This is a genomic window from Xanthomonas sp. NCPPB 1067 (genome assembly GCF_020783795.1).
Lineage (GTDB): Bacteria > Pseudomonadota > Gammaproteobacteria > Xanthomonadales > Xanthomonadaceae > Xanthomonas > Xanthomonas melonis.
The window spans coordinates 1-57,671 of record NZ_JAJGQG010000029.1; the positions used below are offsets into that span (position 1 = coordinate 1).

At 67.5% G+C, this 57,671-nt stretch carries 34 protein-coding genes, 1 other RNA gene and 1 pseudogene (1 of these 36 running past the window's edge); 18 read left to right on the forward strand and 18 right to left on the reverse strand.

The window, feature by feature from the left end; translation table 11 throughout:
• Positions 1-25 precede the first annotated feature (25 nt).
• Positions 26-101: non-coding RNA, sX9 sRNA (locus tag LL962_RS17475), on the forward strand.
• A gap of 2 nt (positions 102-103) precedes the next feature.
• Here LL962_RS17475 and LL962_RS17480 read toward each other — a convergent pair.
• Positions 104-1,090 (reverse strand): annotated as a pseudogene (locus LL962_RS17480) (glucokinase family protein); the annotation flags it as partial.
• 715 nt (positions 1,091-1,805) lie between these two features.
• Here LL962_RS17480 and LL962_RS17485 point away from each other — a divergent pair.
• From LL962_RS17485 to LL962_RS17530, 10 genes are all read left to right on the forward strand, one after another.
• A complete protein-coding gene (locus LL962_RS17485) occupies positions 1,806-4,466 on the forward strand; it encodes a TonB-dependent receptor (protein ID WP_104586538.1) in 2,661 nt (886 codons plus the stop codon).
• Positions 4,467-4,674: 208 nt separating this feature from the next.
• A complete protein-coding gene (locus LL962_RS17490) occupies positions 4,675-6,360 on the forward strand; it encodes an alpha-L-fucosidase (RefSeq protein WP_228317817.1) in 1,686 nt (561 codons plus the stop codon).
• Between the two features lie 3 nt (positions 6,361-6,363).
• Positions 6,364-7,431, forward strand: coding sequence for a glycosyl hydrolase family 18 protein (locus LL962_RS17495; protein ID WP_228317818.1), 1,068 nt, complete (start codon positions 6,364-6,366; stop codon positions 7,429-7,431).
• Positions 7,432-7,843: 412 nt separating this feature from the next.
• Positions 7,844-10,297, forward strand: coding sequence for a family 20 glycosylhydrolase (locus tag LL962_RS17500; RefSeq protein ID WP_228317819.1), 2,454 nt, complete (start codon positions 7,844-7,846; stop codon positions 10,295-10,297).
• Positions 10,298-10,318: 21 nt separating this feature from the next.
• Positions 10,319-13,021: a beta-mannosidase gene (locus tag LL962_RS17505; protein WP_228317820.1), complete on the forward strand. Its 2,703-nt coding sequence runs from the start codon at positions 10,319-10,321 to the stop codon at positions 13,019-13,021.
• 436 nt (positions 13,022-13,457) lie between these two features.
• The gene (locus LL962_RS17510; RefSeq protein WP_228317821.1) at positions 13,458-16,112 is read left to right on the forward strand and encodes a glycoside hydrolase family 3 C-terminal domain-containing protein; all 2,655 of its coding nucleotides are present in this window, start codon (positions 13,458-13,460) and stop codon (positions 16,110-16,112) included.
• 444 nt (positions 16,113-16,556) lie between these two features.
• A complete protein-coding gene (locus tag LL962_RS17515; RefSeq protein ID WP_228317822.1) occupies positions 16,557-18,017 on the forward strand; it encodes a glycoside hydrolase family 125 protein in 1,461 nt (486 codons plus the stop codon).
• 110 nt (positions 18,018-18,127) lie between these two features.
• Entirely contained in the window at positions 18,128-20,470 is a 2,343-nt protein-coding gene (locus LL962_RS17520) for a GH92 family glycosyl hydrolase (RefSeq protein WP_228317823.1), read from the forward strand.
• 258 nt (positions 20,471-20,728) lie between these two features.
• Entirely contained in the window at positions 20,729-22,564 is a 1,836-nt protein-coding gene (locus LL962_RS17525; protein ID WP_228317824.1) for a glycoside hydrolase family 35 protein, read from the forward strand.
• 289 nt (positions 22,565-22,853) lie between these two features.
• Positions 22,854-23,054, forward strand: a complete 201-nt coding sequence (locus LL962_RS17530; RefSeq protein ID WP_104586545.1) for a hypothetical protein — start codon at positions 22,854-22,856, stop codon at positions 23,052-23,054.
• 64 nt (positions 23,055-23,118) lie between these two features.
• On the opposite strand, the gene LL962_RS17535 is transcribed toward LL962_RS17530, so the two are convergent.
• Positions 23,119-23,439, reverse strand: coding sequence for a RebB family R body protein (locus tag LL962_RS17535; RefSeq protein ID WP_228317825.1), 321 nt, complete (start codon positions 23,437-23,439; stop codon positions 23,119-23,121).
• A gap of 335 nt (positions 23,440-23,774) precedes the next feature.
• On the opposite strand from LL962_RS17535, the gene LL962_RS17540 reads away from it, so the two are divergent.
• Positions 23,775-24,851 (forward strand): sialidase family protein, encoded by a 1,077-nt coding sequence (locus LL962_RS17540; RefSeq protein ID WP_228317826.1) that lies wholly within the window; start codon positions 23,775-23,777, stop codon positions 24,849-24,851.
• A 225-nt stretch (positions 24,852-25,076) separates the two neighbouring features.
• On the opposite strand, the gene LL962_RS17545 is transcribed toward LL962_RS17540, so the two are convergent.
• Positions 25,077-25,823 (reverse strand): copper homeostasis protein CutC, encoded by a 747-nt coding sequence (locus LL962_RS17545; protein WP_228317827.1) that lies wholly within the window; start codon positions 25,821-25,823, stop codon positions 25,077-25,079.
• Positions 25,820-26,884 carry a N(4)-(beta-N-acetylglucosaminyl)-L-asparaginase gene (locus LL962_RS17550; RefSeq protein ID WP_228317828.1) on the reverse strand — a complete coding sequence of 355 codons (1,065 nt, stop codon included), beginning with the start codon at positions 26,882-26,884 and terminating at the stop codon, positions 25,820-25,822. The genes LL962_RS17545 and LL962_RS17550 overlap by 4 nt, the downstream gene beginning before the upstream one ends.
• 900 nt (positions 26,885-27,784) lie before the next feature.
• Between LL962_RS17550 and LL962_RS17555 the strand changes: the two genes are divergently transcribed.
• From LL962_RS17555 to LL962_RS17565, 3 genes are read left to right on the forward strand one after another with little or no spacing between them, the layout of a single operon-like run.
• A complete protein-coding gene (locus LL962_RS17555; protein WP_441004883.1) occupies positions 27,785-29,389 on the forward strand; it encodes a vWA domain-containing protein in 1,605 nt (534 codons plus the stop codon).
• A gap of 29 nt (positions 29,390-29,418) precedes the next feature.
• Positions 29,419-29,991 (forward strand): sigma-70 family RNA polymerase sigma factor, encoded by a 573-nt coding sequence (locus LL962_RS17560; RefSeq protein ID WP_228317841.1) that lies wholly within the window; start codon positions 29,419-29,421, stop codon positions 29,989-29,991.
• Positions 29,988-31,769 carry a hypothetical protein gene (locus tag LL962_RS17565; protein WP_228317830.1) on the forward strand — a complete coding sequence of 594 codons (1,782 nt, stop codon included), beginning with the start codon at positions 29,988-29,990 and terminating at the stop codon, positions 31,767-31,769. The genes LL962_RS17560 and LL962_RS17565 overlap by 4 nt, the downstream gene beginning before the upstream one ends.
• A gap of 124 nt (positions 31,770-31,893) precedes the next feature.
• Here LL962_RS17565 and LL962_RS17570 read toward each other — a convergent pair whose 3' ends face one another.
• The 8 genes from LL962_RS17570 to pilG all read right to left on the reverse strand — a co-directional run bounded on the left by LL962_RS17570 (position 31,894) and on the right by pilG (position 44,872).
• The gene (locus tag LL962_RS17570; RefSeq protein ID WP_228317831.1) at positions 31,894-32,484 is read right to left on the reverse strand and encodes a GNAT family N-acetyltransferase; all 591 of its coding nucleotides are present in this window, start codon (positions 32,482-32,484) and stop codon (positions 31,894-31,896) included.
• Between the two features lie 79 nt (positions 32,485-32,563).
• Positions 32,564-33,043 carry a chemotaxis protein CheW gene (locus LL962_RS17575; RefSeq protein ID WP_104586553.1) on the reverse strand — a complete coding sequence of 160 codons (480 nt, stop codon included), beginning with the start codon at positions 33,041-33,043 and terminating at the stop codon, positions 32,564-32,566.
• A 33-nt stretch (positions 33,044-33,076) separates the two neighbouring features.
• Positions 33,077-34,249, reverse strand: a complete 1,173-nt coding sequence (locus LL962_RS17580) for a chemotaxis protein CheB (protein WP_228317842.1) — start codon at positions 34,247-34,249, stop codon at positions 33,077-33,079.
• Between the two features lie 7 nt (positions 34,250-34,256).
• On the reverse strand, positions 34,257-41,372 hold the full coding sequence (locus tag LL962_RS17585; protein ID WP_228317832.1) for an Hpt domain-containing protein: 7,116 nt from the start codon (positions 41,370-41,372) through the stop codon (positions 34,257-34,259).
• Positions 41,373-41,485: 113 nt separating this feature from the next.
• Positions 41,486-43,522 carry a methyl-accepting chemotaxis protein gene (locus tag LL962_RS17590; RefSeq protein WP_228317833.1) on the reverse strand — a complete coding sequence of 679 codons (2,037 nt, stop codon included), beginning with the start codon at positions 43,520-43,522 and terminating at the stop codon, positions 41,486-41,488.
• Between the two features lie 38 nt (positions 43,523-43,560).
• Positions 43,561-44,091, reverse strand: coding sequence for a chemotaxis protein CheW (locus LL962_RS17595; RefSeq protein WP_014508568.1), 531 nt, complete (start codon positions 44,089-44,091; stop codon positions 43,561-43,563).
• Positions 44,091-44,453 carry a response regulator gene (locus LL962_RS17600; RefSeq protein ID WP_104586557.1) on the reverse strand — a complete coding sequence of 121 codons (363 nt, stop codon included), beginning with the start codon at positions 44,451-44,453 and terminating at the stop codon, positions 44,091-44,093. The genes LL962_RS17595 and LL962_RS17600 overlap by 1 nt, the downstream gene beginning before the upstream one ends.
• 17 nt (positions 44,454-44,470) lie before the next feature.
• Positions 44,471-44,872 (reverse strand): twitching motility response regulator PilG, encoded by a 402-nt coding sequence (pilG, locus tag LL962_RS17605; protein WP_104586558.1) that lies wholly within the window; start codon positions 44,870-44,872, stop codon positions 44,471-44,473.
• A gap of 239 nt (positions 44,873-45,111) precedes the next feature.
• Here pilG and gshB point away from each other — a divergent pair, with 239 nt between their 5' ends.
• Both gshB and LL962_RS17615 read left to right on the forward strand, forming a co-directional pair.
• Positions 45,112-46,062, forward strand: coding sequence for a glutathione synthase (gene gshB, locus LL962_RS17610; protein ID WP_104586559.1), 951 nt, complete (start codon positions 45,112-45,114; stop codon positions 46,060-46,062).
• Positions 46,059-46,934 carry an energy transducer TonB gene (locus tag LL962_RS17615; RefSeq protein ID WP_228317834.1) on the forward strand — a complete coding sequence of 292 codons (876 nt, stop codon included), beginning with the start codon at positions 46,059-46,061 and terminating at the stop codon, positions 46,932-46,934. Before gshB ends, LL962_RS17615 begins: the two co-directional genes overlap by 4 nt.
• 25 nt (positions 46,935-46,959) lie before the next feature.
• Here the strand turns inward: LL962_RS17615 and LL962_RS17620 are convergent, their stop codons facing one another.
• The 5 genes from LL962_RS17620 to mrcB form a co-directional block, all read right to left on the reverse strand.
• Positions 46,960-47,877 carry an ADP-ribosylglycohydrolase family protein gene (locus LL962_RS17620; protein ID WP_228317835.1) on the reverse strand — a complete coding sequence of 306 codons (918 nt, stop codon included), beginning with the start codon at positions 47,875-47,877 and terminating at the stop codon, positions 46,960-46,962.
• Positions 47,874-48,593: a tRNA (adenosine(37)-N6)-threonylcarbamoyltransferase complex dimerization subunit type 1 TsaB gene (gene tsaB, locus LL962_RS17625; RefSeq protein WP_228317836.1), complete on the reverse strand. Its 720-nt coding sequence runs from the start codon at positions 48,591-48,593 to the stop codon at positions 47,874-47,876. Before tsaB ends, LL962_RS17620 begins: the two co-directional genes overlap by 4 nt.
• Positions 48,594-48,842: 249 nt before the next feature.
• Entirely contained in the window at positions 48,843-50,834 is a 1,992-nt protein-coding gene (locus tag LL962_RS17630; protein WP_228317837.1) for an ATP-dependent DNA helicase, read from the reverse strand.
• 378 nt (positions 50,835-51,212) lie between these two features.
• Positions 51,213-51,737: a hypothetical protein gene (locus LL962_RS17635; RefSeq protein ID WP_104586564.1), complete on the reverse strand. Its 525-nt coding sequence runs from the start codon at positions 51,735-51,737 to the stop codon at positions 51,213-51,215.
• Positions 51,738-51,750: 13 nt separating this feature from the next.
• The gene (gene mrcB / locus LL962_RS17640) at positions 51,751-54,195 is read right to left on the reverse strand and encodes a penicillin-binding protein 1B (protein ID WP_228317838.1); all 2,445 of its coding nucleotides are present in this window, start codon (positions 54,193-54,195) and stop codon (positions 51,751-51,753) included.
• A 246-nt stretch (positions 54,196-54,441) separates the two neighbouring features.
• Between mrcB and LL962_RS17645 the strand changes: the two genes are divergently transcribed.
• Positions 54,442-56,544, forward strand: a complete 2,103-nt coding sequence (locus LL962_RS17645; protein WP_228317839.1) for a glycosyltransferase — start codon at positions 54,442-54,444, stop codon at positions 56,542-56,544.
• Between the two features lie 29 nt (positions 56,545-56,573).
• On the opposite strand, the gene LL962_RS17650 is transcribed toward LL962_RS17645, so the two are convergent.
• Positions 56,574-57,671 carry part of the coding region annotated (locus tag LL962_RS17650) for a hypothetical protein (protein ID WP_228317840.1) on the reverse strand (this coding region is incomplete at its 5' end). 85 nt of the annotated region lie beyond the right edge of the window, so 1,098 of the 1,183 annotated nt are shown.

Genomic DNA, 57,671 nt, shown 5'->3' on the forward strand with positions numbered 1-57,671 from the left:
GGCGCGGCCGGTGCTCGGAATCCTCATGTACCACTTGTACACTCCGGTTCCTCCGCGCCGTCCACACCCGCCTGGCGACTGCTCGCTACGTTCTGTTAGCCGCTCTTAGAAACCAGCTGGCCGCGCCGATCACACCGAGCTGGCCGTGCTCGACGATGCGCACCGGCACCTGCGCAAGCGCCAGACGTAGCGCGCCCTTGTCCAGCAGGCGGGTGACGAAATCGCTGGCGGCAATGAAGTCTGCGATCTGCGGCAGGAAGCCGCCCGCCAGATAGACACCGCTCCGGATGCCATACAACAGCATCATGTCGCCGACCACGCTGCCCATGAATCCGCAAAAGGCCTGCAGCGCATCGTGCGCCAACGCATCGTTGCCGCCCAGGGCCGCGGCGGTGACATCGGCAGGACTGGCGTGGATGGGCGGCCGATCGCGCAATGTGGCCAGCGCGGTGTAGAGATTCAACAGACCCGGCCCGGACAGCAACGTCTCGGTGCCCACATGCGTGCGCGTGCGGCGCAGCTCCTGCAGCAGCGCCACCTCCAGGTCGCTGGCTGCGGCCAGCGCTGCGTGGCCGGCTTCGGTCGGCAGCACGACCGGGCTGGCACCATTGGGAATCCAGACCGCCGCACCCAGGCCGGTACCCGGCCCCAGCACCAGCGCCGGACCAGACGCGCCCTGTGCGGGGCCCGACAGTTGCAGCACCTGGTTGCCAGCCATGTAGTTGGCCGCATACGCGACCGCTTCGAAATCGTTGACCAGATGCAGTGCGTGCATGCCGAGCTGCCGGCGGATCTGCTCGGGCGCGAGCGCCCAAGGCAGGTTCGCAGTGATCACGCTGCCGTCGTCCAACGCATACCCGGCGCTTGCGATCACCCCGCGCCGCACCGGAGCGCAGCCCATTTCGGCAAAGAACGCCGACATGATCTCGGCAAGGCCCGGATAATCGGCACAGCGATACTTGCGGTAGTCCAACACCGTCACCGGCTTGCGCGCATCGGGACTCTCGCAGACCAACGCCAGGCGCACGTGCGTTCCTCCCACGTCCGCGGCAACGAAGGTGTCGGGGCGCGAAAAGGCCACCGCTTCCATTGGACTGCTTGCGCTCACGCATTCTCCTGATCAGTAGCAACGGGCCGAGATCATCCCCGTGTCCGACGAACGGTAGCGGGTAGACAACGTTGTCAGCAATTGTTTCGTAACGCAACCGTAGCGACCCCGATCAGTGCGCTGCGGCGTTCCTTCTCATCATCCATGAAAAAACTACGCCCAACACGCCGATCTCTGCACAAAACCGGACTGTAGCAATCGAAATTGCCGCAACGCGATCTAAATCGCCAATCGCGGGCGGGAAACTCGGGCACGGCTCGGCGTCGCGAACCGCAATCTGCCGCGATCGCGCCGGAAAAATGCTGCATTGCAACGCAATCGCAGCCGCTTCAGAGATCTGTGACGATGTGTTGACAACGCTGTCAGCGCTACGCGAGACTCGAACCAAATCGGGGTTCTGGCAGGAGGGGCCATGGACTGTTCGGTACTGAAGAACGGCTCTTCCCTCGCCTGCCGGTTCCAGATTCGTGAGGAGTGCGTCATCGGACGTTCGACTCGCTGATGTCGCATTCGCTCCACCGCTTCACCACACGGGGGACACCTCCTCTACCACGCGAATCGACGCGACCTGCCGCACCTGCGGATGCGGCGCTCGATCATCGCGATCGGTCAGGGCGTGTTGTTTTGCCGGCCACGCCGAGCGCGTGACGCCTCCTGCAGGCGACGCGTTCACAGCACTAACCAACGAGGTTTAGCCATGCACAGCCGCACCACGACGTTAGCACTCTGCATCACCGCCGCTCTGTACTGTTCCGGCTCTGCGATGGCTGCCGGACAAGAACAACAAGCCCCGGCCAGCGCGCCGTCGGCCACCACCGAGCTGGACACCATCACCGTCACCGGCTACCGCGCGTCGCTGGAGAAGAGCCAGGCGGTCAAGCGCTCGGCCAACTCCATCGTCGACGCGATCAGCGCCGAGGACATCGGCAAGTTCCCCGACATCAATGCGGCCGAGTCGCTCTCGCACCTGCCTGGCATCAGTGTCGACCGTCAGTTCGGCGAAGGCGAAAAGGTCAGCATCAACGGCACCGATCCGGCCTTGAACCGCGTGCTGCTCAATGGCCAGACCATCGCCTCCGGCGACTGGGGCGGCAACCCGACCGACACCAGCGGCCGCACCTTCAACTACACCCTGCTGTCGCCGGAAATCATCGGCCTGATGGAGGTCTACAAGACCCCGGAAGCGCGCATCGACGAGGGCTCGATCGGCGGCACCGTGATCGTGCACACCCGCAAGCCGCTGGACCTGCCCAAGAACACCATCCGCGGCTCGATCGGCTACAACTACAACGATCGCTCGGAAGAAGGCAATCCGCGCGGCTCGGCGCTGTGGAGCTGGAAGAACGATGACGAAACCTTCGGCGCGTTGATCTCCGCCACGCACGACAAGCAGGATCTGGCGCGCGCGGGTATCGAGTACTTCGGCTACACCACCGGCGCCAACATTCCGCCGACCGCCACCATCACCGGCGACGGCAGCAATGTGGCCACCGCGCGCGTGCCGGCCGGCATCAATAGCGCATTCTTCCAGCAGACCCGCGAACGCAGCGGCGTGCAGGGTGCGTTGCAGTGGAAGCCCGACGAGCAGAACGAGTTCAACCTGACCGGCCTGTACATCAAGGGCAAGTACAACAACTTCAGCCAGTCGCGTTATGTCTGCCCGGCCTGTAACGACGACATGCGCAAGATCACCCAGGCAAACGTGCAGGGCGGCATCGTCACCTCGGCCACGATCAGCGACGGCGCAGCCGGCCAGCCGTACGCGCAGCTGGACGCCAATTACCGCGAGAGCACCGTCACCACCAAGAGTCTGAACCTGCGTCACGACTGGTCGGGCGAGAAGTGGGTGTTCACCACGCAGGTGGGCGACACCAAGGCCACCGGCGGCAAGAACCCCGAATACCTGATGAAGTTCCTGATGCAGGACGGCGGCTACAACTACGCCTTCGACGGCCGCAACACCGCCGTCAATTACGACAACGGCGGTGCCTCCAACTGGACGCTTCCGGGTTCGCCGGCCGGCCAGCCGGCCGGCTCGCAGGATCCCAGCACCATGCAGGCGGGCGGCATCTTCTACCAGAAAAGCACGGACGAAGAGAAGTATTTCCAATGGGATGCGGCGCGTGATCTGGCGTGGGGACCATTCACCAAACTGCTGTTCGGTTACAAGTACATCAACCACAACAACGGCGTGAACGCTCGCGGCAACCGCATCAATACCACCGACCCGGTGTCGCTGACGCAGTTCAACCCGGGCACCACGCCGAGCGGCCTGTACGATGGCCTGGGCGCCAGCGGCGACCTCACCACCTGGCCGACCGCAAACCTGGAGGCCGTGCGTCGTTATCTGCTCGCACAGCCGCAGGGACCGTACCGCACCGATTTCGGCTCTTCGTTCGACGTCAAGGAAATCACCCAGAACGTCTATACGCAGTTGAACTTCGAGTCGGGCCAGTGGCGCGGTAACGTCGGCGTGCGTTTGATCGATACCACCGACAAGTCCGAGTTCTGGCAGAGCCAGGATGGCGGTGCGACCTTCAATCGCGTGGCCGAAACCAACGACTATCGCAAGGCGCTGCCCAGCTTCAACATCGCCTACGACATCACCGACGATGCCGTGCTGCGCTTTTCGGCAGCCAAGGTCATCGCGCGTCCGCGTTACGCCGATCTGGCCGGCTCGTTCACCATCAACAGCGGCAACGGCAACCTGACCGCCAACGGTGGCAACCCCGACCTGAAGCCGTACGAATCCACCAACTACGACCTTGCGGCAGAATGGTATTTCGCGCCGTCCAGCATGCTGTCCGGTGAAGTCTTCTACCGCGACATCAGTTCTTACATCGTCAACACCACGGTCAGCCAGCAGCTGAATCCGGCGCCGCCCGCGGTGGCCGGCATCTACCAGGTGACCACCCCGGTGAATGTCTCCGACGCCAAGGTCAAGGGCGTGGCGGTGAACTACCAGCAATCGCTGGGTCTGGGCTTTGGCGTGCAGGCGAACTACACCTTCGCCGAATCCGATTCCAGCTCCGGTCTGAATCTGCCCTACCTGTCGCGCGACACCTACAACATCATTCCCTACTGGGAACATGGCGACTGGATGGTGCGCGTCAACTACAGCTACCGCTCCAAGTACTTCACCCAGATCGGCCGCCTCGCCTCGCAGGATTTCGCCGACAGCTACAAGCAGCTGGACCTGACTGCCTCGTATCAGATCACCGACTATATGGGCATCACCTTTGGCGCGACCAACCTGCTGGATTCGACCTACCGTCTCTTCAGCAACACCCGGGCAGCGCCCACGGCGTTCTACAAGAACGGCCGCGGCTACCAGGCCCAGCTGAACTTCAAGTTCTGATGTAGCACCGGCGCGCCACCGACCCTCCACGGTGGCGCGCTTTTTTTTGAGCGGTGTGTTGCATGCAGTGCACCGCTCGATGTTGTACCAAGGAGTGGTGCTGGCCACGCCCCTTCGCGTCCGAGGGAGCATGGCCAGGCCCGCTTTTGCCATCCACGCACGGCTGCAGCATCGCCGGCGCGTCTTGCTCGACAGGAGTGCAGTTCCCATGACGACCGATAGCCGCGTATTCGTGGCTCCATCCCGCCGCCACGCCGGAGCTGCACCCAGAACGCGAATGCTCGCGCTCGGTCTGCTGCTGGCGCTGCCGGCCTTCTCTCTGAGCGCGGCGCAATCGCCTACCGCACCCACCGCTACCACGCTCGACCCAGAGGCAATCGACCAGCAATGGCTCGATGCCACCGCCAAGTACACCCCTGAACGCGAACGTCTGGTGCGCCAAGCCGAAGCCGGCGCACGCAAGGGGCCGTTCCGTCCGGACTGGGCCGCATTGAAGGCCTACCAATCGCCCGCGTGGTACGACAACGCCAAGTTCGGCATCTTCATCCATTGGGGCGTGTTCTCGGTCCCTGCATTTGGCAGCGAATGGTATTCGCGCAACATGTATCTGGAAGGTTCCAAGGAATTCGCTCATCACGTGGCTACCTATGGCCCGCAGTCGAGCTTCGGCTACAAGGATCTGATCCCCAGATTCACCGCGCCCAAGTTCGACCCCAAGGGCTGGGCCAAGCTGTTCCGCGAATCCGGGGCGCGCTATGTGGTGCCGGTGGCCGAACACCATGACGGCTTCGCACTGTACGACTCCAAGTTGTCGGACTGGACCGCGATGAAGATGGGGCCCAAGCGCGACCTGCTCGGCGAGTTGTCCACCGCCATTCGCGCGCAAGGGCTGCACTTCGGCCTGTCATCGCACCGCGCCGAACACAACTGGTTCTTCGACGGCGGACGCAAGTTCGATTCCGACGTCAGCGACCCGCGCTATGCGGCGCTCTATGGCCCTGCGCAGGTGCGCCTGCCGGGCAAGGACGATGGCGATGTGGCCAACGACTGGACGCCGGTATCGCAGGCATGGCTGGACGATTGGCTGGCGCGCACCACCGAGTTGATCGACACCTATCAACCGGACCTGATCTATTTCGATTGGTGGATCGCGCACCCGACGTTCCGGCGCAGCCTGCCGACCATGCTGGCCTACTACTACAACCAGGGCGCGGCGCGCAGCGAAGCCGACCGCGGCGTGGTGGTGAACTACAAATTGGGCGCGTTTCCCGAAGGCGCCGGCACGCTGGATATCGAGCGCGGCCAGCTGACCGGCATCCACCCCACCCATTGGCAGACCGATACCTCGGTGAGCAATGCTTCGTGGGGTTACATCGAGAACGATACCTACAAGTCGCCCACCTTCATCATCCATATGCTGGCCGACGTGGTGGCCAAGAACGGCAACCTGATGCTCAACATCGGCCCGCGCGCCGACGGCTCGATCCCGGATACCGAGCGCGGCATCCTGCTGGCGATCGGGCGTTGGCTCAAGACCAACGGCGGCGCGATCTACGACAGCAAACCGTGGCGCGTCTATGGCGAAGGCCCCACCGAGGTGGTGGGCGGCACCTTCCAGGACATCAAGACCAAGCCGTACACGGCCGAGGATTTCCGCTTCACCACCCGCGACGGCGCGCTGTACGCGATCGCGCTCGGCTGGCCGAGCAATGGCGAGGCGGTGATCCGCTCGCTCACCGCCGCCGATGGCGTGCGCGCGGTGAGCCTGCTGGCCAACGGCAAGAAGATCCCGTTCGAGCAACGCGCCGATGGCCTGCATCTGCGGCTCCCGGTCAAGCCGGTCGGCGAGAGCGCCTATGTGTTCCGCATCGACCTTTCTTCCCCCACTCCCTGACGGATGTTGTCTTTCATGAGCAAGCGATTGAGCTGGATGTTACTTGCGCTGGCATTGACCTGCGCCCCGGCCCTGGCCAAGAACCCCACCGCGTTGTTCTATCTGATGAACACGCAGAAATCGACCAACTCGTTCATCGCCAACGTCGACAAGATCGACGTGGTGGTGCCGACCTGGTACGGCGTCGATCAGAATGGCCTGGTCAACGGCACCCCCAACATGTACCTGTACGACCTCGCCAAGCAGAAGAAGCTGCGGGTGATGCCGATCCTGTCGATGACCACCGGCCGCGACGGCTTCCACAAGCTGATGCACGACGAGGCGGCCAAGAAGCGCATGATCGAATCGCTGCTGATCCACGGCAAGCAGCACAAGTACTATGGCTTCCAGTTCGATTTCGAAAACATCGCCTGGACCGACCGCGATGCCTACACCTTGATGGTCAAGCAGACCGCCGACGCACTGCACAAGGCCGGCTTCAAGATGTCGGTGGCGGTGGTGCCGAATGCGCCAGGCCATGCCGAAGGCGGCCAGTTCTCCAAGTGGATGTGGGAATACTGGCGCGGCGCATACGACCTGAAGGCACTGGGCCAGGCCGCGGACCTGATCAGTATCATGACTTACGACCAGCACACCCGCTGGACCACGCCGGGCCCGGTGGATGGCATGGTGTGGATGAAGAAGCACCTGGATTACGCCATCACCCAGGTCCCCAAGGAGAAGCTGTCGCTGGGCATCGCCACCTACGGCTACCGCTGGTACACCGGCAATCCGGTGAAGGAAGACGGCACCGAGGCATCGAATATCTCGGCCACCTACATCGATGCCGACGAATCCTTCCCGCTGGCGATCGAGCAGAACGCGACCGTGCAGTGGGATCCGGTTGAGCAGGAATCGTGGTTCTATTTCTATCGCGACGACATGCGCGAGTGGGTGTTCCGCCCGGACGCCCGCAGCTTCAAGGCGCGTTACGACATGGCCAAGCAATACGGCCTGGAAGGTTTCAGCTGCTGGGTGCTGGGTGCGGAAGACCCGAAGGTGTGGGACGAATTGCCGGTGGCGCAACGCTGATCCACATGCCCGACTGGCGCAGCGCAGTGAAGCGTGCGCCAGTGCCTGCGTAAAGCATCGCGGCTTTGCTACTGTGCGCGGCGATGTGCGCGCGCGGATCGCCGCGCACGTGGCTGCTTCAACGGCGGCGGCGTACGCTCGAAATCCTCGGGCGCCACTCGTACACTGCATCGGGGCGGCGGCGTACCACGGGAGTCCGGGTCGCGTTCTCGCATCGGCCGCACCTGAGGCGTTGCAGCAACACGCGATGCGCCCGCCCTACCCCGCTGCGCATCTGCGATGGCGCGGCAACACGCTCTCCGCCATATCGGGATGTGATTGCATGATGGTCGATACCAGCCGCGCTCCACACACGCCATCGTCGGGATTACCGCGGCTGAACTCGTCATCACCGGACATGCGTTCTTCCAGCATGCCTCTTCCGAGCACGCCAGCGGCGACCCCACGCGTGCGGCCTTCATCGGGAGCGTCGCCGTCGCGTCTGCTTGCCCTGTCGCTTGCCGCATTGATGCTGGCCGGCTGCGGGAAACGCGAAGCCGGCACCGCACCGGCCGTGGCGGATGCAGGAGCCACGGCGGCCGCGCCGTCATCCAGTGCACCGTTACCGCTGATTCCCGCACCGGTTCAGGCGAAACCGGCAGCCGGCAGTTTCACCATCGATGCCGGCACGGTGATTTCGATCGAGCCGGGCGACGCCGATGCGCGGCGCAGTGCCGAATATCTGGCAAGCCTGCTCAAGCGCAGCCGCGGGCTGAGCCTGGAAGTGCGCGCCGAGGCCACAGCCTCGCCGGCCAGCATCCGCCTGCAGCGCGATGCGCGGGCGCCGGTGACGCAGAAGGAGGGCTACAGCCTGGACGTGACCGCCAAGGGCATCCGCATCGGCGCGCGCGACGGCGCCGGGCTGCTGTATGGCGCGGTCAGCACCTGGCAGTTGATGACAGCCGATGCGGGCAAGGGCGCGGTGACGGTGCAAGGCGTCAGCATCCGCGACTGGCCGCGCTTCGGCTGGCGTGGTCAGCATCTGGATGTGGCACGTCATTTCCATGATGTGGAGACGGTCAAGCATGTGCTGGATGCGATGGCCTTGCACAAGCTCAACGTGCTGCACTGGCATCTCACCGACGACCAGGGCTGGCGTATCGAGATCAAGCGTTACCCCAAGCTCACCGAGGTCGGTGCCTGGCGTACTCCGCCCGGCGCGGGGCGGCATGGCACGCCCGAGCGCTACGGCGGTTTCTACACCCAGGAACAGATCAGCGAGATCGTCGCTTACGCGGCGCGCCTGCACATCACCGTGCTGCCCGAGCTGGACATGCCCGGACATGCACAGGCGGCGGTTGCCGCCTATCCGGAAGAGGTGGGCGTGCCCGGCGTACGCACGCAGGTGGGCGTGGACTGGGGCGTCAATCCCTATCTGTTCAACACCAGCGAACGCAGCCTGCGCTTCATCACCCATGTGCTGGATGAAGTACTGACCTTGTTCCCGTCGACGTACATCCATATCGGTGGCGATGAGGCGGTCAAGGATCAATGGGAGGCCTCGCCCGCGGTGCGCGCGCAGATGCGCAAGCTGGGCGTCAAGGATGCCCATGCCATGCAGGGCTGGTTCAACGCACAGCTTGGGACCTACCTGACCGCGCACGGCCGGCGCATGATCGGCTGGGACGAAATTCTCGAAGGCGGCGTGCCGGCGAGCGCGTCGGTGATGTCGTGGCGTGGCGTCGAAGGTGCGGTGACTGCGGCCAGACAAGGCCACGACGTGGTGCTTGCGCCGGGCGACTGGCTGTACCTGGACAACCTGCAGACCACGCGCAGCGACGAACCGAACGGTCGCCTGACGGTGTTGCCGCTGTCCAAGGTCTACGCCTTCGACCCGGTACCGGCCGAGCTCAGCGCCGATCAGGCCAGGCACGTGCTGGGCGCGCAAGGCGCGTTGTGGGCCGAATACATTCCGTCCCGATGGCACGTGGATCACGCGCTGTTCCCGCGCCTGTCGGCGGTGGCGGAAGTAACCTGGTCGCCGCCGGCAGCACGCAACTGGAACGGCTTCCTGGCGCGCATGCCGGCACAGCTGCAGCGCTACAAGGCACTGGGCATCGCCTACAGCGATGGCGCATTCGCTGCCGAGATCGCACTGGAAGGCGGCCCCAATCCGGTGCTCGGCGGTGGCGCCGCCAAGGTGGAGCTGAGCACCCAGACCGGTGCAGGCGCACTGCATTACACCGTCGACGGTAGCGACCCCACGCCGACCTCTCCGCGTTACCAGGCGCCCTTCACGATCCGATTGCCGACCACGGTCAAGGCTACTGCCTTCGATGCCAACGGCTCGCCACTGGCCGCCACGCGCAGCCGTACCTTCGACCGTGCCAGCCTGTTGCGTGTGGACACGCAAGGGCTGCGCCATTGCGTGGAGAGCGGTGCGCTCGGCCTGCGCCTGCCGCTGCTGCCGGGGATGACGAGCGCTACTACGCCGGTCTACAACGTCGACCTGTTCCATGCCTGCCGGCTGTATCCGCAGGCACGCCTGGATGGCATTGGCGCAATCCGCATCGAGGCTGCACGTCTGCCGAACAACTTCGGCCTGGCCCACGAGCAATCCAAAGTGATCCAGTACCCGGCCCGGACGCGCGGCGGTGAGCTGGAAGTGCGTCAGGGCTGCGATGGCGAATTGATCGCCAGCGTGCAGTTGCCGCGCAGCGAGACCGTGGGCGAACAATTCACGCTGGAAACTCCACTGCCTGCACGCACCGGCATCCACGATCTGTGCCTGCGCTTCACCGCACCGATCCGTGGCCCGTTGTATGCCATCGGTACCGTTCAACTGATCGAAACCACCGCGCAGGCGCCCCCCGCCGCCACGCGCTGATCCCTCCAAGGAGAGTCACCCATGCCCCTGTCGCACCGTTCCGCCTCCACACGTTCCAGGCTCACGCCGGCCCGCCTCGGGTTCGCCCTGGCGTGTGCGATCTCGCAGGCCTGGGCGGCGCCGCCCAGCGCCGTGACATTGGACAGCGGCTGGCAGGTGCGCCTGGTCCCCGGGCAGGCGCAGGCCAAGACCTATCCCAAGGCCGCCAGCTGGATGCCGGCGCAGGTGCCGGGCGTGGTGCAGACCGACCTGATCGCCGCCAAGGTGGTGCCCGATCCGTTTCTGCGTGACCACGAAGGCAAGATCCAGTGGGCCGGCCTGAGCGACTGGCAGTACCAGACCCGTTTCAACGTGGATGCAGCCACGCTCGAGCGCGCGCATGTGGAACTGGTGTTCGATGGCCTGGACACGCTGGCCGAAGTCACCCTCAACGGCAAGAAGCTGCTCAGCGCCGACAACATGTTCCGGCAGTGGCGCGTGGATGCCAAACCGCTGCTCAAGCGCGGCGACAACGTACTGGAAATCACCTTCCTCTCGCCGATCAAGAAGATCCAGCCGTGGCTGGCCAAGCAGCCGTATGCGCTGCCCGGCGCCTACGATTCGGCGTTCGGCGATGAGCCCGATGGCCGCCACAGTTCCACCTACGTGCGCAAGGCGCCGTACAGCTATGGCTGGGACTGGGGCCCGCGCATGGTCAACGCCGGCATCTGGAAGCAGGTGCGCTTGGAAGCCTGGGATGCGGTGCGCGTGGATGGGTTGCATATCGCGCAGCAGCGCGTGGATGCCGACAGCGCGCAACTGCAGGCGCAGTTGGAACTGCAGGCCGGCCGCAGCGGCCCTGTGCAGGTGACGCTGGACGTGCTGGGCCCGGATGGGCAGAAGGTGGGGCAGTTCACCCAGGACGCGGTGGTCGACCCCGGGCAGAATCGCATCGACCTGCCGGTGCGCATCGCCAAGCCCAAGCGCTGGTTCCCGGCCGGCTACGGCGCGCAGGATCGCTATACCTTCGTGGCCAGCGTGCGCGATGCCGATGGCGACAGCCAGCAGGTCAGGAGCGTCACCGGCCTGCGTTCGGTGGAGCTGCGCCGCGAAAAGGACAAGTTCGGCAAGAGCATGGAGATCGTGATCAACGGCATCCCGGTTTTTGCCAAGGGCGCCAACCTGATCCCGCTGGATGCCTTCCCTTCGCGCGTCACCGAAGCGACGATGCGGCGCACGCTGCAGGATGCGCGCGATGCCAACATGAACATGCTGCGCATGTGGGGCGGCGGGCACTACCAGGACGATCACTTCTACGAGGTGGCCGACGAACTGGGCATCATGATCTGGCAGGACTTCATGTTCGGCGGCGCGGTGCCGCCCTACGACGTGGAATTCCGCGAGAACACGCGACAGGAGGCGATCGAACAGGTCAAGCGGCTGCGCGATCACCCCAGCGTGGTGTTGTGGTGCGGCAACAACGAAGTGCAGACCGGCTGGGAAAACTGGGGCGACCGGGTCAAGTTCAAGCAATCGCTGGACCCGGAGGAACGCAGCCGCGTCGAGCGCGGCATGACCACGCTGTTCGGCACCGTGTTCGGCGAAGTGGTGGCCACCTACGACAGCGACGTGCCGTACTGGGCCACCTCACCGGGTACCAATTTCGATGGTGCCGCCGACCAGACCGATGATGGCGACATGCATTACTGGAAGGTCTGGGGCGGCCCGGCCCTGCCGGTCACCGAGTATCTCAACGTCACCCCGCGCTTCATGTCCGAGTACGGCCTGCAGTCGTTCCCGGACATGCGCACCGTGCGCGCGTTCGCCGATGCGGCCGACATGGACCCGGAGTCGCCGGTGATGCGCGCGCACCAGAAGTTCGACAAGGGCAACGGCAACAAGCGGCTGATGCTGTACATCCGCCGCGAGTTCGGCGAGCCCAAGGATTTCGAAAGCTTCGTCTACCTGAGCCAGCTGATGCAGGCCGAGGGCATCAACCTGGCCGCCTCGCACCTGCGCGCTTCGCGTCCGCAGTCGATGGGCTCGTTGTACTGGCAGCTCAACGATGTGTGGCCGGGCGCCTCGTGGTCCAGCGTGGATTACTACGGCCGCTGGAAGGCGCTGCAGTATCACGCACGTCGCTTCTACGCACCGGAAATGATCGCCGCGCTGCGCAACGACAAGGGCCAGACCGAGGTCTCGCTGGTCTCCGACCGCACTACGCCCTTGGCGGCACGCTGGCGCATGCGGGTCATGGGCATGGACGGCAAGCTGCTGAGCAAGCGCGAGCAGAAGGCCACGGTCAAGCCGCTGAGCAGCCTGCAGGTGGGCAATTTCAGCGACAAGCAATTGCTGGGCAGCGCCGACCCGAAGCGCACCTATGCGGTGTTCGAGTTGTTCGACGGCAATACGTTGCTGTCGCGCGAGGTGGTGTTCTTCGCGCCGGCCAAGCAGCTGGCCTTGCCGGTGGCGAAGATCGACAGCCAGTGGCGCGCCGATGGCGATGGCTATGCGCTGACCCTGACCAGCAACACGCTGGCGCGCGAGGTATGGCTGTCGTTCGGCGATCTCGAGGCGAGCGTGGCCGATAACGCCTTCGATCTGCTGCCCGGCGAGCCGTTGACGCTGCACGTGAGCAGCAAGCTGCCGATGGCGCAGCTGCAGTCTGCGCTGCAGGTACGCGACCTGGCATCCACGCTGGCCGGCGCTCCGCCGGAGCCGCCGGAGGCAACGGCAGCGAAATGAGGCAAGAGACGGCCCTCATCCGCCCTTCGGGCACCTTCTCCCGCAGAGCGGGAGAAGGAACTGATGTCCTGCGATGCATGCACTCATCCGCCCTGCGGGCACCTTCTCCCGCAGAGCGGGAGAAGGAACTGATGTCCTGCGATGCATGCCCTCATCCGCCCTGCGGGTACCTTCTCCCGCGGAGCGGGAGATGGACTCGGTGGCCTGGCATGCCTTTCGCGCGGCACGCTGACTTTTCGCTCGCCATGGGTGTCCTTCTCCCGCCAGCGGGAGAAGGTGCCGCGTAGCGGCGGATGAGGGCCCACCGCGGTACCAGCCACCACCACATCCAACCGCGCGCATGACACCGCCACGCCCGCCCCCAACCTCGCCGCTGCCTCTGCGGCACTACCCGAACAACGCCTGGCGGCATTGGCCGCTGCGCAGGAGTGAATCGATGTCGTCCCTGTTTGTCTCGCGTCTTGCCATGGCATTGGGCCTGAGCCTGTCCTGCATCGCGCACGCCGCGCCCGCCGACCACAGCGGCACACCCGAACAACGCGCCGCCGCCTTGGTGGCGCAGATGAGCCGCGAGGAAAAAGTGGCACAGGCCATGAACGATGCGCCGGCGATTCCACGCCTGGGTATCCCCGCCTACGAATGGTGGAGCGAAGGCCTGCACGGCATCGCCCGCAACGGCTATGCGACGGTGTTTCCGCAGGCGATCGGTCTGGCGGCAAGCTGGAACACCACGCTGATGCAGCAGGTGGGCACCGTCGTCTCCACCGAGGCGCGCGCCAAATTCAATCAGGCCGGTGGCCCCGGCAAGGACCACAAGCGCTACGCCGGGCTGACCATCTGGTCGCCCAACATCAACATCTTTCGCGACCCGCGCTGGGGCCGTGGCATGGAAACCTACGGCGAGGACCCCTTCCTCACCGGGCAACTCGCGGTCGGCTTCATCCGTGGCCTGCAAGGCGATGACCTCAACCATCCACGCACGATCGCCACGCCCAAGCACATCGCCGTGCACAGTGGCCCCGAGCCGGGCCGGCATGGTTTCGATGTGGATGTCTCGCCGCGCGATGTGGAAGCCACCTACACGCCGGCGTTCCGCGCCGCGCTGGTCGAGGGCCAGGCCGGCTCGGTGATGTGCGCCTACAACTCGCTGCACGGTACCCCGGCATGTGCGGCCGACTGGTTGCTCAATGGCCGCGTGCGCGGCGACTGGGGCTTCAAGGGTTTTGTGGTGTCCGACTGCGACGCGGTGGACGACATGACCCAGTTCCACTACTTCCGCCCCGACAACGCCGGTTCCTCGGCCGCTGCGCTCAAGGCCGGCCACGACCTCAATTGCGGGCATGCCTATCGCGAACTCGGTACGGCGATCGAACGCGGCGAAGTGGACGAAGCCCTGCTCGACCAATCGCTGGTGCGGTTGTTCGCCGCCCGCTACCGTCTGGGCGAACTGGAAGCGCCACGCAAGGACCCTTACGCGCGGCTGGGCGCCAAGGACATCGACACCCGCGCCAACCGGGCCTTGGCCCTGCAGGCCGCTGCCGAGTCGATCGTGCTGCTGAAGAACGCCAATGCCACGCTGCCGCTGAAGGCAGGCAAGCGGCTGGCGGTACTGGGCCCCAACGCCGATGCATTGGCCGCGCTGGAGGCCAACTACCAGGGTACCTCCGCGCAACCGGTGACTCCGTTGCTCGGTCTGCGCGAACGCTTCGGCGCACAGCAGGTGCGCTATGCACAGGGCGCGCCTCTGGCTGCCGGCGTGCCGGGCATGATTCCCGAGAGCGCGTTGCGCAGCGATGGCAAACCCGGCCTGCGTGGCGAGTATTTCGACAACGTCGACATGAGCGGCACCCCGGCGGTCGTGCGCCAGGACCGTACCGTGAGTTTCAACTGGGACCAGGTCAGCCCGGCCAAGGGCGTGCCGGCCGACCGCTACGCGGTGCGCTGGAGCGGCGAACTGTTGCCGCCCGGCGCCGGCGATTACACCCTGGCGGTGCGCGTGGCGCGCTGCTTCGACTGCGCCGGGCACGACCCGGTGCGTCTGTATATCGACGACAAGCTGGTGGTGGCCGGCAACGCCGAAGACAAGCACGTGCCGGCCGGCATGCACAACGCCGACGGCCGCAGCGTGGAAACCGTGCTGCATTTCGACGACACCCGCCCGCGCAAGATCCGTCTGGAAATGGAACACCGCGGCCAGGATCAGGGCGTGCGCCTGGAATGGCTGGCACCGGCCGCCGCACAACTGGCCGAAGCCGAACAGGCCGTGGCGCAATCCGATGCGGTGGTGGCCTTCGTCGGCCTGTCGCCGGATGTGGAAGGCGAGGAACTGCGCATCGACGTGCCCGGCTTCGACGGCGGCGACCGCAACGATATCGCTCTGCCCGCCCCGCAGCAGGCGCTGCTGGAACGCGCCAAGGCCTCTGGCAAGCCGCTGGTGGTGGTGTTGATGAGCGGCAGCGCGGTGGCCTTGAACTGGGCAAAACAACACGCCGATGCGATCGTGGCCGCGTGGTACCCAGGCCAGTCCGGCGGCACCGCGATCGCGCGCACGCTGGCCGGCGACGACAATCCCGGCGGTCGGCTGCCGGTGACGTTCTACCGCTCCACCAAGGACCTGCCGCCCTACGTCAGTTACGACATGAAGGGCCGCACCTACCGCTACTTCAGGGGCGAGCCGCTGTTCCCGTTCGGCTATGGTCTGAGCTACACCAGCTTTGGCTACGACGCGCCGCGCCTGTCCGCGACCACCCTGCAGGCCGGCAGCTCGTTGAAGGTCACCACGACCGTGCGCAACACCGGCACGCGGGCTGGCGATGAAGTGGCACAGGTCTACCTGCAGTACCCGCAGCGCCCGCAATCGCCGTTGCGCAGCCTGGTCGGTTTCCAACGCGTACACCTCAAACCGGGCGAGCAGCGCGAGCTGACCTTCACCCTGGATGCGCGCGCACTGAGCGATGTGGATCGCGCCGGGCAGCGCGCGGTGGAGGCCGGCGATTACACGCTGTTTGTAGGCGGCGGGCAGCCGGACACCGGTGCGGCAGGCAACACGGCAGCGTTCTCGATCTCGGGGCGTTCGCCGCTGCCGAAGTAAGTGCCGCGTCGAGGTCGCGCGCAGTCGCCGGCCATGCCGGCGCAGGTCGGCAACAGGCGTAAGGGTTTCGGTGAAGTGTCGCTCACGCACCACGTCTGCTGGAGGCAGCGTGGTGCATGCCTTCGACCACCGCAGTCGGCGCGCTGATCGGGGCCGGCGATACGTGCTGCAGAACGGTCGGAGCGAGTGCTGACGGGTGCGGACTGGTGCGCGGTCAGCACGCAGGTGCGCAGCGCGCGGCCCAGCTCGCAGCCATGCCGCCGCAGCAGCCCGCAGACGGCAACGGATTGTGCGGGCGCACTATGCATCTCCGGCGCACACGTTGTATGGTCGTCGGGAATTGGTCATGCATAGGTCTCATCGCAGCGGCTGCCACATGGCGGCCGCCAGCGCCAGGGATGTGGATCGTGCGGATCGCAGGTCGAACCATGGAGTCTTGAGGTCATGCATACCCGCCGCGACATCCTTCAGCTGCTCGGCGCCAGCGCCGGTGCCGGCTTGCTGGCCAGCGCCCTGCCCGCGTTCGCGGCTGCGCCTGCTGCACCTGCCTCCGCCGCCGGCGCATTCGTCAGCAAGCGCCCGCCGAAGGCGCAGCGCCGCTTCGTCAGCACCGCGGTCGAGCAGCAGATCGCGCAGATCAAGGCGCGTATCGCCGACCCCGAACTGGCCTGGCTGTTCGAGAACTGCTACCCGAACACCCTGGACACCACGGTGGAAACCGGCATCCGCAACGGCAAGCCGGACACCTTCGTCATCACCGGCGACATCCATGCGATGTGGCTGCGCGACTCTTCCGCGCAGGTGCACCCCTACGTGCCGCTGGCCAGGCGCGACCCCGCCTTGCGGCGCATGTTCCATGGCCTGATCCAGCGCCAGGCCGCGTGCATCACGCTGGACCCGTATGCCAACGCGTTCCTGCCCGATGGCCAGACCCAGCGCCTGAAGTGGTCGCTCAACGACATCACCGAGATGAAGCCCGGCGTGGGCGAGCGCAAGTGGGAAGTGGATTCGCTGTGCTATCCGATCCGTATCGCGCATGAATACTGGCGTGCCACCGGTGATGCCGCGCCATTCGACGACGACTGGCGCACGGCGATGCACGTGGTGGTGCGTACCTTCCGCGAGCAGCAGCGCAAGGACAATCGCGGCCCGTACGTATTCCAGCGGCCTTCGCCGCTGGCCACCGAAACACTGGTGCTGGAAGGCTACGGCCAGCCGACCAGACCCAACGGCATGATCCACTCGATGTTCCGCCCCTCCGACGATGCCTGCGTGTATCCGCTGTTCGTTCCGGCCAACCTGTTCGCAGTGACCTCGCTACGCCAGCTGGCCACGATGAGCACGGCCTTGCATCGTGACACTGCCTTCGCCGAAGAGTGCACCGCGCTGGCCGATGAAGTGGAAACCGCCACGCGCCAGTTCGGCCAGCAACGCGACAGCGACGGGCAAGCCTATTGGGCCTTCGAAGTGGACGGCTTCGGCAACCAGCTGTTCATCGATGACGCCAACGCGCCCGGCCTGCTCAGCCTGGCCTACCTGGGCTGTTGCGATCGCAGCGACCCGGTGTTCCTGCGCACGCGTCAACTGGCCTGGAGCGAGCGCAACCCGTATTTCTCGCGCGGCAGCGCTGCCGAGGGCGTGGGCAGCCCGCACAGCGGCATGGGCACCATCTGGCCGATGTCCATCATCCAGTACGCGCTGGTCAGCGACGACGACGCACAACTGCGCCAATGCCTGCAGTGGCTCAAGACCACCCACGCCGGCACCGGCTTCATGCACGAGGCCTTCCACAAGGACGATCCCGGCACCTTCACCCGCGACTGGTTCGCCTGGGCCAACACCTTGTTCGGCGAGCTGATCATCGACCTGCATCAGCGCAAACCCCAGCTGCTGCGCAGCGCCTGATCCATGCGCAGCGCCTGATCCCAGCCCTTCTCCCGTATGCGGGAGAAGGTGCCCGAAGGGCGGATGAGGGCGCTCCCGCACTGGACCATGATTTCCGAGAGCAAACACACATGGCAACACGACGCGGTTTTCTCCAAGGCGCCATCGCCGCAGCATTGTTCGGAAGCGTGGGCCTGCCCGGCCTGGCCCGCGCGCGCGCCGGCAACTATGCACTGCCCGCCGATGCGCGCACCCGCGCCGATCTTACCCGGCATGTGGATGTGTTCATCGGTACCGGCGGCCATGGCCACACCTTCCCCGGTGCCACGCTGCCGTTCGGCATGGTGCAGCTGAGCCCGGATACCTATAACGCAGTGTGGGATGCGTGCTCGGGCTATCACGAATCCGATGGCTCGATCATGGGCTTCTCGCACACGCACCTGTCCGGCACCGGCATCGGCGACATGCTGGACTTCCTGCTGGTGCCCGCCACCGGCGAGGTCAAACTGGTGCCAGGCCCGCTGGACAACCCGGATGCGGGCTACCGCTCGCGCTTCGACCATGCCGACGAAGCCGCATCGCCCGGCTACTACCGTGTGCGGCTGAAGGACAGTGGCGTGCATGCCGAGCTCACCGCCACCGCGCGCGCCGGCCTGCACCGCTATCACTTCCCCAAGGGCAAGCCGGCACACGTGCTGCTGGACCTGTGCCATGGCATGCAGGACAAACCCGGCATCCCCACGCGCGTGAGCGATGCGCAACTGCGCGTGGTCGACGCGCAGACCCTCACCGGCGGACGCCGCGTCCATCAATGGGCGAAGGGGCGTTACCTCTATTTCGCCCTGCGGCTGTCGCGGCCGTTCGCCAGCGTGCAGTTGTACGACGAAGACCAGCCACTGCCCGCCGGCACCCACAGCCGCGACGGCACCCATCTCAAGGCCGCACTGCACTTCGCCGATGCGGCCGATGCGCCGTTGCTGATCAAGGTCGGCATCTCGGCCGTCAGCGCCGACAATGCATTGGCCAATCTCGATGCGGAACTGCCGGACTTCGACTTCGCACGCGTGCATGCGCAGGCAGTGGCGGCGTGGGAAAAGGAACTGGGCCGCGTGCGCATCGACAGCGACGACGACGCGCAACGGCGCATTTTCTACACTGGCCTGTATCACAGCCTGCTGGCGCCCACGCTGTTCTCGGACGTTGACAACCGCTACCGCGGCATGGACCTGCAGATCCACACCGCACCCAAGGGCTACCACAACTACAGTACCTATTCGCTGTGGGACACCTATCGCGCGGCGCATCCGCTGCTTACCCTGGTGCAACCCGAACGCGTGCCGGACCTGATGCAATGCCTGGTGCGCGGGGCCAACGAATGCCCGGACGGCGTGGGCATCTGGCCGCTGCAGGGCGTGGAAACCGGCTGCATGATCGGCTACCACTCGGCCGTGGTGCTGGCCGAGGCGCATGCCAAGGGCTTTACCGGCATCGACTACGCCGCGGCATGGCCGGCGTATCGCAAACGCGCCATGCACGACACCACCCATGGCCTGGAGTATTACCGCACGCTCGGCTACATCCCCGCCGACAAGGTGGACGAAGCGGTCAGCCGCACCCTGGAGTACGCCTACGACGACTGGGCCTGCGCGCACCTGGCGCAGGCGGCCGGTGCCAGCGCAGATGCGCGCGCACTGCGCGAGCGCTCGCGCAATTACCGTCATCTGTTCAATCGCGACAGTGGTTTCGTGCAGCCACGGCTGGAAAACGGGAACTGGGCTGCTCCGTTCGATCCGCGCGGCATGGGCCACGGCAAGCGCTGGCGCGATTTCACCGAGTCCAATGCCTGGCAGGCCACCTTCCTCAATCAGCACGATCTGTACGGTTACATGGACTTGTATGGCGGCCGCGATGGCTTCGTGGCCAAACTGGACGAGTTGTTTTCCACCAGCTCCGAACTGCCCGCCGATGCGCCACCGGACATCGACGGCATGGTGGGCCAATACGCGCACGGCAACGAGCCCAGCCACCATGTGGCGTATCTGTTCGCCTATGCGGGCCAGCCGTACAAGAGCCAGGCGATGGTGCGCCGCCTGCTGCGCGAGCAATACCACGATGCGCGCAACGGCCTGTCAGGCAACGAAGACTGTGGGCAGATGAGCGCGTGGTTCGTGCTCAGCGCATTGGGGCTTTACGCAGTGGATCCGGTCAGCGGCAACTGGATCGTGGGCAGCCCGTTGTTCAAGCGCGCAGAGCTCGACGTCGGCAACGGCCGCACGCTGCGCATCGTGGCCAAGGACAACAACGCGCAGAACGTCTATGTGCAGTCGCTGGCGTTCAACGGAACACCGTTGACCCGTGCCTGGCTGCGCCACGCGGAACTGGCCGCAGGCGGTACGCTGGAATTGGCCATGGGCCCCAAGCCCAACCCGGCCTTCGGCGCCACCGAGCAGGATCTGCCACCGTCGTTTGCGTGATGGCGCGCGCTTGCCGCAGATGGCAAGCGCGCTCCTGCTTCCGGCCGCAGGAGTGCTACCCTCCCTTCCCCCGCATGCAAGGAGCCTTTCTCCATCGTTCTCCCGCACGCGCGTCTGCGCCTACGCGGCAGGCCTGCCGCACCGTTTCGATCAGAGGCCAGCCCTCGACTCTTTCGCATGCGAGCGATCACGCCCGAGTACGGATGAGTGCCTGACGCAGTGATTCCCCCCTCGCCCTCCCCATCACCGAGATCGCCCATGTTGCGCAACACCCTTGCACCGTTGGTCCTGGCACTCGCACTTGCACTTCCCGCCGCTGCCGCCACTCCCGATTCCTGGCCCACCTTCGGCACGCAGGGCACGCAGTTCGTGCGCGACGGCAAGCCTTATCAGATCCTGTCCGGTGCCATCCACTTCCAGCGCATCCCGCGCGCCTACTGGAAGGATCGCCTGCAGAAGGCGCGCGCACTCGGCTTGAACACCATCGAAACCTATGTGTTCTGGAATCTGGTCGAACCGCAGCAGGGGAAGTTCGATTTTTCCGCCAACAACGACGTCGCCGCCTTCGTGCGCGAAGCCGCCGCGCAGGGCTTCAACGTGATCCTGCGCCCTGGCCCGTACGTTTGTGCCGAATGGGAGGCCGGCGGCTATCCTGCCTGGCTGTTCGGCAAGGACAATATCCGCGTGCGCAGCCGCGACCCGCGCTTTCTGGCCGCCAGCCAGGCGTATCTGGATGCGGTAGCCCAGCAGGTGCGCCCGCTGCTCAATCACAACGGCGGGCCGATCATCGCCGTACAGGTGGAAAACGAATACGGCTCCTACGACGACGACCACGCCTACATGGCCGACAACCGCGCCATGTACGTCAAGGCCGGCTTCGACAAGGCCTTGCTGTTCACGTCCGATGGCGCGGACATGCTGGCCAACGGCACCTTGCCCGACACCCTGGCAGTGGTGAATTTCGCGCCGGGTGAAGCCAAGAGCGCGTTCGAGAAACTCATCAAGTTCCGTCCCGAGCAGCCGCGCATGGTGGGCGAGTACTGGGCTGGCTGGTTCGATCATTGGGGCAAGGCGCATGCCGATACCGATGCCAGGCAACAGACCGAAGAGCTGGAATGGATCCTGCGCCAGGGCTATTCGGCCAACCTGTACATGTTCGTCGGCGGCACCAGCTTCGGCTTCATGAATGGCGCCAACTTCCAGGGCAACCCCAGCGACCATTACGCCCCGCAGACCACCAGCTACGACTACAACGCCATGCTGGACGAAGCCGGCCAGCCCACCCCCAAGTTCGCGATGATGCGCGATGCCATCGCCCGCGTCACCGGCGTGCAGCCGCCTGCGTTGCCCGCGCCGATCGCGATGACGGCATTGCCACGGACCCCGCTGCGCGAATCGGCGTCGCTATGGGACAACCTGCCCGCACCGATCGCCATCGACACCCCCAAGCCGATGGAGCACTTCGGCCAGGATTACGGCTACATCCTCTACCGCACCACCATCACCGGCCCGCGCAAGGGCGCGCTGTACCTGGGCGATGTCCGCGACGTGGCGCGGGTGTATGTCGACCGGAAGCCGGCAGGTAGCGTCGAACGCCGGCTGCAGCAGGTCTCCACCACGGTGGACATCCCGGCCGGCGAACATACGCTGGATGTGCTGGTCGAGAACAGCGGCCGCGTCAACTACGGCACCCGCATGGCCGATGGCCGCGCCGGCCTCACCGACCCGGTCCTGCTGGACAACCAGCCGCTCACCGGCTGGCAGGCGTTCCCGTTGCCGATGCGTTCGCCCGACAGCATCCGCGGCTGGACCCGCAAGGCCGTCGATGGCCCGGCGTTCCATCGCGGCACCCTGAAGGTCGGCACGCCCACCGACACCTTCCTGGACATGCGCGCCTTCGGCAAGGGCATCGCCTGGGCCAACGGCGTCAACCTGGGCCGCCACTGGAACATCGGCGCGCAGCGCGGGCTGTACTTCCCCGCACCGTTCCAGCGCAAGGGCGACAACACGGTGGTGGTGTTCGATCTGGATACCGTGGCCGCGCCCAGCCTGGCCGGCGTCAAGCAACAGGTGTGGATCAAGCCGGCGGAGTGAGCGCGCAGTAGATTCCGTGCCGGCGCCCCTGGCCGCCGGCACCCTGCGCTCGTTGCACCAAGCCACACACGCGACATCGATGCAGCGGCATGCCACACGTCCGGGACCGCGCCGCGCCCTTCAGAGAGCGTGGCCGCTGCCGCTATCAGGACATCCGGTGCTGCCGCACCGTCCGCTACCGCCGAGGTATCGGGCGGAGCGGATTCCAGGCAAGATCACCGGCTGACTCCGTTACGGATGCGCTTGCTTGCGACGTAGACGGCTCGATTGCTGGTTCCAGGAGCGTTGCATGTCCTCGTCCACCGTTACGCAAGAATCCGTTTCCGCCGATGCGGAGCACACCCAGCACGCCTTCGCCGAACAGGTCCACGGCAAGCCGATGGACAGCACCGAGGCGGCGCACAGGATGGCCTTCCTGTGCCAGACCGAATCGGCGAAGAAGCCGCAGACGCTGCTGCCGCCGCAGGTGCGTGACGACACCGCGGCCTGAGCACACCGAAGACGCGAACCACTGACGAGCGCCAGTTGCGATCGTCAGTGGCCGGCCAGCGTGCTCACTTGAACGCGTTGAGTACCGCGAGCAGGCTGGTCAGGTCATCGGCCACGCCAGTTTGCGCCACCTTTTCGGTCGCACCGGCAGCCGCAGTGGTCTCCACGCTATAGATCTGCATCACGCCATGGTTGGCCGCGGCCTGCGCCAGGGTGTTTTGCTGTTGCTGCGCCGCGACGGCGTTCTGAAACAGGATGCCGGTCGAATGGGCCAGGCTCTGGTAGATCGAACCCAGCGCTATCGCAGGCGCTTCGCCCACGACCTTGACGTTGGACTGGGTGACGGCATCGGTGACCTGTTCATTGACTGCAGTTGGGAAGGCCATGTTCGGCTCCTGAGTGGACGGAATGCACGGCATGACGCGCGCTGGCCGCCAACGGCATGTTCGTGGCGTCGCACGACTCGGACCAGGCGGCAGCGCACTGCGGTGCCCTTCCGATAGCGGCATCCAGGCCTACCGCTGAATCCGCGCCATGCAACTTCGCAATGCACGTCGCAACACCGATGTGCCCAGGTAGCCAGCAGGAGCGGCCAGCACAGCGACTGCGCAGCCACCAGACGGCGCGGCCGGAGCTCGGAATCGGCATGTACCACTCGTACACTGACGACTGCTCGCTACGTTCTTCCAGCCGTTCTGAATCCACACCGCACTGGAGCTCGATGTTTCCCATGCGCTTGCTGACCTACCTTATCGCCAGTCTTGCTGCCTGCGGCGTCCAGGCACGCCCTGCCGTGTCGACGGCGTCGCCGATCGTACTCAGCGAATTCATCGCCGACCCCGCCCCCACGCCGCAGGCGCACGCCTCCACCCTGCTGGAAACCCGCGATGGGCAGCTGCTGGCGGCCTGGTTCGGCGGTACGCGCGAAGGTGCGCCCGATGTCGGTATCTGGCTTGCGCGACGTGGCCCGCAGCAGTGGCAGACCCCACAGCGCATTGCCGATGGCGCGCATGCCGGCAGGCAAGGGGCCGATGTACCGGCGTGGAATCCGGTGCTGTTTCAATCGGCCAGCGGGCCGGTACAGCTGTACTACAAGCTCGGCCCCAACCCACGGCAGTGGTGGGGGCTACATCTCACCTCGCTCGACAACGGCGCGAGCTGGTCGGCACCGCAACGATTACCCGACGGCATTCTTGGGCCGATCAAGAACAGGCCGCTGCAGTTACCAAGCGGACGCATTCTGGCACCCAGCAGCAGCGAAGACCGCGGCTGGCGCGCGCATCTGGAATGGAGCGACGACGACGGCGCGCACTGGCAGCGCGGCATGCCGCTCAACGACCCGGGCGTGATCGGCGCCATCCAGCCCAGCCTGTTGCTGCATGCCGACGGCCGCGTGCAGGCCTTGGGGCGCAGCCAGCAGAACCGGCTCTTCAGCACCTTCTCCGATGATGGCGGTCTGCACTGGCAACCGATGCAACTGCTCGATGTGCACAACCCCAATTCCGGTACCGACGCGGTGATGCTGCGCGACGGCCGCGCCTTGCTGGTCTACAACCCCGCCATCGCCGGCAAGGACTGGTGGGAGGGGCGTGGCACGCTGGCCGTTGCCGTCTCCGACGACGGCACCCATTGGCAACGCGTGCTGACGCTGGAAGACAGCGAAAAAGACGAGTTTTCCTATCCTGCGGTGATCCAGACCCGCGATGGCCTGGTGCACATCAGCTACACCTGGAAGCGCCAGCGCATCAAACACGTGGTACTCGACCCGAGGCTGCTTGCGGGCCGAGGCGCCCGCTGACAATCGGTCATCGCGAGGCGATGTTGCTGCGCCGGGTCGATCACGCGCTTTTTGCGCCAACGCTGTCCCGGCGGCACCGCGGCACCATCTCGCGCCTCGATGGTGCCGCGGTGCAACGAGCCCGCCGCGCTCGATCACACACCCTTCTCCCGCCTGCGGGAGAAGGTGCCCGAAGGGCGGATGAGGGCCGCGCCGCACCGGGCGCAAGACAGCACCCCGGAACGCTCATCCCCCTGCGGCAGCCGACGCACCCAACACGTCCACGATCCTGCGCACCCGCTGCACGTCGGTGCGCTGGTAATCGCCGCCCAGGTCGCTGATGTAGGCATGCGGCGCGGGCACCTGCGCAGCCACCGGCCCTCGTGCGGAGGCGTGGAATTCGCAGGCACCGGTGCCGGCGCGCAAGGCGGCGACATTGTGCTCGGAGACACCGGCCCCCGGCATGATGCCGATGCGGCCGGCGGCCTGCTGCACCAGCGCGGCGATGACGTCCACGCCCTCGATGGCGCTGGCGCGCGCACCGGAGGTCAGCACGCGTTCGCAGCCCAGCGCGATCGCATCTTCCAGCGCGCGCGCAGGCTCGGCACTGACGTCGATCGCACGATGGAAGGTCACGCCCAGCGGGCCAGCCGCCTCGATCAGCACGCGCATCGTGTCCATGTCGACCTGTCCATGGCGATCCAGCGCACCCAGCACCACGCCATCGCAGCCCAGCGCAACGCACTGCTGCACATCGCGGCGCATCGCCTCCACTTCGTCGGCACTGAACACGAAGTCGCCCACGCGCGGGCGGATCAGCACATACAGCGGAATCCGCAAGCGCGCGCGTACCACCGCCAGCGTGCCGAACGAGGGCGTCAGCCCGCCACCATCCAACCCGCCGCACAGCTCCACCCGCATCGCCCCGCCGTCCTGCGCGGCCACTGCCGATGCCACCGAATCGGCGGCGACCTCCAACCCCACGCCACTCATGCGGCCGGCTCCTGCGTGTAGTGGCTCTCGCCCGGCACCAGCAGATCCTGCCGCTGCGCATCGCACACCGCGTAGCTGAAGCCCTTCTGGATCGCGAACGCACCCACCTCGCCACGCTTGTTCATCGCCAGGAAGCCGACCTGCAGCGTGCGCGTCAGCTCCGGCTTGCGTCGGATCAGCCGCATCACCACTTCGCGGCAGGCCTGCGCCGGCGACTTGCCCTGGCGCATCATTTCCACCACCGCGAAGCTGCCGACATTGCGGATCACCTCTTCGCCCACACCGGTCGAGGTCGCGCCGCCCACCTCATTGTCCACGTACAGGCCGGCACCGATGATCGGACTGTCGCCCACCCGCCCGTGCATCTTCCACGCCATGCCGCTGGTGGTGCACGCGCCGGACAGATTGCCGTGCGCATCCAGCGCAATCATGCCGATGGTGTCGTGGTTGTCCTTGCCGCCGGGCAGCTTGGCATCGCGCCAGGCGCGGTTTTCCACGTTGGCCTCGGGCGCGTACTTCGAGGTCTTCAACCATTGCTTCCATGCCGCTTCCGAACTCGGTGTCAGCAGGTTGGTCTGCGGAAAGCCCTGCGCGAGCGCGAACTGCCGCGCGCCATCGCCCACCAGCATCACGTGCGGGGTCTTTTCCATCACCGCACGCGCCACTGAGATGGCATGCACCACATCTTCCAGCGACGCCACCGCACCGCAGTTGCCCAGGTGATCCATGATGCAGGCATCCAGCGTCACCCGCCCGTCTCGATCCGGATATCCGCCCAGGCCGACGGTGGGATTGTTCGGGTCGGCCTCGGGCACGCGCACGCCGGCCTCCACTGCATCCAGCGCCATGCCACCGCTATCGAGAATCTTCCAGGCCTCCTGATTGGCGGCCACGCCGAAATCCCAGGTGGAAATCACCCGCGCAGCGCCCTTGGGCAGCGCCGCAGGGCGTGCTGCCGTCGTGCCCGCCGCTGCGGCCTGCGCACGCGCGCCCCACCCGGCCAGGCCGGAAGCGATGGCGCCCAGTGTGGCGCTCTTGAGGAAGTGACGACGTTGGATCATCCAGGCGAACTCCGTAACGGAAACAGATGCCGCGCACTGCGCCGCAGCCTCCCATCATGCGGCAGCAACGCCCGCGGATAAACCGCATTACCCCGCGCCTCGATGCGGATTGAGGCATAACGCCCGCGGGCATGATGCGCATCGCCGCGCCTCCTTTCGCAAGGTCGCAGCTTCGGACAGCGGCTGTTGCTGCGGACAGCCTGCACGGACGTCGACGCGAGGCAGGTCAGTGGACTCGGGCACGCGGATGTCGGCGATGGCTGAGCTGCGCACGCGCTGCTGCGTCGATGGCATGTGCCAAGACCTGCCCGCCGATACAGAAGGAAGGCGTCAGGCAAACGAACGACAGCACACCCGGTCCACCGTGTGCAATCGCCAGCTGCCAATGAACAAGCGATCTGATCCGTCGACGACACGCCCGCGCGCGGCCCTCAGGACATTACTTGCGCCGATGAAGGGTTCTGCACCAGTCCGACGCCCCGGCGCGGGCTCGCCACGCACTTCAACCCACCAGCGCGGCTGCACCCGCCGCGCGTCGCCGAGCCGGATCCGCAAACGCAGCGGACACGGCCAAGCCACTGCCGCTGACGGTCATTGAGCGCCACGGCAGCGCTTCGAAAAAAAACTGCATCCGTTTAACCCCGTTTGCCGCCCTGGTCCGTTTCACCTGCAGAGGCGCAGTGCACGGCGACCTCGGGCTGCCCGGTTGTTCACCCATTCGTTCTCGCCACGCAAAGGATTCCCATGCCACGTCACAGCCTACTCGCGCTCGCCTTGCTGCTGAGCGCCTGCTCGCACGAGCCCACCTCACCCGTCGTTGGCGGCCCGCCCGCATCGCCCGACGCAGTGGCGCCGTCACCTTCCACCGACGAGATCGCATACGCGCCTATTGACCTGCCCATGCCGCCTCCGCCGGTCGCGTACACGCCCGCCCCCCCAGCTCCACCCGTGCACGCGCGGCCCGCACCGATGCCTGACGGCACGCTTGCGCGGCAAGCGCCTGCTGCGGCGCTGATGGCACTCCCCGAAAGCCACAGCATGGTCATGCCGGCGCCAGCGGTCGCCCCGGTCGAGAACCGCGAAATCTACCAGACCCTCAGCGACAACCCGATCGTGCAGGCCGCGGAAAACCCGGTGTCCACCTTCAGCATCGATGTCGATACCGGCAGCTACAGCAACGTGCGGCGCTATCTCACCAGTGGCAGCCTGCCGCCGGTGGATGCGGTGCGCGTGGAAGAGATGATCAACTACTTCCGCTACGACGACCCCGCGCCCCGCGATGGCCAGCCCTTCGCGGTGCGCACCGAACTGGCTCCCGCGCCCTGGAACGGCAAGCACCTGCTGCTGCGCATCGGCGTCAATGGACGCGATGTCCCGACCACTGCGCTGCCGGCCGCCAATCTGGTGTTCCTGGTCGATGTCTCCGGATCGATGGACGCGCCCGACAAGCTGCCGTTGCTGCAATCCTCGCTCAAACTGTTGACGCGCCAGCTGCGCGCGCAGGACCGCATCACGCTAGTTACCTACGCAGGCAGCACCGCGGTCGTGTTGCCGCCCACGCCGGGCGACCAGCAGGCACGCATCGTCGAAGCCATCGACAGCCTGCAATCCGGTGGTGGCACCGCCGGTGCCAGCGGCATCGAGCTGGCCTACCGCGCCGCACAGCAGAGCTACATGCGCGGCGGCATCAACCGCATCCTGCTGGCCACCGATGGCGACTTCAATGTCGGCGTCACCGACTTCGATGCGCTCAAGGGCATGGTCGCCGAAAAGCGGCGTTCCGGCGTGGCGCTGTCCACGCTGGGCTTTGGCACCGGCAACTACAACGACACGCTGATGGAGCAGTTGGCCGATGCCGGCAACGGTGCCTACGCCTATATCGACTCGCCACTGGAAGCACGCAAGGTACTGACCCACGAACTGGGCGCCACGCTGGAGACCATCGCGCGCGACGTCAAGATCCAGGTCGAGTTCAACCCGGCAACGGTGCAGGAGTACCGGCTGATCGGCTACGAGAATCGTGCCCTGCGCCGCGAAGACTTCAACAACGACCAGGTCGATGCCGGCGACATCGGTGCCGGCCACAGCGTGACCGCGCTGTATGAAATCACCCCGGTCACCAGCACCGCCTCGGTCGATCCGCTGCGCTACGCCGCCAACCTGCTGCGTCCGGCGGGCAACGCAGACAACGAACTTGCCCACCTCAAGCTGCGCTATAAATTGCCCAGCGCGCACCGCAGCAGCCTGATCGACACCATCATCCGCCGCGACCAGCAGGTGGCATTGGATGCCTCCAGCGAGGCCTTCCGGTTCTCTGCGGCCGTGGCCGGTTTCGGCCAGCGCCTGCGCGGTGGCAGCCAGCTACACGGCTGGGACTTCCCGCAGGTGCGCGCCCTGGCCGCAGGCAGTATCGGCAAGGATCGGTATGGGTATCGCGCCGACTTCCTGCGCATGGTGCAGCAGGCCGAAGCACTCGGCAGCCGGCCGGTCGCAACCACGGACTGATGCACGCGGCGGTTGCCTATACTGCGCGCATGCATCCAGCCGATCTTGCGCCGCTGCCCGACGAGGAGCTCATGCTCCTCGTCGCCAATGGTTTTGTCGAACAACCGGCCACCGAGTTGTTCAAACGCCATAACCGCGCCCTGTTCAACTTCCTGGCCTGGCAGTGCGAAGGCAATCTGAGCGAGGCCGAAGACCTCGCGCAGAAAACCTGGGTCAAGCTGATGACCCGCTGCAGCGACTATCGTCCCGGGCAGGCCGCCTTCACCAGTTTCCTGTTCCAGATCGCGCGCAATGCCTGGCTCGACACGCGGCGCAGCGCCTACGTCGCCACCTCGATGCCGCTGGAAGATCCCCATCTACAGCTGCCCGACGATGACCTGTCCACCGAGCAACTGGCCATGCTGGGACAGCAGCAACAGCGCGTGCGCGCAGCCGTCATGGCCCTGCCTGATGCGCAACGCGAAGTGGTGGTCTTGCGCTTCTTCGTCGGGATGGCAGTGGAAGACATCGCGCAGGTGGTGGGCGACGGCTTCGAGACGGTCAAGAGCCGACTGCGCTACGCCTTCGCCAAACTGCGCCTGAGCCTGGACGCGGTGCAATGAACGCGGCCTTCGAACGCTTCCTCGCTGGCGACGACGGCCTGGCTGCACTGTTGCAGGCCCAGCCGGGCTATCTGCCGCCTGCGCGCATGGATGCCTGGTTTGCACAGGCCGCGCAGCAGGCCGAGCGCGCACGCAACACCGCTACGCAAGACGCCGCACAACGCGAACCACTCGCGTCGATGGACGCGCAAGTTGCCGCATTGGCTGCGCAATCCGATCAAACGCAGACCGCGCCGCCAGCAGAAGGCGCGCGCGAGGCAGCCACGCAAGAAACCGCGCAATTCGAACCGCCATCATCGATGGCGGCGGTGTTTGCTGCTGCAGCCGCGCAGGCCGACCTGTCCCAGGCCGCACGGCGCGCCGCCATCCAGGGGCGCCTTCGTGCGGGCGAGGATGCGGCGCAGGCACTGGGCGCACCCGTGCAGGACGCGACGCGTGCATGGCTGCAGCAGCTTCCGCCGTCCGCCGGCAGCGACTCCACCGATGGCGATGCACGGTATCGGCACGGCGGCGCTGAAGCGGCTGCGTCGGCCGATGACAGCCAGCCAGCTGCGCATGCTGCGAGCGCGCAGGTATCCGGTCCTGCAGCGGGCGATTCCACGCAGAGCGTGGCCCAGGCCATGGCAACGGCCGAAGTGACGACCAACGCAACAACGCCCGTCGCTGTGGCAGCAGCCGATGCGCTGCATGCGGCGAAACCGGCGGTGCGGCGCGCGCGCCGGCAACGCTGGATGCCGGCGCTGGCGCTGGCCGCATCGGTTACCCTGGCCGTGGGTGTCGGGCTGCACTGGCAGGCCACCGCACCGCTGACCGCGCCCCCCATGGAGGCGGCACGCGTCGCCGTCCATGAGCCTGCAGACCAGACCAATGAACCGCAGGCGGCGCCGGTGGCGGCAAGCCCGGCCGGGTCTGGCTCTGCATCTGCATTCGAAGACGGCTTGGTCGCAGAACGCTCGCCGGTGCCACCACCATTGGCATCCATGCCACCACCCGTATCGGCAAAGCCCTCAGCCGCATTCGCCGCTCCCCCGAGTCCAGCGCCGTCTGCCCCGCCTGCTCCACCGGCACCGCCCGCGCCGGTTGCAGCCTTACCGGAACCGATGGCTGCTGCACCGGCCCCACCGCTGCCTGCAGCCCCGATGGCAGCGATTGCCAACGGCAGCGCGCAGCAGACCACGCAAGAGCGGCCGAACGCAGCGGCGCCCGCCTCGGCACATCTGCCCGGCGCACCCCTGCCGGCAATCGACACCCAGCAGCGATCACTCGCCGAAGCCGGCAAGTCGCCACCCTCCATCCAGGCTGACAGTGCCACCCCAGCCGCTCAGTCTTCCGGACTGCTACCGCGCATTCCGCCGAAAACGGCTCCACTGACAGCCCCTGCGGCGCAGCGACGGCCGGCAGACCACACTGCAGCAATGCTGGGCGAAGCAACAGCGGCGCCGGCAGCGGCGTCACAACCGATATCGGCCAGCCGGCTTGCGACATCCGACACCGCGCGGCAGCGCGCTGCGTCTGCCGCGGCAGCGCAGGTGCTGCCACTGTCGAGCACTCCAGGCGAATGGATCGATCGCCATCTGCGCGCGGGCCATCGCGCGCCGGCCAGGCTGCGTCTCGAAGCCGCCACACCGGATGCACCTGACGTCAGGCGTTGGGCGGACCAGCTGCGTACCGCCTGCCGCGATCGCGGTTGGTCCACGCAGATCGAGATCGCGTCCAATGCGCAGCTACCGGATGATCGCCTGCGCATCGAGGTGCAGGTCGCCCCGAGCACCGATTGAGCCCGGCGCCTGTAGCTGGGTTTCAGACGCCAGCCCGGCAGGCACAGGCCTCGATGCTCGCCAGCAGTGTGCAACGACCAGTAACAGCAGAGACGTCACCAACTGCCCGCCTTCGCTGCACCGATCAGCCTTCGGCCACCTCACCGTTCTCGCCAGCCTCACCGTCCTCGCGCAACAGGCTGCTCAGCACGTGGTCGCGCCATATGCCATTCAATTGCAGATAACGCCGTGCGCGGCCTTCGATCTGGAAGCCCAGCCGCGCCAGGACCTGCGCGCTGCGCACGTTCTCCGGCACGTACTGCGCCATCACCCGGTGCAGGCCCAAGGGACCGAACACGAACGCGATGCCCTGCCTGGCGGCCCACTGCATCAGGCCGCGCCCCTGATGGGACGCATCCAGGCCGTAACCGAGATGGCAGGCCTGAAACGCACCGCGCTGGATCTGGGTAAACCCCACCGTGCCGATCACCTGCTGCGCCGCGACCAGCACCAACTGGAGTTCGCGTTCGCCTGGCACGGAATTGCGATAGGCGATGCATAGCCGCCGCCAGCCTTCTGCGGTGTAGAACGCCTCCGGCCGCAGCGGCATTGCATCGGCCAGATGCGCACGATTGCGCGCGTGATACTCGGCGACCGCGGCAGGGTCGACGCTGGCAAGGTCGCAGAGCAGCACACCGTCGGCATGCCGCCGCGGCAGAAACGCCGGCAAGCTCATTGCCTGCCTCCATCACCGCGTTGTTGCGCATAGCCGCCTGCGTGAGACACGGCTAAAGCAGAAACCGGGTCAGCCGTCCTCAGGCGGCGTCGGCCGCTGCAAGCGCCTGCGCCACCTGCCACTCGATGGCATCCAGATTCGGCAGCAGTGCACTCTGCTCGCCCAGCAGCACGCGCATGTGCACGCCGTCCGGCAGCGCGTCTTCCGAAGCGTCCGCCAGCAAGCCGTCGCGCGGCACCGAAATCAGTTGCGGGAACGAAGCCGTCAGCAGGGCGAAGTACGGCAGTGCGGGATTGCCGCCCAGCGCCTTCAGCACGATCACCTTGTTGTTCAGCGCCGCAGGCTCGTCGCCCAGGCCGCTGAGGCGCGCGAACGACAGCAGCGGCACTTTCCAGCCGTACCAGTCGATGCGCCCCACCACCCAGCGCGGCATGTCCGGCAGCGCTTCGACCGCCACGCGCGACATCACCTCGGCCACCGTGGCGTTGGGCAGCAGCACCCGCTCGTTGCCCGCCTGAATCAGGACGCCGCGGATTTCGTCGTTATTGGCGTAGCTCATCGCACTATTCCGGTCTGAGAGGGAGCGCCCGGCTTACGCCGGCCAACGCTGTGCCAGCGCCTGCGCCAACTGCGCAGGATCGGCGATCAAGATGCCCTGGCGCGCCAGACGGGCGGCAGCGGCAGGGTCATAGCAGCCATCGGCGGACTGACCAGCCAGCCAGGCGCCCTGCCCAGCCAACGCCAGTGCGGCGTCCACCAATGCCTCGTTGGCGCCGCTGAGCATCAGCACGGCGCTATCGGCGGGCGGCAGCGCGGCGATCAGCCCGGCGGGATCGATCTGCGCCACGAAGGCCAGCCCGCCTTCATGGCGTTGCACACCCACACCGTCGCCCAGCACGTAGACCTTGGCCGGCGCAACCAGCTGCCCGGCTTCGCCCAGTTCGACCGGCAACGCGGACACGCGGCCCATCTGTCGCACCAGGTTGCCGTACTGGCCACCATCGAGGGTCATGCGCACCAGCACGGCGCGCGGAAACTCCGGCGGCAACGCGGCCAACAGCCGACGGATCGCATCCGGCCCACCGATGCCGGCCATCACCAGCACCGCACCGGTCGGCTCGCCGTTCTGCTCCAGCTCCACCAGCGACAATCCGCCCGTGGACAGCGCGGCGACGTCCAGCTCGGCACGCGGGCGTGCCACCACGGTGACCTCATCGACCAGGCCCCAGGTACTGGAATCGCCCAGGGTCGGCGCTGCGGTTTGCTCGGCGGGCCTGGCGGCATGGGCGAACAAGGCATCGCCCGGCACGCTTTCGAAGGCATGCGCAGCCGCTTCCAGGTGTTGGTCCAGTTGCAGGTCCGAATGCTGCTGCGGTTCCAGCGCCAGGCCCGGCTCGGGCTGCAGCGACGGCTCGCTTTCGGTGCCCGGCGGCAGCACGTCGGCATGCCCGTGCAGCTTGGCGGCCAGGTGGCGCACCCAGCGCTGCGCTTCCCAGCCTTCGCGACGCACGGTGAGCTCGGCTTCGTCGAAGATCACCGTCACCCCGGGCAGGTTGAAGGCCGGCTCCAGGGCTTCGAGCGCGTCTTCGATGGCCGGTTCCAGCGCCACCAGCACCGCCACCGGTTCGGCATCGCGCAAGGTCTGCACGTCCACCGCCGACGGGTCGTCTTCCAGCACGACCTGGGCGCCGGCCGAGGCCAGCGCCTCGCGCAGACGCTCGCGCGCCTGACCGGGCCGGCCCAGCAAGGCCACCGGAGTTCCCATTGCGCCATTAGTCTCGGACACGGGCGATCCCCAGCAGGTCATACACGTTTCGCATCAGATCCAACTCTTGGTAAGGCTTGCCCAGGTAGCGCTGCACGCCGATCTCGAAGGCGCGCTGGCGATGTTTCTCGCCACTGCGCGAGGTGATCATCACGATCGGCACCGCCTTGAAGCGTGGATCGGCACGCATCGCGGTGGCCAGCTCGTAGCCGTCCATGCGCGGCATCTCGATATCCAGCAGCATCAGGTCGGGCACGCGCTCTTCGAGCAATTCCAGCGCCTCGACACCGTCGCGTGCGGTGGTGACATCCAGGTTGTGGCGTTCCAGCACGCGGCTGGTGACCTTGCGCATGGTCAGCGAGTCGTCCACCACCATCACCAGCGGCACCTGGCGCTGCGCTTCGGCCGGGGTGTCCAGCGCCGGACGCGCCGGTTGGCTGAGGTAACGACGGACCAGCGGGGCGACGTCCAGGATCACCACCACGCGGCCATCGCCGGTGATGGTGGCGCCATAGATACCCGGCACCGACGCGATCTGCAGGCCCACCGGCTTGACCACGATTTCGCGGTTGCCCAGCACCTGATCGATCGCCACCGCGGCGCGCAGGTCGCCGGCGCGTACCAGCAGCAACGGCACCTGCGCCTGACCATCGGCGCGCGCCGGGGCCTGGCCCACCAGCGAACCGAGATCGTGCAGCACGTACTCTTCGCCGGCGTAGTGGTAACCGCCCTCGCCCGACTCGTAACGGCTGCGCGAGATGCGTCCGATACCACTGACCGATGCCACCGGCACCGCAAAGGTGGTTTCGCCGATGCGCACGAACACCGCCTGGGTGACTGCCAGGGTCTGCGGCAGGCGCAGGGTGAAGGTGACGCCCTGGCCGCGCACCGAGTGGATGTCCACCGATCCGCCCAGCTGGCGCACTTCGTTGCGTACCACGTCCATGCCCACGCCACGGCCGGCCAGCTGGCTGACCTGCTCGGAGGTGCTGAAGCCGGATGCGAAGATCAGGCCATCGAGTTCGGCCTCGCTCAGCTCCTGGCCCGGTTCGACCAGGCCGCGCTGTTCGCCGCGGCGACGGATCGCGTCGCGGTCCAGCCCGGCGCCGTCGTCGGCCACTTCCAGCACGATTTCCGAGCCTTCGCGGCGCAGACGGATCGCGATGCTGCCTTCTTCCGGCTTGCCCGCTTCGCGGCGTTGCTCGGGCGTTTCCAGCCCGTGCGCCACCGAGTTGCGCAACATGTGTTCCAGCGGCGCGACCATGCGATCGAGCACGTTGCGATCCAGTTCGCCCTGGGTGCCTTCCAGCACCAGGTGCACCTGCTTGCCGGTGTCGCTGGCCGCCTGGCGCACCACACGGCGCAGACGCGGCACCAGGCCATCGAATGGCACCATGCGCGCGCGCATCAGGCCGTCCTGCAGCTCGGAGCTGACGCGCGACTGCTGTTGCAGCAAGCCGTCGTACTGACGCGAGAGATCTTCCAGCACGCCCTGCAAACCGCCCAAGTCGGCCGCCGATTCGTTCAGCGCGCGGCTGAGCTGCTGCAGGGTGGAGAAGCGGTCCAGTTCCAGCGGATCGAAGGTGCGATCGCCCTGGTCCTGCTCACGCTGATAACGCGCCACGATCTGCGCTTCGGTTTCCAGATCCAGGCGGCGCAACTGGTCGCGCAGACGGGCGTTGGTGCGATCCAGTTCGCCCATGGCGCCGCGGAATGCGCCCAGCTGCTGCTCCAGCCGCGAGCGGTAGATCGCCACTTCGCCGGCGTGGTTGACCAGACGGTCGAGCAGATCGGCGCGTACGCGCACCTGCTCCTGCTGCACGCGCGGCAGGAAGTCTTCTTCGCTCTGGCCTTCGACCGGAATCGGTGCCGACAGCGGAGCCGGTTCCACCGACGCCTTGGCGATCGCACGCGCGTCCGCATCGCTGGGCTCCGCGGCATTGCGGCCACGGGTGCGGGTTTCGAAAGCTTCCACCAGGTCGGTGGGCATCGCCACCGCGCGGTGCATGCCGGTGCGGGTCAGCAACTGATGCAAGCGATCGAAGCCGCGTTCGAACAGACGGACGTCGTCGCGGTCGATGTCGGTGCGATTGGCCGCCACCGCTTCGAGCAGCGATTCGATCGCATGCCCGAGGTCGCCGATGGCGTTGATACCGGCCATGCGCGCGCCGCCCTTGAGCGTATGCAGGTCGCGCTGCAAGCCGTTGAGCACGTCGCGGTCATCCGGCGTCTCGCGCATGCGCGCGATCAGCCCGTCGCTGTGATCCAGCAGATCGCGCCCTTCCTCCACGAAGATGTCGACCAGTTCGCCGTCGAGCTGATCGAAATTGAGCGGACCGATATCGAACGCGGCACCGGCATCGCTGCCGAGAGTATCGGCACGGGCGGCGTCTGCCACCGGCGCGCTGAGGGCGGCTTCGGCTTCGGCGTCTGCCGGTGCGGCCTCGTGTGCGCCGGCGGGCGCATCGTGGCTTGCGTGCTGCCCGGAGTCGGCCTGCTCGGGGTGATCAGGCGACGTGGCTCGATCGGACCCAGCCATCTCCTCGGCGGATGCAGGGTCGCCCTCGTACGGTGCATCGGCCTCGCTGGACGCGACCGGCCCGGCATGCAACGCCGGCGCAGTCTCCGATTGCGGATCGCCAGCCTCTTCCACCTGATCGGCCGCGTGCGCCATTTCGAACGCCTGCACCGATTCGATGGTGTGTTCCGACGAAGCCTGCTCCGCAGGCACATCCGCGTCGGCCTGCTCGGCCTCTGCGTGCGCGTCATCCGTGTGCGCGGCATCGGCGGCGGAGTCGGCGCCAGCGACGTGATCGTGCGACGGCGCGACAGTTTCCTCCTGCGCGCTGGCCTCTGCCTGCTCGCTGGGTACGCTGTACGCATCGGAGTGCGAAGGCACGTCCAGGCCTGTGTCCTGTTGCGATTGCGCTTCCTGTTGCGATTGCGCTTCCTGTTGCGGATGCGCGAACGTTTCGGCGTCTGCGATCTCGTCCGGCTGCGCGGGCGCATGCGTCTGGTGTTGCTGCGCCTCGGCGTCGTGCATCAGGGCAGGCTCGTCCTGCTCGCCGTACGTGGTTTGCTCGGCAGCGTGCCCGGCATCTTCCGGCGTGCCCGCAGCGGGCGCAAACGACGGCACGGCGTACGCGTCGTCGTCCTGATCGGTCGACGGGTGATCCAGCGCCGCCGTTTCCGGCATCCAGTCTTCGGCGATCGCAGCAGATGCCTCCTCGGCCACCGGAGCCTGCGTCTGCACCGCTTCCAGCGCGTCGCTGCTTTCGACCGTGGCTTCGTCGGCAACCGCGCCGGCGGCGTCCGCACTGGCGAGCGTCTGTGTGGGCCCGAGCGCGGCTTCCGCGTCGGCCAGTTCGTCCACTGCCACGCTGTCGTGCGCAGCCACGGCGATGTCCGCCGCCTCTGCGGGCGTGTCGCCCGCCGCCGCATCATCCGCAGCGAAGGAGGAAACCTCGTCGGGCGCGGCATGCTCCTGCGTCGAAGCCGGTTCGGCCAAGCCATGCGCTGCCTCATGCGATGCCGCATCGGCGGCGCCGGCATGCTGCAGTCCGGCAGCGTCCCAGGCGTCGGCCTCGACCGCCGGCTCATCGGCCAGCGTGTCGTGCGCGATGTCGCGCTGGTCGACGGCTGCGGCGTCGACAGCCGCGGCGTCGCCCTGCACGGCAGCCGCCTGATCGGACTCGGCGGCCTCGTCGAACGCCGTCTCTGCGCCGTCCACCCGCGCGGTCGACACGTCCTGCGACGGCATCTCTTCGTCGCCCGGGGCCGGCGCCTGCAAGGCGTGGTTGGCGTCTTCGCCAGCCTCGGCGTCGGCCAGCTCGTCCACCGCGATCGGTGCCTCGGCAGCTGCGTCGATGTCGGCGTCGGCGGTGTGCGGATGCTCTGCCGGCGCGCTGGCGTCGGACAGCAGTGCACCGGCGTCCAGATACCGCGACAGGTCTTCCACACCGGTCAGTTCCACCCTCGCGTCGCGACCGGCAACCTCGTCGCTCACCGCGTCGGCATCGTCCAGCTCGTCCAGGAACGCCTGTGGCGGCCACTGCGCTTCCGGTAGCGTGTCCACCAGGGCGCGCAGGCGTTCGGTCAACGGTGCGAACGACGGGATCAACGGCGCCTCGGCACGCAGCGCGGTCACCGTGGCGGCGATCGCCGCGGAAGTGGCCGCGATGGCATCGACACCCTCGGCGGTCGGCTTGACCGACGCCGCGAGCAGGCGTTTGACATAACTCTCGGCCGGCGTGGTCACCAGGGTGATTTCCGGCACGTCGGTCATCGCGAACGCGCCGCTCATGGTGTGCACCGCACGCAGCAGCTCTTCGCTGGCCAGCTGCGGCTCGGCCTGACTGGTCTGCAGCCAGGCATTGACCGTTTCCAGATGCGTGGCGACTTCCGCTTCGAGAATTTCGCGCAGCACGCTATCCACCGAGGCCGGCGTTCCGCCGCTGGGCACCACCGTACCGGCGGCGACAGGTGTGGCCACCGCACTCGGCGCGGCGCTGGCCGCTGCAGCCACGTAATAGGCCTCCTCGCCGCTGGCCACGCGCTCGGCGACGGCCTGGATTTCCGGCAGATCGGCGTCGATCCGGCCCTGCTCGCGCAGGGCGGCATTGAATTGGGGCAGTACCTCGTACGCCAGCTCGACCATCGCCACCACCGCCGGACTGGCGGGGCGCGAGTTGTCGAGCACGCGATTGAGCATGCTTTCGATCTTCCAGCTGAACTCGCCGAGCACGCTGGCGCCGACCAGGCGACCGCTGCCCTTCAGGGTGTGGAACACGCGGCGGATCGGGCGCAGGTTGTCCAGGCTGTGCGGGGCGGCGCGCCAGACCGGCAACAGCTGCCCGAGGTTGACCAGTTCTTCGTCGAATTCCTCGAGGAAGACCTCGCGGATGTCGTCGTCGATGTCGCTGTCGCCGAAGCCGCCGAAAATGCCGGCCTCGACCGCCGGCTGCGGTGCGCTGGCCTGCGCCGGCACCGGGTCGGCCACGTCCTGCTGACCACCGGCCGAGGCATGCGGGCGCTCGGTATCGAACTGCGCGGCGGCCGCGTCGAGATCGGCCAGGAACGCCGCCGACGCGTCGTCCAGCTCGAACGCGCTGACCACGGCCTGCTGCACGCGCGGCGTGCTCTGCTCGGCAGGCGCGTCGACCGGTGCATCGGCAGACCCAGGCGCGGTGTCCACGAACGGACCGTCCGGTTCATGCGGCGGAGCCGGCGGCGGCGAGAACGCATCCTCGATGCTGCTCTGCGCGCGGCGTGCGTCGTTCTCGGCGATGAAGTCCAGCGGCGCGCCGGCCTGATCCGCATCGTCGGGAAGCACGATCTGTTCGATCGTCGGCGGCGCCTGCTGATCGGCGATCATCGGCGTGGCCGCGTGTTCCTGCTCCAGCGCGCTCAGATCCACGGTGTAACTGACCTGCGCGGCCTCGCTGGCGCCATGGCCATCCTGCTCGGCCGAGACCGGATCGAACGCAGACGCAGCGATCGGCGCGGCCTGTGCGGTGGTTTCCAGCTGCCAATCGCCGGGGGCCTGCGCGCCATCGTCGGACAGCTCCAGCGGCGCAACTGTAAACGGCACGTGCGCCTGACCGGAGAGGGTCTCCTCGGCGGCGACCGGGTCGAACGAAAACGCGGTATCGGTCGCAGCCGCGCCGGTGTCGTGCACCGCGCTGGCCGCGAACGGCGCTTCCACCACCGTCTGGTTGGCCCATTCCACAGCCGGGGCAGCCAGTGCTTCATTGGCGGCGGCGCCAGCCACGCCGGCAGCCGGCTGAGCGGGCGAGGCGATGGCCGGCGACAGCTCGGCGATGACGCCGGGCTGATCGGTGCCTACCGGCAATTCGGACGGCTGCCCGGACGGCAACGGCCAATAGCGCAGCGTTTCCAGGCTGTTGCGGGTGATGTCCAGGATCTCCTCGCGGCCGGGGCGGCGTTCGCGCAGGGCTTCCAGGTAGTACTCCAGGCTGGCCATCGCATCGGCCAGCGTGTCCAGCTGACGCCCGCTGGGCACGCGTCGTTTGCCGATCAGTTCCAGATCGACATAACGGCGCACGCCTTCCAGGTAGTCGGCCGCCTGCGGCAGTTCGAGGATGCGCAACGCACCGCCGACTTCGCCCAGCAGATGCGGCACCTCGGCCAGCCGGGAATGATCCCAGTTGGTTTCGATGAAGGCCACGAAGTGTTCGCGCGCCGTGCCGAAGTTGGCGATCGCTTCCTGCGCCAGCACGTCCACCGTGCGCCGCACTTCCGAGGAATTGGCGCTGTTGCTGGCTTCGTCGCCGTCGCCGACATCGGCGCCGAGGCTGGCGACCTGATCGTCCAGCGAGGCATCCACGTACAGCAGCGCGCCGGCGATATCCAGCAGCACGCTTTCGTCCATCTGCACCTGGCCATCGACCACCCGCGCCAGCGCATCGCGTTGCTGCACGACGACGTTGCGGGCCACGCCCAGGCCCATCATGCCGAGGGTGTCGGCGACGCTGGTGAGGTCCTTGACCTGGGTCTGCAGCTCGGCGATCTCGCCGCCCGTGCGCAGGTGCAGGTCCAGCGCGTCCTTGACGCGCAACAATTCTTCCTTCACCGCGCTGCCGACGGTATCGAGCAGTTCGCGATTGCGCCCGCTCAGGCTGCCGCGCGCGTGATCCAGCTCGGCCTGGGTGGCCGCAGCGGCCTGCGGGTCGATCGCGAACAGCACGCTCTCGCTCAGGCCCGGCTGCCCGCGGGTGGCGCGGATTTCGTTGAGCAGCGGCAGCAGCACGATCGGAATATCGCGATGGCCGTTCTGCAGGCGCTCCAGGTAATCGGGCAGCAGCACGGTGCCGCGCATCAGCATGGCGCAGGCCTCGTCGCGGTCGGCCACCTCGCCGGCCTGCACGGCCTGGGCCAGCAGTTCCAGCTCTTCGGCCACCATCGCCGGAGCATACAGCTCGACCATGCGCAAGGTGCCCTGCACCTGGTGCAGGTAACCGGCGCAGAAACGCATCCGGCTGGTGTCGGACGGTTCTTCGGCGAAGTACTCGATCTCGTTGCGCGCCTGGCGCAAGGTCTCGTCCAGCTCCGGCTTGACCCAGCCCAGCGCGGCGTGGCTCATCGCATCGCGAAGCGCACTCATTGCAGCCCCCTGACTACGGCCGGTCCACCACTTGCGCGGCCACCGGTCACTTCCTGCATCGACGTAATGCGACTACGCGCCATCTGCTGATCCTTTCCCGTTCCGCGTCGTGGTCACGCCGGCAGCTTGAAGTCGGCGACCGAACGGCGCAGATCGGCAGCGAGCTGAGCCAGGTTGCCGATCGACTCGGCCGTCTGTTCCGCACCCTGCGATGTCTGGCTGGTGATCTGACGGATCACGCCCATGGTCTGTGTGATGTCCGTCGCCGCGGCAGACTGCTGGTGCGCGGCGATGGAGATGTTCTTGATCAGGTTGTTCAAGGCGTTGGACACGCGCTCGATTTCGGTCAGCGCGGTGCCGGCGTCTTCGGCCAGGCGTGCACCGGACACCACTTCGGAGGTGGTCTGCTCCATCGAGCTGACCGCTTCGTTGGTATCGGCCTGAATGGTCTGCACCAGGCCTTCGATCCGCCGGGTCGCACCGGAGGTACGTTCGGCCAGGCGCTGCACTTCGTCGGCCACCACCGCGAAACCGCGACCGGCCTCGCCCGCCGAGGCGGCCTGCACCGCGGCGTTGAGCGCCAGGATGTTGGTCTGCTCGGAAATGTCGTTGATCAGTTCCACGATCGAGCCGATCTCCTGCGAGGACTCGCCCAGGCGCTTGATGCGCTTGGAGGTTTCCTGGATCTGGTCGCGGATCTGGTCCATGCCCTGGATCGTCTCGCGCACCACGCCCGCGCCTTCGGCGGCGATCACCACCGAGCGCTGCGCCACTTCGGCCGACTCGGTGGAGTTGCGCGACACCTGTTCGATGCTGGCCGCGATTTCGCTGATGCGCTCGGAGGCCGTGGTGATCTGGTTGGCCTGCTGGCCGGCCGCTTCGGCCAGCTGCATCGCGGTGGCCTGGGTTTCCTGGGTCGACACGGCCACCTTGGCCGAGGTGTCGTTGATGGTGGTCACCAGGTGGCGCAGCTCGTCCACGGCGTAGTTGATCGCGTCGGCGATGGCACCGGTCATGTCCTCGGTCACCGAGGCCTTCACGGTCAGGTCGCCTTCGCCGAGCGAGCTGATTTCATCCAGCAGGCGCATGATCGCCTGCTGGTTGCGGCTGTTGAATTCCACCTGCGCCTGGTAGCGCACGTCCTGCTCGCGGGTGCGCACCCGCACCGAGCTCCACACGAAGCCGACGATGGCCAGCAAGGCAACCAGGCCGGAGATCACGCCCAGCCAGAAATTCGGGAACAGCCGGGTGTCACGCGCCGAACCGAACGCGGAGAACGCGTCGAACAGCTGCTTGCTGTCGTCGAGCATCTTGCCGGAGCCGGCGGTCAGCGCCGCCGCCGAGGACTGCGCCGCGAACAGGTTGCGCGAGCTGGCCAGGATGGCGTCGATGTCCTTCTTCATCGTCGCCCACTGCGTCTGCGACTGCTCCAGCGCCGCCAGGGCAGCCGGATTGCGAACGGCGGCGATGCCGAGCTCGTCGTTGCCTGCGCGCAGGCCTTCCAGCATCTGCGTGAACACCACCGAGTCGCGCGCCAGCGCATCGCCAGAGGCGGCGGCGTTGGCGCCGCCGGCGCGCATTTCGGTGACGCGGCGGGCCATGGTGCCGGCCACCACCACCTGCTGCAGCGTGTTGTAGATCTGCGAAGCGGGCGCGCCGCTGGCGGTCATCGCGCGCACCACTTCGTTCAACTGCGCCTGCAGCTGCGGCACGCTGCCGGAGAACCGTTCGGCATTGCCGGCCAGGCCGAGCACTGCCGTCTCGCTGGCGATGACCTGTTCGGCGTTCTTGCCCAGCGGCACCCAGGTCGCCTTGAGCTGCGCCATCGGGCCGGCCACCGAGCCTTCCTTGCCGAAGCGGCCATCCAGTTCACTGACCGTGCTGTCGATGCGGGCCTTGGTGTCCTTGAACGCGGCAAACGCCTTCGTATCGCCCGAGACCGCTTCGCGGCCCTGGTTGGCCAGCTGTTGCGAGAGCACCTGCAGGTCGGCGGCGCCGGTGCCGGCGCCGGCAAGCCGGCTGCCCTGCCAGGTGGCGACGCCGGTATTGGCGCCGAACACGATCATCGACAACACCAGCAGGCCAAGCCAGAAGCTGGTACTGACGCTGCCGAGCTTGTTGGTCTTGCGGGCGTCCGGGGCGGTACTCATGGTTCGACCTCGATCTGTATGACGTGGCGGCTTGCGGATTAGGCCGCGGCCTGCCGGAATTCAGGAGTGCGCGACAGCAACGCCAGGGAGAACACACCCCAGTCCTGCGTCTCGTTGCGGAAGGCACGGTCGATGAAGTGCGCGTAGCGGCCTTGCGCCAGCTCGCCGGGCTCGACCGCCTGGGCCTGTTCGAAGCTGCGCTGGCCGTAGAGCTCGTCGATGGTCAGCGCAACGTCGCCGCCGCTCTGGCGCATGATCAGCACGCGCTGGCCTTCCTGCAGCACCGTGCGCCGGCCTTCCAGGAACTGCTTCAGATCGATCACCGGAAACAGGTTGCCGCGCAGGTTGCCCACGCCCAGCAGCCAGGGCTGGGCGCCCGGCACCGGCGTCACTGGCGGCATCGGCACGATTTCCGCCACTTCGCGGAAATCCGAAACCAGCCGCCGGGTGCCGACGCGATAGCCGACGCCACGCCAGATGTCTGCCGAGAACTGGCGTTCCGGCAGCGGCGTGGCGTGCGCGAGACTACGCCGTTCGTAGTCTTCGAGAATGTCGAATGGAGAGCGCATCAACGCACCAGTTGTTTGATGCGCGCGAGCAGATCGTCTTCGCGCGGCGGCTTGACGATGTAGTCGCTGGCACCTTGTCGCAGACCCCAGGCCTTGTCGGTTTCCATGCCCTTGGTGCTGACCAGCAACACCGGGATGTCCTTGGTGGCCTGGTCACGTGCGAGCGCACGCGTGGCCTGAAAGCCGCTCATGCCGGGCAACACCACGTCCATCAGCACCAGATCGGGCGCCTGGCTGCGCACCAGCTCCAGTCCTTCTTCGGCGTTATCGGTGGCGACCACCGTGTGGCCGGCTTTTTCCAGCCATTGACTGAAGACTGCCCGATCGGTGGGCGAGTCCTCGATCAATACAATTCGAGCCATGTTGCCTTTCCCCCTGGTCAGGCGTGGACGTACGTGCGGATCGCGCTCAGTAATTCTTCACGAGTGAATGGCTTGGTCAGATACTGCTCGGAGCCGACGATGCGGCCGCGAGCCTTGTCGAACAGGCCATCCTTGGACGACAACATGATCACCGGCGTCGATTTGAAGAGCTGGTTGCCCTTGATCAACGCGCACGTCTGGTACCCATCCAGGCGCGGCATCATGATGTCGACGAAAATGATCTGAGGTTGCTGGTCCGCAATTTTGGCCAGTGCCTCGAAACCATCCGTTGCTGTGACTACTTCACAGCCTTCCCGCTTCAACAGCGTCTCGGCGGTGCGGCGAATGGTCTTCGAATCGTCGATGACCATCACCTTCAGTCCTGCGAGTTCCCCACCCGCAGCCATGTTTTCACTCATGCAAATATCCCCGGGCGCGCGACGCTTCTATCCCTTCTGACGTCGCTACGAAACTGCATGTATATCCCAAGACCCGCATTGACTGTCAAGGGCGCCTTGCCGGGCCCCCGCCAGGCGGACGTTCCGACCGCGCCTGGGTGCGTCGAAACCGGCAAGTCGCGCATCTGCGACCGGGCCGGGCGCGCCATCGCCCACCGCTTGAAGTTACCATCGGCAGCCTGTTCGAAAGGTTTAGCCCCATGTCGCTCGACGTCGTCGTGGTGATGGATCCCATCGCCTCCATCAAGATCGCCAAAGACACCACCTTCGCCATGCTGCTGGAAGCCCAGCGCCGCGGCCACCGCCTGCATTACGTGCGCCCGGGCGGGCTGAGCCTGCGCGAAGGCCGCGCGGTAGCGCAGGTCGCGCCGTTGAGCGTGCGTGACGACAAGAGCGGCTGGTTCACCCTGGGCGAGTTCGCCGAGCTGGCATTCGGACCGGGCCAGGTGGTGCTGATGCGCAAGGACCCGCCAGTGGACGCGGAGTTCGTCTACGACACCCAGGTGCTGAGCGCCGCCCAGCGCGCCGGCGCGCAGATCGTCAACGACCCGCAGGGCCTGCGCGACTACAACGAGAAGCTGGCCGCGCTGCTGTTCCCGCAGTGCTGCCCGCCCACCCTGGTCAGCCGCGACGCGGCCGCGCTCAAGGCCTTCGTGCTCGAGCACGGCCAGGCCGTACTCAAGCCGCTGGACGGCATGGGCGGGCGCTCGATCTTCCGCAGCGGCACCGGCGACCCCAACCTCAACGTGATCCTGGAGACGCTGACCGACGGCAACCGCAAGCTGACCCTGGCGCAGCGCTTCATCCCCGACATCACTGCCGGCGACAAGCGCATCCTGCTGGTGGACGGCGTGCCGGTGGACTATTGCCTGGCGCGGATTCCGCAGGGCGACGAATTCCGCGGCAACCTGGCCGCCGGCGGGCGCGGCGAAGGCCGGCCGCTGTCCGAGCGCGACCGCTGGATCGCCGCGCAGGTGGGCCCGGAAATGCGCCGCCGCGGCATGCGCTTCGTCGGTCTGGACGTGATCGGCGACTATCTGACCGAAGTCAACGTGACCAGCCCCACCTGCGTGCGCGAGCTGGACGCGCAGTTCGGGCTGAACATCGCCGGGCTGCTGTTCGATGCGATCGAGGCCGGCACGCCGCAATGAGCACGGCCGCAGCCCTGCCGGCACCGCTGGACGAGCGCCGGCGGCTGACCACCACGCTGGTGATCTCGCTGTTGCTGCATGGCGCGCTGATCCTGGGCGTGGGCTTTGCGGTCAGCGAGGATGCGCCGCTGGTGCCGACCCTGGACGTGATCTTCAGCCAGACCAGCACCCCGTTGACGCCCAAGCAGGCCGACTTCCTGGCCCAGGCCAACCAGCAGGGCGGCGGCGACCACGCCACCGCCCAGCGCCCGCGCGACAGCCAGCCCGGCGTGGTGCCACAAGACCGCACCGGGCTGGCGCCGCAGGCGCAGCGCGCCACCAGCGTGCAGGCCCCCGCACCGACCCAGACCCGGGTGGTGAGCAGCCGCCGCGGCGAACAGGCCCTGCCGATCCCACAACCGGATCCGCAGACCGATCCGCTCACTCCGGCCGATGCGCAACGCATCCAGCGCGATGCGGAGATGGCGCGGCTGGCCGCCGAGGTGCATCTGCGCTCGGAGCAGTACGCCAAGCGGCCGAACCGCAAGTTCGTTTCCGCCAGCACCCGCGAGTACGCCTATGCCAACTATCTGCGCGCCTGGGTGGACCGCGCCGAGCGCGTGGGCAACCTGAACTATCCCGACGACGCGCGCCGGCGCCGACTGGGCGGCAAGGTGGTCATCAGCGTGGGCGTGCGCCGCGATGGCAGCGTGGAAAGCAGCCGCGTGCTGATTTCCAGCGGCGTCCCGGCGCTGGACGCTGCGGCGCTGCGCGTGGTGGAGCTGGCTCAGCCGTTCCCGCCGTTGCCCCGCACCAAGGACGACGTGGACATTCTCGAAGTCACGCGGACCTGGCTGTTCCTGCCCGGCGGCGAGCTGCACGACGACCGCTGACACCGCTTCAGCGCTGGCCAGCGCCTCAGGCCAGCTGTGCCGCAGCGTGCAATCGGTCGGCCAGCGCCATGATCTCGGCCGCATCCTGCACGCGTTCGCGCCAGGCGGGGGGAATCCCTTCGACGCCGTAGAACGCGCCAGCGAGCTGGCCGCAGATCGCGGCCGTGGTGTCGGCATCGTCGCCCAGATTGGCCGCGCGCAGCACCGCCTCGGCGAAGGTGCCGGTGGTGGCGAAGCACCACAGCGCCGCCGATAGCGCATCCACCACGTAGCCGGTGCCGCGGATCTGCGCGGCGGGCACGGCCACGTGGTCGCGCGTGGACAAGGCGCGCACGGTCGGGGTGGTCAGTTCCGCGCACGGCGCGCCCAGCACCTGCTCACGGGTGCCACCCAATAAGGCGACCCTCAACTGGACCGCAAACAGGCGGCAGGCGTCCAGGGCCTCGGCGGCGGCATGCGTGGTGCGCGAACTATCCGCGGCACGCGCGCCCAACTCGTCCGGGCGGTGCGCGTAGTACATGACCACCGGCGCAAGCCGCATCAGCGAACCATTCCCGGCCGAGCGCGGATCGGTGCTGCCGCTGAAGGCCGGGCCGCCATCCAGATAGCGTTCCAACGCCTGCCGCACGGTACCGCCGATATCGAAGCAGGCACCGGTGCTGCTGAGATAACCGTGCCGGTACCAGTTGCAGTAGCGGTTCATCTGGTCGGCGGCGTCGAAGCCCTGCCGATGCAGCAGGCTGTGCGCCAGGCATAGCGCCATCGAGGTGTCGTCGGTCCACTGCCCCGCCCGCAACGCGAACGGGCCGCCGCCGCACATGTCGTCGATCGGGGTGAAACTGCCGGGTGGCCGGAATTCCAGCGTGGTGCCGAGCGCATCGCCGGCTGCCAAGCCGAGCAGGCAGCCACGAAAGCGCGCGCGTTGCGCATCCGCTCCGGTCATGGGGCGATGCCAGCCGCCTTGACGGCGCGCGCGGCCTGCTGCTCGACCAGGGTGAGTGCGACATCGTCGCGCAGGTACGCCGGCTCCACGCGCTCCGGCGCCAGCCCCTCGCCCCGGTGCAGCGCGGGCACGGCGAGCGCGAGCAGGTCGGCGGCATGCGGCAAGGCGCCCGCATCCACGCTGCTCAGCTGCGCGGCAAAGCGCTGCTGCAGCAACGCGTCGGCGGCCGCAAATCCGGTTCCCACCCCGGCCAAGCACTGCACCGCATCCGGTACGACCACCGCATCGGGGGCACATACGCGCTCCGGGGCCAGTTCCAGCAGTCCGTCGGTGGTGCGCGCGAACACCCCGGCGTAGACCTCGCCCATGCGCGCATCGATGCTGGCCAGCACATGCGTCGCCTCTGCCGGTGCGCGCAGGGCCAGCACCTGCAGTGTGGAGACCGCCAGCACCGGCAGATCCAGGGCCAGGGCAATGCCCTGTGCGATGCCGATCGCCAGCCGCACGCCAGTGAAGGCACCGGGCCCGCGTCCGACCGCGATCGCATCGAGCTGGCGCCGCGCGATGCCGGCGTCGGCCAGCAATTGCTCGGCCCAGGGCAAGGCCAGCTCGGCGTGGCGACGCGGCGCCAGTTCGAAGCGCTCGCTGACCCGGCCGTCCACGTGCAACGCCACGGAACAGGCTTCGGTGGAGGTTTCGAAAGCAAGGATGTTCATGGAAGAGCGCCGGGGCCGGGGACCCGGAACTGGGGACCCGGGAAGGCGCAAAGTCTAACCGATCGATTCGAGCGGCCGAGGCGGCCGAATAGCCGGGGCCGGGGCCGGGGACCCGGGACTGGGGACGCGGGAAGGCGCAGTTCAACCGAGCGATTCGAGGGCCAAGGCGACATCCTGAATGCGCCACCTGCGCCGTTGCTGTTGCACGCGAGCGCGACACGCGACCGCCATGAGACCTCGGCCCTGCCCTTACCCGGGTCCCGGGTCCCCGGTCCCCAGTCCCGGCTCCTCAAAAAACGCCTGCACATCGGCAATCTCGCGCGTGCGCGCAAACGGTGGCAAGGATGTCATGAAGGTGCGCCCGTAGCTCTTGGTGATCAGTCGCGGATCGCACAGCACCAGCACGCCGCGATCGGTTTCGCTGCGGATCAACCGGCCCACGCCCTGCTTGAGTGCGATCACTGCCTGCGGCAACTGCTCGTCGCGGAACGGGTTACCGCCCTCGCGGCGAATCGCATCCAGCCGCGCTTCGAACACCGGGTCGTCGGGGGCGGCGAACGGCAGTTTGTCGATCACCACCACGCTGAGCGCGTCGCCCACCACGTCCACGCCTTCGCGGAAGCTGGCCGAGCCCAGCAACACGCCGTTGCCTGAATCGCGGAACCGCTGCAGCAAGGTGGCGCGCGGCGCTTCGCCCTGCACGAACAACGGCCACCGTGCGCCGCGCAGCGCGTCGGCGGCCTCGCGCAACGCGCGGTGCGAGGCGAACAGCAGGAACGCACGGCCGTTGGAGGCCTCCAGCACCGGCATCAACGCCGCGATCAGTGCAGTGCCGAAGCCGCGCGCCGCCGGATCGGGCAGATTCGGCGGCAGATAGCACAGCGCCTGGCGCGTCCAGTCGAACGGACTGGGCTGCAGCAAGGTCACCGGATCGCTCAGCCCCAGCCGCATGGCGATGTGATCGAACTCGCCACCCACCGCCAGCGTGGCCGACGTGAACACCCAGGCCGCCTGCGACTTTTCGCGGTGTTCGCGCAGCGGTCCGGACACGTCCAGCGGCGTGCGCTGGCAGCGGAACCCGCGCGGGCTCAGCTCGTACCAGAGCACATCGTTATCGACTGTCTGCTGCGGCGGATCCTGCGCGAAATCGGCCACCGGCAGGTCTTCGCCCAGCCAGCGCGACAGCCGATTCAGGGCTTCCTGCGCTCGCGCCGTGCAGCCATCGAAACCGGGCGAGGCCTCGCGCAGCGGCAGCAAGGCCTCGCCCAAGCCCGCCAGTGCCGAGAGCACCGCATCGAAGCCATCGCGCACCTGCGGCTTGGCCAGGGCCCGCCACTGCGTGCCACGCGGCGGCAGCCCTTCCATCCCGGCGCGCAGACTGCGCAAGGCATCGTCCAGCGCCAGGATCGGCGCCTGCAGGCTGGCCTGCGCGCCGGCGACCAGACGCGCTTCCACCATGCAATCGCGCGCCAGCTCTTGCCACGGGCGCATACCGAAACTTTCGCCGAAGAAGTTGGCCGCCAGCTCCGGCAACTGATGCGCTTCGTCGATGACGAAGGCCTGCGCACCCGGCAGGATTTCGCCGAAGCCTTCCTGCTTGAGCGCCAGATCGGCCAGCAGCAGATGATGGTTGACCACCACCAGGTCGGCCGCCTGCGCACGCTGGCGCGCCTGCACCACGAAGCACTCGCTGTAGAACGGGCAGTCGGTGCCCAGGCAGTTGTCGACGGTGGAGGTCACCATCGGCAGCAGCGGCGAGTCGTCCGGCAGGGCGTCCAGTTCGGCCATGTCGCCGTACTGGGTGCGCCCGCTCCAGGCCACGATGCGCTGGAACTGGGTGACCTGCTCGGGCGTGGCAAAGCGCGGTTCGCCACGCGCCTGCTGGGTGCGGTACTTGCACAGATAATTGGCCCGGCCCTTCAGCAGCGCACTGCGCAGACCGACGCCGAGCGCGGCGCGCACGCGCGGCAGGTCGCGGTGGAACAGCTGGTCCTGCAGCGCGCGCGTACCGGTGGAGACGATGGTCTTCAGTCCGGACAACAACGCCGGCACCAGATAGGCATAGGTCTTGCCGGTGCCGGTGCCGGCTTCGGCCAGCAGCACGTCGCGTTGCTCCAATGTCTCGGCGATGGCACCGGTCAGGCGCAGCTGCGCTGCACGCGGTGCGAACGCATCGAGCTGACGCGCGAGCGCCCCGCCCTCGCTGAGCGCTTCGATGCTGGCAGTGGCAAGTTGGGACATGGGACCGAACGGATGCGGGTGGAAAACGCGCCAGCCTAGCGCGTGGGGGGTGATGCTGCCCGATCCTGGTCGGGCCGTCGGCGACCGGCGGCCCCCGCAATGCGCGGGCGATACGGGCGCCGGGACCATGCCGGTGCAACCGTGCCGCTATCGGAACGTCGCGGATCGGCTATGCGGCCGTCGCTGCAAAGGCCACGCCAGACCGGCGGGTGCCGGCGTCGCCGCGCCCACGCAACGACAGATCTGACTGCGCGGGATCACCGAAGCCGGGCAGCCCCAGTCCGCGTCTGGCGCAGGCCCTTGGCACACGCACCAGACGGCGCTGCATGCTCCCGCCGGCGATCCGGCCGGGCGCAACGCGTCCGGTGCGTGCATCGCTCAATAGCGCTTCATTCCCGGCACGGTGCAGCCGGCGATCTGCGTCTTGGCCGAGGCTGCATTCTCCTTCTCGCCGCGCGCCAGTCGCGACTGCTCGATGGTGGCCCAATGCCGCCGGCACAGCGGGCCGGTCTTGGAGCCCAGATCCACCGCCTGCTTGGCGTAGCGTTCGGCGGCCGGCCAATCGGCCTGCAGCACCGCCACTTCGGCGCGCTCCTGCAGGATCGCCGGATCGCCGGACACCAGCCCGAGCGCCTGATCCAGCGCCGCCGCCGCGCCCGCCAGATCGCCGGCCTGGCGGCGGGTCTTGGCGGTCTCGCGCAGATCGTCCACCTGCGGGTCGCGCAGCGGCTGGACCGACAACTCGGTATCGTCGGCGCCGGCCTCGCGTTCGATCAGCAACAACCGTTGCGTCGGCGTAGTCGGGTCCACCGGGGTCGGTGGCGGTGTGGGCGGCGCACTGACACAGGCGGTGACTGCGGCAAGCACACCGATCAGGGCGAGAAAACGATGCAATCGGGTCATGGGATGGCTCCAATCATTGCGCAGGGGGCGCCGTTGCGGGCGTGGGTGCGGGTTCTTCCGGCTTCTTTTCCAGACCGAAGAAACGTCGCCAGCCGCCACCGCCGGATTGCTCGGCAGGCGCAGCCGCCTCGCCCGGCGCGCCCTCGAGGGGCGGTGCAGTGCTGGTGCAAGGGACGAAGGCCGGCGTGAACCCAACCACGAACGGGAACTGGCGCGCGCCCGGACAGCCCGCATCGGTCACCCCGGTGCCGGCCGCGTCCACCCATTGCCAGTCCAGCCCCTTGCCACTGACCTTCAGCGGCGCGCTGGGCAGGCGCGCGAAGATGCTCGACCACACCCGCATCGCGCCGGTGGCGCCATACAGGCCGGTCTGTTCGTTCTGATCGTTGCCCATCCAGATCACCGCCAGGTGATCGCCGGTGTAGCCGGCGTACCAGCTGTCGCGGCCGTCGTTGGAGGTTCCGGTCTTGCCGGCCGGCGCCAGGCGCCCCAGGCCATCGCCCAGCAGCTGCCGCGCAGTACCACCGCTGACCACCTGCTGCAGGCCGATGCTGATCAGATTGGCAGCCACCGAATCGCCTTCCTGCGCCGGCGCGGGCGTCTTGTCGTAACGCTTGAGCAGCTTGCCCTGCGGATCGAGTACCCCACGCACCGCGTGCAACGGCTGGATTTCCCCGCCGGCGGCAAGGAACTGATACAGCTGCGCCATGCCGTACGGGCTCTGGTCGGTGGCGCCCAGGATCAGCGATGGATTGGCGTCGGCCTTGATCCCGGCCAGCACCTGGATCAGCTGCGCGATGCGGTCGGCACCCACCTGCATGCCCACCCGCACCGTGGCCTGGTTGTACGAATGCGCCAGCGCATCGATCAGCCGCACCGTGCCGTGGCTGCGGTTGTCGGAGTTGCCCGGCGACCAGATCTTGCCGCGACTGAGCCGCACGCTCACCGGCGAATCGTCGACCCAGCTGGACAGCGCCCAGCGGTCCGGCGACGCCAGCGCCAGCATGTAGACGAAGGGCTTGAGCAACGATCCCACCGGCCGTTGCGCTTCCACCGCGCGATTGAAGCCCGGCTTGGCCACGTCGCGGCTGCCGACCACCGCCAGCACGTCGCCGTTGTGCACGTCCGTCAGCACCAGCCCGGCCTGCAGCGGCGGGCGTTTCTTGTTGTCCAGGCGTTTGATGGTTCCGGTCACCGCGCCTTCGGCATAGGCCTGGGCCGAAGGCGACATGCCGGTCAGCACGCTCATGCCTGCACCCTGCAGCACGCCTTCCGGGTAATCGTGCGCCAACTGGCGCCGTACCAGATCCACATAGGCGGGGAAACGGTTGGCGGCGACCAGGCCCGGCTCCTTCGGCACGCCCAGCGGCGCGGCCAGTGCGCGCTTGTACTCGGCGGCGTCGATCAGCCGGTTCTCCTGCAACTTGCCGAGGACGAAGTTGCGCCGGTCCAGCGCGCGTTCCGGGTTACGCCGGGGGTCGTAGTACGAAGGGCCTTTCACCAGCCCGATCAACAGCGCGATCTGCTCGGTGGTCATCGAGTTGAGCTCGCGGCCGAACCACAGCTCCGCGCCGGAGGACACGCCGTGAATCGCCTGCCCGCCACGCTGGCCCAGATACACCTGGTTGAGATACGCCTCCAGGATGGTGCGCTTGTCGTAGCGCGCCTCCATGATCACCGCATACAGGATCTCGTTGAACTTGCGGGTCAGCGTCTGCTCCTTGCCAATGCCCAGCAAGCCGCTGCGGGCCAGCTGCTGGGTCAGTGTGCTGGCACCCTGCCGCACCTGCCCGCCCGAACGCAGCATGATCCAGGCCGCGCGCACCATGCCGCTCAGATCGATGCCGTGGTGGCTGTTGAAGTCGCGATCTTCCACCGCCTGCAGGCCGGTGACCAGCAACTCCGGCACCTCTTCCATGCGCACCAGGCGACGTTCTTCCTGCTTCTGCCCGTACAGGGTGGCGATGCGCGCCGGATCCAGCCGCGCGCTCTTGAGCGCCTTGCGGGTACCGGTATCGCGCAGGCTGGCCACCCGACCACCGGACAGCGCCACCTCGATGCGGCGCGCCGGCACCGCACCATCCACGTCGTTGTAGCCACGGCTGGCGATGGTGAAACGGCTGCCGTCCTGCTGGTAGGTACCGGCGAGCTTGGCCTGCCCATCGTCGCGGTAGGACGCCGCGTCCAGCTCGGTCTTCAAGGTCGCCGCGTCCAGCGCGTTGCCGGGAACCAGCACCAACGGGCGCCCGTACACCCGGGTCGGGATCTGCCACCGCAGTTCGCCGAACCGCTGGCTGACCTGCTGGTTCAGATACACCGTGTAGGGAATCAGAAAGCCGAGCGCAAGCGCGAACGCGGCAAATCCCCAGACGATCAGCCTGCGTTGCCAGCGGGAGCCTTGCTCATGGGAGTCGTCCTCGAAGTCTTCGGGATCGTCGTGGTCGTAGCGTCGGGGCACGGGGATGCGGGAATGTAGAGTCCGGCGAGTCTAGCGCAGCGGTGCCATGGCTGCCGCCCGCCGGCCCCGTCGACTTAAGCGTGGCTTACAAAACGCTGCGCACGGTCCACCCATGCGGACCATCCCGCCGGCGATGCTCGGAATCGGCGGCCACCCCTCGTACACTGCGGGTCCACCGCGCCGTCCACGCCTTGCCCGACGACTGCGCGTCACCTTGCATGAGCTGCACGCTGGAGTTTTCAAGGAATGTCGATGTCCCTGGCCGACGCGCGTTATCTGTTCAACCGCGTGCTCGGCCTGATCCACCGCAGCGTGGCGAGCCTGCGCACACGTGGCTGGCGCGCCACCTGGCAGCGCATCCGCGTGCACACCCAGGCGCCACCGGTCGCGCTCGGCACGCCATTGTGGTTGCCGCCGCCTGCGCCATTTGCCGCATTCGCGCTGCCGCATAGCGCCAGCCCGCGGGTGACGGTGGTGATTCCCGTGTACAACCACATCGCGCATACGCTGGCCTGCCTGCGCGCGCTGGCCGCGCATCCGCCGCAGCTGGCGGTGGAAATCGTGGTGGTGGACGATGGCAGCAGCGACGCCACCACCGAGCAGCTGCCGCGGATCACGGGTCTGCACTACCACCGGCGTTCCAGCAACGGCGGCTTCATCGCTGCCTGCAACGACGGCATCATGCTGGCACGCGGCGACTATGTGGTGCTGCTCAACAACGACACCATTCCGCAGCCTGGCTGGCTGGATCGGCTGATCGACACCTTCGACCAGGCTCCCGACGTTGGGCTGGTCGGCGCGCAGCTGGTGTATCCGGACGGGCGGCTGCAGGAATCCGGCGGCGTGGTGTTCGCCGATGGCAGCGCCTGGAGCTATGGCCGTTTCGAGTCGGCCGACGACCCGCGTTACGCCTACGTGCGTGCGATGGATTACTGCTCGGGCGCGGCCATCGCGCTGCCGCGCGCCTTGCTGCAGACGCTGGGCGGACTGGATCGCCGCTACATGCCCGCCTATTACGAGGACACCGACCTGGCATTCGCGGTGCGCGCGGCCGGTCACCAGGTCCTGGTGCAACCGGCCAGCGTGGTGGCGCACGACGAAGGCACCAGCAATGGCACCGATCCCCGGGTCGGGGTGAAGGCCTACCAGGTCCGCAACCAGGCGGTATTCGCCGAGAAGTGGCGACACGTGCTGCCGGAGCAGCTGCGAGCAGGCACGGTGCCGGGGCCGGCGCAGCTGCACCGCGCGCAACGTCAGGTGCTGATCCTGGACGAATGCGTGCCGCAACCGGACCGCGACTCCGGATCGCTGCGACAGTTCAACCTGATCCGCTTGCTGCGCGAGGAAGGCGCCCATGTGGTGTTCGTCCCCACCCGGCGCGAACACGCCGGGCGCCATACCCTGGCGCTGCAGCAGTTGGGCGTGGAAGTCTGGTACGCCCCCTTCCTGGACGGCATCGGCGGCTGGCTACGCACGCACGGCGCGCGGTTCGCGGCCGTGCTGCTGGTGCGTCATCACGTGGCGCACGCCTGTCTGCCGCTACTGAAACAGTACGCTCCGCAGGCACGCACGCTGTTCGACACCGTGGACCTGCACTACCTGCGCGAACGCCGCGGCGCCGAACTCGCCGGCGATGCCACTCTGCTGCGCAGCGCCGAGCGCACCCGCGCGCGCGAACTGGACATCATGGCGGCCACCGACGTCACCGTGCTGGTGTCGGCCGCCGAGCAGGCGCAACTGCGCGCGGACGCGCCGCAGCTGCGCACCGCCCTGCTGTCGAATCTGCATGAGGTGGCCGGTAGCGGCCAGCCCTTCGCGCAACGCCGCGATCTGGTCTTCGTCGGCGGGTTTCGCCACTCGCCGAACGTGGACGCGGCGCAGTGGTTCATCAGCGCGATCTTCCCGTTGGTGCGCGCCGAACTGCCCGACGTGGTGTTTCACTGCATCGGCGCGGACCTGCCCGAGGCGCTCAAGCTGCTCGCCGAGGAGTCTCCCGGCGTACGGTTGCACGGCCATGTGCCGGACCTGACGCCGTTCATGGACAACGTACGGGTCGCGGTGGCGCCGTTGCGCTTCGGCGCAGGCGTCAAAGGCAAGATCAATCTCAGCATGGCGCATGGCCAACCGGTGGTCGGCACCACCTGCGCGGTGGAGGGAATGCATCTCCGCGATGGCGACGACGTCTGCGTGGCCGATCAGGCCGATGCCTTCGCCGGCGCCGTCGTGCGCCTGTACCGCGATGCGGCGCTATGGCAGCGCCTGGCGGACAACGGCCTGCGCAACGTGGCCGAGCATTTTTCGCTGGATGCCGCACGCGACACGGTACGCGCGTTGTTCCTCGCCGAGTGAGCCGGCGCGCACAGCAGCGCTGAAACTCCCTACCGGCGCTGCTCGCTCACCGCCCTGACCCTGCGGGTGAACTCGGCCAGTTCCGGCAGCCCGGGATCCAGCTGGTGCGCCTGATCCTGCGCACGTCGGGCAAAGGCCGCATCCTCCTGCCCCAGGCGCTCGCTGCCGACGGCGATCCAGCGCTGCGCCAGCCGGCGGCGTGCGTCGGCCACCGCGTCGCCACCGGGAGTGAGCGCCTGCCAGGCGTCCAGGCAGCCGCGCGCCGCACGCAGGCGGTTGTCGCGCAGTTCGTCCTCGAAACAGCGCCGGCTGGCGGGCGCCACGCGCGCGGCCGCCTGCAGCACACGGGGATCGCGCGGCGCCAGGGCCTGCGCAGCGCGCACGGCGTCGTAGGCGCTGGCGCCGGGCGGCGTCATCCATTGCTGGCGCGCCTCGGCCTCGGCCACCTGCAGCAGCAGCGCACGCAGACGGCGTTCGCGCACGCTGCGCGAGAGCCCGGTCTCCGGCCCGCGCTGCGCGTCGCGCGCGCGCGCGATGGCCTGCTCGGCCTGGACGATCGCCGGGTGACCAGGCGCCAGTTCCTGCGCCTGGTGCAGCGACTGCGCTGCCTGGTCGAAGCGGAAATCCGCTGCCTGCCGCGCGGCCTGCGCGGCGTATTCGCCGGCCACCCGTTCGCGCCCTTGCCGTGCCCCGGCGTCCTGCGGCTCGGCCGCCAACACCGCGTTGAAATCGCGCGCGGCCGGCGCCAGCCGCCCTCGCCGCAGCAACGCCTCGGCGCGTTGCCGGCGCTGGTCCAGCAGGCGGTGGTACTGCCCTTCGGTCGATGGCAGATCGACATGCCCCGGGTCGTAGCGCCTGGCGGCCGCCAACAAACCGGCGGCCTCGCCGAGCGCATCGCGGGCCAGCGCCTGGCGCGCCTGCGCCAACACATCGGTAAGGGCATCCTCGCGCCCCTCCAGCGCATCGGTCCGCTCCGGCGCCAGGGTCAGGATGCGTTGAAACAGCGGTAGCGCACTGTCCGGCGTGCCATCCAGCCGGCCTTGTCGCTGTGCGGCCACCGCCTGCGCCAGCAAGGCGTCCAGCCCCGTAAGTTGCGCCTGCAGGCGGCGCAGCTGCAGCGCAACCGG

Coding starts and splice junctions, on each gene's coding strand:
- LL962_RS17510 (WP_228317821.1), top strand. CDS start 13,458: ATGTCGTCCCTGTTTGTCTCGCGTCTTGCCATGGCATTGGGCCTGAGC.
- LL962_RS17565 (WP_228317830.1), top strand. CDS start 29,988: ATGAACGCGGCCTTCGAACGCTTCCTCGCTGGCGACGACGGCCTGGCT.
- LL962_RS17635 (WP_104586564.1), bottom strand. CDS start 51,737: ATGACCCGATTGCATCGTTTTCTCGCCCTGATCGGTGTGCTTGCCGCA.
- LL962_RS17545 (WP_228317827.1), bottom strand. CDS start 25,823: ATGAGTGGCGTGGGGTTGGAGGTCGCCGCCGATTCGGTGGCATCGGCA.
- tsaB (WP_228317836.1), bottom strand. CDS start 48,593: ATGAACATCCTTGCTTTCGAAACCTCCACCGAAGCCTGTTCCGTGGCG.
- LL962_RS17520 (WP_228317823.1), top strand. CDS start 18,128: ATGGCAACACGACGCGGTTTTCTCCAAGGCGCCATCGCCGCAGCATTG.
- LL962_RS17485 (WP_104586538.1), top strand. CDS start 1,806: ATGCACAGCCGCACCACGACGTTAGCACTCTGCATCACCGCCGCTCTG.
- LL962_RS17505 (WP_228317820.1), top strand. CDS start 10,319: ATGCCCCTGTCGCACCGTTCCGCCTCCACACGTTCCAGGCTCACGCCG.
- LL962_RS17600 (WP_104586557.1), bottom strand. CDS start 44,453: ATGGCTCGAATTGTATTGATCGAGGACTCGCCCACCGATCGGGCAGTC.
- LL962_RS17575 (WP_104586553.1), bottom strand. CDS start 33,043: ATGAGCTACGCCAATAACGACGAAATCCGCGGCGTCCTGATTCAGGCG.
- pilG (WP_104586558.1), bottom strand. CDS start 44,872: ATGAGTGAAAACATGGCTGCGGGTGGGGAACTCGCAGGACTGAAGGTG.
- LL962_RS17560 (WP_228317841.1), top strand. CDS start 29,419: ATGCATCCAGCCGATCTTGCGCCGCTGCCCGACGAGGAGCTCATGCTC.
- LL962_RS17500 (WP_228317819.1), top strand. CDS start 7,844: ATGCCTCTTCCGAGCACGCCAGCGGCGACCCCACGCGTGCGGCCTTCA.
- LL962_RS17580 (WP_228317842.1), bottom strand. CDS start 34,249: ATGGGAACTCCGGTGGCCTTGCTGGGCCGGCCCGGTCAGGCGCGCGAG.
- LL962_RS17490 (WP_228317817.1), top strand. CDS start 4,675: ATGACGACCGATAGCCGCGTATTCGTGGCTCCATCCCGCCGCCACGCC.
- LL962_RS17645 (WP_228317839.1), top strand. CDS start 54,442: ATGTCGATGTCCCTGGCCGACGCGCGTTATCTGTTCAACCGCGTGCTC.
- LL962_RS17515 (WP_228317822.1), top strand. CDS start 16,557: ATGCATACCCGCCGCGACATCCTTCAGCTGCTCGGCGCCAGCGCCGGT.
- LL962_RS17620 (WP_228317835.1), bottom strand. CDS start 47,877: ATGACCGGAGCGGATGCGCAACGCGCGCGCTTTCGTGGCTGCCTGCTC.
- LL962_RS17630 (WP_228317837.1), bottom strand. CDS start 50,834: ATGTCCCAACTTGCCACTGCCAGCATCGAAGCGCTCAGCGAGGGCGGG.
- LL962_RS17540 (WP_228317826.1), top strand. CDS start 23,775: ATGTTTCCCATGCGCTTGCTGACCTACCTTATCGCCAGTCTTGCTGCC.
- LL962_RS17615 (WP_228317834.1), top strand. CDS start 46,059: ATGAGCACGGCCGCAGCCCTGCCGGCACCGCTGGACGAGCGCCGGCGG.
- LL962_RS17585 (WP_228317832.1), bottom strand. CDS start 41,372: ATGAGTGCGCTTCGCGATGCGATGAGCCACGCCGCGCTGGGCTGGGTC.
- LL962_RS17530 (WP_104586545.1), top strand. CDS start 22,854: ATGTCCTCGTCCACCGTTACGCAAGAATCCGTTTCCGCCGATGCGGAG.
- LL962_RS17495 (WP_228317818.1), top strand. CDS start 6,364: ATGTTGTCTTTCATGAGCAAGCGATTGAGCTGGATGTTACTTGCGCTG.
- gshB (WP_104586559.1), top strand. CDS start 45,112: ATGTCGCTCGACGTCGTCGTGGTGATGGATCCCATCGCCTCCATCAAG.
- LL962_RS17595 (WP_014508568.1), bottom strand. CDS start 44,091: ATGCGCTCTCCATTCGACATTCTCGAAGACTACGAACGGCGTAGTCTC.
- LL962_RS17555 (WP_441004883.1), top strand. CDS start 27,785: ATGCCGCCTCCGCCGGTCGCGTACACGCCCGCCCCCCCAGCTCCACCC.
- LL962_RS17535 (WP_228317825.1), bottom strand. CDS start 23,439: ATGGCCTTCCCAACTGCAGTCAATGAACAGGTCACCGATGCCGTCACC.
- LL962_RS17525 (WP_228317824.1), top strand. CDS start 20,729: ATGTTGCGCAACACCCTTGCACCGTTGGTCCTGGCACTCGCACTTGCA.
- LL962_RS17570 (WP_228317831.1), bottom strand. CDS start 32,484: ATGAGCTTGCCGGCGTTTCTGCCGCGGCGGCATGCCGACGGTGTGCTG.
- LL962_RS17550 (WP_228317828.1), bottom strand. CDS start 26,884: ATGATCCAACGTCGTCACTTCCTCAAGAGCGCCACACTGGGCGCCATC.
- LL962_RS17590 (WP_228317833.1), bottom strand. CDS start 43,522: ATGAGTACCGCCCCGGACGCCCGCAAGACCAACAAGCTCGGCAGCGTC.